56 protein-coding genes (1 of these 56 cut by a window edge) are annotated in these 57421 nt (G+C 52.6%); 13 read left to right on the top strand and 43 right to left on the bottom strand.

Features of this window, described 5'->3' with window-relative positions; all coding sequences use genetic code 11:
- On the bottom strand, window positions 1-1107 hold the 5' portion of the coding sequence (locus TY09_RS08370) for a response regulator (protein WP_042433023.1). It extends 441 nt beyond the left edge of the window; 1107 of the gene's 1548 nt are visible here — the first part of the coding sequence; it begins with the start codon at window positions 1105-1107; its stop codon lies off the left edge, out of view.
- Complete coding sequence (locus TY09_RS08365) at window positions 1100-2890, bottom strand: cache domain-containing sensor histidine kinase (RefSeq protein ID WP_042433020.1); 1791 nt, start codon at window positions 2888-2890, stop codon at window positions 1100-1102. Before TY09_RS08365 ends, TY09_RS08370 begins: the two co-directional genes overlap by 8 nt.
- A 436-nt stretch (window positions 2891-3326) precedes the next feature.
- On the opposite strand from TY09_RS08365, the gene TY09_RS08360 reads away from it, so the two are divergent.
- The 6 genes from TY09_RS08360 (at window position 3327) to TY09_RS08335 (ending at window position 9288) form a co-directional block, all read left to right on the top strand.
- Window positions 3327-4223, top strand: coding sequence for a sugar phosphate isomerase/epimerase family protein (locus TY09_RS08360; protein ID WP_052335574.1), 897 nt, complete (start codon window positions 3327-3329; stop codon window positions 4221-4223).
- A 43-nt stretch (window positions 4224-4266) separates the two neighbouring features.
- On the top strand, window positions 4267-5550 hold the full coding sequence (locus tag TY09_RS08355; protein ID WP_009065362.1) for an ABC transporter substrate-binding protein: 1284 nt from the start codon (window positions 4267-4269) through the stop codon (window positions 5548-5550).
- A 206-nt stretch (window positions 5551-5756) separates the two neighbouring features.
- Window positions 5757-6656, top strand: coding sequence for a carbohydrate ABC transporter permease (locus tag TY09_RS08350; protein WP_035317157.1), 900 nt, complete (start codon window positions 5757-5759; stop codon window positions 6654-6656).
- Window positions 6657-6659: 3 nt separating this feature from the next.
- Window positions 6660-7484 (top strand): carbohydrate ABC transporter permease, encoded by an 825-nt coding sequence (locus TY09_RS08345; RefSeq protein ID WP_042433018.1) that lies wholly within the window; start codon window positions 6660-6662, stop codon window positions 7482-7484.
- 15 nt (window positions 7485-7499) lie between these two features.
- Window positions 7500-8519, top strand: coding sequence for a zinc-dependent alcohol dehydrogenase (locus TY09_RS08340; RefSeq protein WP_042433017.1), 1020 nt, complete (start codon window positions 7500-7502; stop codon window positions 8517-8519).
- Window positions 8520-8538: 19 nt separating this feature from the next.
- The gene (locus TY09_RS08335; protein WP_009065311.1) at window positions 8539-9288 is read left to right on the top strand and encodes an SDR family NAD(P)-dependent oxidoreductase; all 750 of its coding nucleotides are present in this window, start codon (window positions 8539-8541) and stop codon (window positions 9286-9288) included.
- 1102 nt (window positions 9289-10390) lie between these two features.
- Here the strand turns inward: TY09_RS08335 and TY09_RS08325 are convergent.
- From TY09_RS08325 to TY09_RS08310, 4 genes are read right to left on the bottom strand one after another with little or no spacing between them, the layout of a single operon-like run.
- The gene (locus tag TY09_RS08325; RefSeq protein WP_042433015.1) at window positions 10391-11512 is read right to left on the bottom strand and encodes a GerAB/ArcD/ProY family transporter; all 1122 of its coding nucleotides are present in this window, start codon (window positions 11510-11512) and stop codon (window positions 10391-10393) included.
- Window positions 11513-11530: 18 nt separating this feature from the next.
- Window positions 11531-11743 carry a hypothetical protein gene (locus TY09_RS08320; RefSeq protein ID WP_009065314.1) on the bottom strand — a complete coding sequence of 71 codons (213 nt, stop codon included), beginning with the start codon at window positions 11741-11743 and terminating at the stop codon, window positions 11531-11533.
- A 14-nt stretch (window positions 11744-11757) separates the two neighbouring features.
- Window positions 11758-12897 (bottom strand): Ger(x)C family spore germination protein, encoded by a 1140-nt coding sequence (locus tag TY09_RS08315; RefSeq protein ID WP_042433012.1) that lies wholly within the window; start codon window positions 12895-12897, stop codon window positions 11758-11760.
- Entirely contained in the window at window positions 12894-14468 is a 1575-nt protein-coding gene (locus tag TY09_RS08310; protein WP_052335573.1) for a spore germination protein, read from the bottom strand. Before TY09_RS08310 ends, TY09_RS08315 begins: the two co-directional genes overlap by 4 nt.
- Window positions 14469-14712: 244 nt before the next feature.
- Here TY09_RS08310 and lepA point away from each other — a divergent pair, with 244 nt between their 5' ends.
- A complete protein-coding gene (gene lepA, locus TY09_RS08305; protein ID WP_042433009.1) occupies window positions 14713-16521 on the top strand; it encodes a translation elongation factor 4 in 1809 nt (602 codons plus the stop codon).
- Window positions 16522-16545: 24 nt separating this feature from the next.
- Window positions 16546-17655 carry a radical SAM family heme chaperone HemW gene (hemW, locus tag TY09_RS08300; RefSeq protein WP_042433006.1) on the top strand — a complete coding sequence of 370 codons (1110 nt, stop codon included), beginning with the start codon at window positions 16546-16548 and terminating at the stop codon, window positions 17653-17655.
- Between the two features lie 70 nt (window positions 17656-17725).
- Here the strand turns inward: hemW and TY09_RS08295 are convergent, their stop codons facing one another.
- A complete protein-coding gene (locus TY09_RS08295) occupies window positions 17726-17983 on the bottom strand; it encodes a helix-turn-helix domain-containing protein (RefSeq protein ID WP_407650461.1) in 258 nt (85 codons plus the stop codon).
- An 82-nt stretch (window positions 17984-18065) separates the two neighbouring features.
- Here TY09_RS08295 and TY09_RS08290 point away from each other — a divergent pair, with 82 nt between their 5' ends.
- Window positions 18066-18248 (top strand): hypothetical protein, encoded by a 183-nt coding sequence (locus TY09_RS08290; protein ID WP_009065334.1) that lies wholly within the window; start codon window positions 18066-18068, stop codon window positions 18246-18248.
- A gap of 51 nt (window positions 18249-18299) precedes the next feature.
- Here the strand turns inward: TY09_RS08290 and TY09_RS08285 are convergent, their stop codons facing one another.
- The 7 genes from TY09_RS08285 to TY09_RS08255 form a co-directional block, all read right to left on the bottom strand.
- Window positions 18300-18725 carry a flavodoxin gene (locus TY09_RS08285; protein WP_035317159.1) on the bottom strand — a complete coding sequence of 142 codons (426 nt, stop codon included), beginning with the start codon at window positions 18723-18725 and terminating at the stop codon, window positions 18300-18302.
- Window positions 18726-18862: 137 nt separating this feature from the next.
- Entirely contained in the window at window positions 18863-19414 is a 552-nt protein-coding gene (locus tag TY09_RS08280; RefSeq protein WP_009065319.1) for a DUF3793 family protein, read from the bottom strand.
- 50 nt (window positions 19415-19464) lie between these two features.
- The gene (locus tag TY09_RS08275) at window positions 19465-19746 is read right to left on the bottom strand and encodes a DUF2325 domain-containing protein (RefSeq protein ID WP_020074362.1); all 282 of its coding nucleotides are present in this window, start codon (window positions 19744-19746) and stop codon (window positions 19465-19467) included.
- 166 nt (window positions 19747-19912) lie between these two features.
- On the bottom strand, window positions 19913-20068 hold the full coding sequence (locus TY09_RS08270; protein ID WP_009065312.1) for a FeoB-associated Cys-rich membrane protein: 156 nt from the start codon (window positions 20066-20068) through the stop codon (window positions 19913-19915).
- Window positions 20069-20071: 3 nt separating this feature from the next.
- Window positions 20072-22210 carry a ferrous iron transport protein B gene (gene feoB / locus TY09_RS08265; protein ID WP_042432997.1) on the bottom strand — a complete coding sequence of 713 codons (2139 nt, stop codon included), beginning with the start codon at window positions 22208-22210 and terminating at the stop codon, window positions 20072-20074.
- Window positions 22211-22287: 77 nt separating this feature from the next.
- A complete protein-coding gene (locus tag TY09_RS08260) occupies window positions 22288-22509 on the bottom strand; it encodes a FeoA family protein (protein ID WP_020074359.1) in 222 nt (73 codons plus the stop codon).
- A 25-nt stretch (window positions 22510-22534) separates the two neighbouring features.
- Window positions 22535-22744: a FeoA family protein gene (locus TY09_RS08255; protein WP_009065300.1), complete on the bottom strand. Its 210-nt coding sequence runs from the start codon at window positions 22742-22744 to the stop codon at window positions 22535-22537.
- A gap of 236 nt (window positions 22745-22980) precedes the next feature.
- Between TY09_RS08255 and TY09_RS08250 the strand changes: the two genes are divergently transcribed.
- Window positions 22981-23388, top strand: coding sequence for a metal-dependent transcriptional regulator (locus TY09_RS08250; protein ID WP_009065342.1), 408 nt, complete (start codon window positions 22981-22983; stop codon window positions 23386-23388).
- A gap of 222 nt (window positions 23389-23610) precedes the next feature.
- On the opposite strand, the gene TY09_RS08245 is transcribed toward TY09_RS08250, so the two are convergent.
- The 20 genes from TY09_RS08245 to TY09_RS08150 all read right to left on the bottom strand — a co-directional run bounded on the left by TY09_RS08245 (window position 23611) and on the right by TY09_RS08150 (window position 43066).
- Window positions 23611-24216, bottom strand: coding sequence for an HD-GYP domain-containing protein (locus tag TY09_RS08245; protein WP_009065287.1), 606 nt, complete (start codon window positions 24214-24216; stop codon window positions 23611-23613).
- 208 nt (window positions 24217-24424) lie between these two features.
- Complete coding sequence (locus TY09_RS08240) at window positions 24425-25411, bottom strand: TPM domain-containing protein (RefSeq protein WP_042432994.1); 987 nt, start codon at window positions 25409-25411, stop codon at window positions 24425-24427.
- Window positions 25408-25977: a hypothetical protein gene (locus TY09_RS08235; RefSeq protein ID WP_042432991.1), complete on the bottom strand. Its 570-nt coding sequence runs from the start codon at window positions 25975-25977 to the stop codon at window positions 25408-25410. Before TY09_RS08235 ends, TY09_RS08240 begins: the two co-directional genes overlap by 4 nt.
- A gap of 192 nt (window positions 25978-26169) precedes the next feature.
- The gene (locus TY09_RS08230) at window positions 26170-27303 is read right to left on the bottom strand and encodes a toxic anion resistance protein (RefSeq protein ID WP_042432988.1); all 1134 of its coding nucleotides are present in this window, start codon (window positions 27301-27303) and stop codon (window positions 26170-26172) included.
- A gap of 24 nt (window positions 27304-27327) precedes the next feature.
- Complete coding sequence (locus TY09_RS08225) at window positions 27328-27981, bottom strand: 5-bromo-4-chloroindolyl phosphate hydrolysis family protein (protein ID WP_042432985.1); 654 nt, start codon at window positions 27979-27981, stop codon at window positions 27328-27330.
- A gap of 73 nt (window positions 27982-28054) precedes the next feature.
- Window positions 28055-28246: a hypothetical protein gene (locus TY09_RS08220; protein WP_042432982.1), complete on the bottom strand. Its 192-nt coding sequence runs from the start codon at window positions 28244-28246 to the stop codon at window positions 28055-28057.
- Window positions 28247-28386: 140 nt separating this feature from the next.
- On the bottom strand, window positions 28387-29541 hold the full coding sequence (gene hgdB, locus TY09_RS08215; RefSeq protein WP_009065317.1) for a (R)-2-hydroxyglutaryl-CoA dehydratase subunit beta: 1155 nt from the start codon (window positions 29539-29541) through the stop codon (window positions 28387-28389).
- 5 nt (window positions 29542-29546) lie between these two features.
- A complete protein-coding gene (locus TY09_RS08210) occupies window positions 29547-30836 on the bottom strand; it encodes a 2-hydroxyacyl-CoA dehydratase subunit D (RefSeq protein WP_042432979.1) in 1290 nt (429 codons plus the stop codon).
- Window positions 30837-30929: 93 nt separating this feature from the next.
- Window positions 30930-31718 carry a (R)-2-hydroxyglutaryl-CoA dehydratase activase HgdC gene (hgdC, locus tag TY09_RS08205; RefSeq protein WP_020074509.1) on the bottom strand — a complete coding sequence of 263 codons (789 nt, stop codon included), beginning with the start codon at window positions 31716-31718 and terminating at the stop codon, window positions 30930-30932.
- Window positions 31719-31868: 150 nt separating this feature from the next.
- Window positions 31869-32666: a glutaconate CoA-transferase subunit B gene (gene gctB, locus TY09_RS08200; RefSeq protein WP_020074510.1), complete on the bottom strand. Its 798-nt coding sequence runs from the start codon at window positions 32664-32666 to the stop codon at window positions 31869-31871.
- Window positions 32666-33640, bottom strand: coding sequence for a glutaconate CoA-transferase subunit A (gene gctA, locus TY09_RS08195; RefSeq protein ID WP_020074511.1), 975 nt, complete (start codon window positions 33638-33640; stop codon window positions 32666-32668). Before gctA ends, gctB begins: the two co-directional genes overlap by 1 nt.
- Before the next feature lie 193 nt (window positions 33641-33833).
- Window positions 33834-34853, bottom strand: coding sequence for an electron transfer flavoprotein subunit alpha/FixB family protein (locus tag TY09_RS08190; RefSeq protein ID WP_009065316.1), 1020 nt, complete (start codon window positions 34851-34853; stop codon window positions 33834-33836).
- A gap of 20 nt (window positions 34854-34873) precedes the next feature.
- A complete protein-coding gene (locus TY09_RS08185; RefSeq protein ID WP_009065307.1) occupies window positions 34874-35653 on the bottom strand; it encodes an electron transfer flavoprotein subunit beta/FixA family protein in 780 nt (259 codons plus the stop codon).
- A gap of 13 nt (window positions 35654-35666) precedes the next feature.
- Window positions 35667-36806: an acyl-CoA dehydrogenase gene (locus tag TY09_RS08180; protein WP_009065290.1), complete on the bottom strand. Its 1140-nt coding sequence runs from the start codon at window positions 36804-36806 to the stop codon at window positions 35667-35669.
- A 33-nt stretch (window positions 36807-36839) separates the two neighbouring features.
- Window positions 36840-37622, bottom strand: a complete 783-nt coding sequence (locus TY09_RS08175; RefSeq protein WP_042432974.1) for an enoyl-CoA hydratase-related protein — start codon at window positions 37620-37622, stop codon at window positions 36840-36842.
- 56 nt (window positions 37623-37678) lie between these two features.
- Window positions 37679-38977 carry an acetyl-CoA hydrolase/transferase family protein gene (locus tag TY09_RS08170; RefSeq protein ID WP_042432971.1) on the bottom strand — a complete coding sequence of 433 codons (1299 nt, stop codon included), beginning with the start codon at window positions 38975-38977 and terminating at the stop codon, window positions 37679-37681.
- A gap of 270 nt (window positions 38978-39247) precedes the next feature.
- On the bottom strand, window positions 39248-41023 hold the full coding sequence (locus tag TY09_RS08165) for an acyl-CoA carboxylase subunit beta (protein ID WP_042432969.1): 1776 nt from the start codon (window positions 41021-41023) through the stop codon (window positions 39248-39250).
- 370 nt (window positions 41024-41393) lie between these two features.
- Window positions 41394-41852, bottom strand: a complete 459-nt coding sequence (locus TY09_RS08160) for an acyl-CoA carboxylase biotin carboxyl carrier protein subunit (RefSeq protein WP_042432966.1) — start codon at window positions 41850-41852, stop codon at window positions 41394-41396.
- A gap of 56 nt (window positions 41853-41908) precedes the next feature.
- Window positions 41909-42160 (bottom strand): hypothetical protein, encoded by a 252-nt coding sequence (locus TY09_RS08155; RefSeq protein ID WP_009065298.1) that lies wholly within the window; start codon window positions 42158-42160, stop codon window positions 41909-41911.
- 153 nt (window positions 42161-42313) lie between these two features.
- Window positions 42314-43066: an IclR family transcriptional regulator gene (locus TY09_RS08150; protein ID WP_009065352.1), complete on the bottom strand. Its 753-nt coding sequence runs from the start codon at window positions 43064-43066 to the stop codon at window positions 42314-42316.
- 393 nt (window positions 43067-43459) lie between these two features.
- Between TY09_RS08150 and TY09_RS08145 the strand changes: the two genes are divergently transcribed.
- Both TY09_RS08145 and TY09_RS08140 read left to right on the top strand, forming a co-directional pair.
- Window positions 43460-44644: an acetyl-CoA C-acetyltransferase gene (locus tag TY09_RS08145; RefSeq protein WP_042432963.1), complete on the top strand. Its 1185-nt coding sequence runs from the start codon at window positions 43460-43462 to the stop codon at window positions 44642-44644.
- 316 nt (window positions 44645-44960) lie between these two features.
- Window positions 44961-45794 (top strand): 3-hydroxyacyl-CoA dehydrogenase NAD-binding domain-containing protein, encoded by an 834-nt coding sequence (locus tag TY09_RS08140; protein ID WP_042432960.1) that lies wholly within the window; start codon window positions 44961-44963, stop codon window positions 45792-45794.
- Between the two features lie 971 nt (window positions 45795-46765).
- Here TY09_RS08140 and TY09_RS08135 read toward each other — a convergent pair.
- The 8 genes from TY09_RS08135 to TY09_RS08100 all read right to left on the bottom strand — a co-directional run bounded on the left by TY09_RS08135 (window position 46766) and on the right by TY09_RS08100 (window position 56305).
- Entirely contained in the window at window positions 46766-47611 is an 846-nt protein-coding gene (locus TY09_RS08135) for a response regulator (protein ID WP_009065281.1), read from the bottom strand.
- Complete coding sequence (locus TY09_RS08130; protein ID WP_042432956.1) at window positions 47608-48897, bottom strand: sensor histidine kinase; 1290 nt, start codon at window positions 48895-48897, stop codon at window positions 47608-47610. Before TY09_RS08130 ends, TY09_RS08135 begins: the two co-directional genes overlap by 4 nt.
- A gap of 480 nt (window positions 48898-49377) precedes the next feature.
- Complete coding sequence (locus TY09_RS08125) at window positions 49378-50343, bottom strand: hydroxyacid dehydrogenase (RefSeq protein WP_042432953.1); 966 nt, start codon at window positions 50341-50343, stop codon at window positions 49378-49380.
- A gap of 104 nt (window positions 50344-50447) precedes the next feature.
- Entirely contained in the window at window positions 50448-51797 is a 1350-nt protein-coding gene (gene gdhA / locus TY09_RS08120) for an NADP-specific glutamate dehydrogenase (protein WP_009065277.1), read from the bottom strand.
- Between the two features lie 321 nt (window positions 51798-52118).
- Window positions 52119-53375, bottom strand: coding sequence for a sodium/glutamate symporter (locus tag TY09_RS08115; protein WP_009065370.1), 1257 nt, complete (start codon window positions 53373-53375; stop codon window positions 52119-52121).
- A gap of 413 nt (window positions 53376-53788) precedes the next feature.
- Window positions 53789-54586 carry a glutamate racemase gene (murI, locus tag TY09_RS08110; RefSeq protein ID WP_009065264.1) on the bottom strand — a complete coding sequence of 266 codons (798 nt, stop codon included), beginning with the start codon at window positions 54584-54586 and terminating at the stop codon, window positions 53789-53791.
- 801 nt (window positions 54587-55387) lie between these two features.
- Window positions 55388-55777, bottom strand: coding sequence for a PH domain-containing protein (locus tag TY09_RS08105; RefSeq protein ID WP_009065308.1), 390 nt, complete (start codon window positions 55775-55777; stop codon window positions 55388-55390).
- 15 nt (window positions 55778-55792) lie between these two features.
- Complete coding sequence (locus tag TY09_RS08100; RefSeq protein WP_042432950.1) at window positions 55793-56305, bottom strand: pyridoxamine 5'-phosphate oxidase family protein; 513 nt, start codon at window positions 56303-56305, stop codon at window positions 55793-55795.
- 218 nt (window positions 56306-56523) lie between these two features.
- Between TY09_RS08100 and dcd the strand changes: the two genes are divergently transcribed.
- Window positions 56524-57054, top strand: coding sequence for a dCTP deaminase (dcd, locus tag TY09_RS08095; RefSeq protein ID WP_042432947.1), 531 nt, complete (start codon window positions 56524-56526; stop codon window positions 57052-57054).
- A gap of 108 nt (window positions 57055-57162) precedes the next feature.
- On the opposite strand, the gene TY09_RS18745 is transcribed toward dcd, so the two are convergent.
- Window positions 57163-57421 (bottom strand): hypothetical protein (locus TY09_RS18745; RefSeq protein ID WP_042432944.1); only part of this gene is annotated, 259 nt, incomplete at its 5' end.

Raw genomic sequence — 57421 nt, 5'->3', positions numbered from 1 at the left:
CTCTTCGGAAAGGTCCGGGAGCATCAGGTCAAATGTGCGCAGATACTTTGCGAAAAGCCCCGTGATCTCGATCATATTCCCCAGTAGAACACTGGGGTGCAGCGTCTTTTTTTCCAGGTTCTCATCGATGATCTCCAGCACCATCCTTTTTACCTCATCGAAATTCCCAAGCTCTATCTGCTGATAAATACTTTTTTCCAGCGAGCTGCTGATCAGGGAATTCATGACGTATCGAGGTTCCTTCGTAAAAAAGAAAACGCTCTGGTTCGGGGTGTAAAAGCCGTGGCGCAGAGCGGTATCCGCCTGCCGCACCGCTTCATATATTTTCGAAATTCCTGTAAAGGGCGCGCTGACGCCGATATGAAACTGGCTGCTGAGATAGGCGTGCAGCATATCAAAAATACGGTGGATCAACAATTCGATCTGGGCTTCGGGTTGCCCGGGAATGATGAACAGCACCTTGCAGGCGTCCAGTATGCAGTAATACCACGGCTGTTCCGGCCCAAGCGTCTGCAAAGCGACCTCACGCAGAATATTGGAGTAGGTCTCTGACCGTTCACATGGCCGCCGCATCTCGATCATCAAAAGATCATTTTCGTTTTGCTCCGTCTGCGCGAGGACTTCCTGCACCTCCGCAGGAAGAGGAGAGGCTTCCGGAAGATAGTTCAGGAACCGATAAAGATAATCGTTGATCACTTTTTTATCCTGGCGGAAGGTATCTGCGGAATGTTCTCCCAGATTCTCTTTGATCTGTTTTAATTGACGGGTCAGCTCGTCAACGTCCAGAGAAAGCTTGAGGATATAATCAAAAGCGCCCAGCTTCAAGGCCTGTTTGACATATTCAAACTCATTGTGGCAGCTCAGCACAAGCGTTTGAACGGCATACTTGCGCTCCTTAAGGATTTCCAGCAGGCGGATTCCATCCATGACGGGCATTCCGATGTCCAGCAGCAAAATGTCCGGCTCATAGGCTTCGATCAGCGCGAGCGCCTCTTTTCCGTTGGAGGCCTCCCCTACAAGCGCCAGATCCAGCTCCTTCCAGGGAATTGAGGAAGCCAGCCCGATCCGCACCAACGGTTCGTCATCAGCGATCAATACCTTATACATCTGAATTCGCCTCCTCTTTTTGGATATGGAATGGCAGAGTAACGGTCACAAGAGTTCCTCCGTCCGTGTTTGGGGTGATCTGGATGCCGAACTGCTCGCCGTAATACAGGCGGATGCGCTGGTTGGTGTTGTTGACGCCAAGCTTGTTCATCGGCAGCTTCCGGCTTAAAATACCGTCCAGCTCCATTTCCTGCACGCCTACCCCGTTGTCGGATACCTCAATGACAAGGTTACCGTCGCGCCGCGCCGCGGTGATGATGATTTCCCCGTTCTCCGCCTTGTTTTGGAACCCGTGTATGATGCTGTTTTCCACCAGCGGCTGCAGCAGAAGCTTTAAGATTCTGCACTCCATCACCTCCGGTGCGACGTCGAAATGCAGCTTGAATTTGCCCGGCTGGCTCAGTAGCATGATGTGCGCATAGCTCTCCAGATAAGACAGCTCTTCCCGCAGCGTGATTTCGTCTTGGGTGTTCCGAATGCTGGCCTCCAGCAAATGCCCCAGCTTCGAAATGCTGTCCGCCACGACGCGGTCGTGGTTGATCAGGGCCATCCACTTGATGTTGTTCAGGGTGTTGAACAAAAAGTGCGGGTTGATCTGGGAATACAGAACCAGATACCGCATTGCCTCTTTTTCTTTCTCCTGCTCCGCCAGACGAAGCTGCTTTTGCTGATTTTCCTCGATCAGGCGGCCGACGTTATCCAGCATGGTATTGAAGTGTTCGGTCAAAACGCCAAGCTCATCCTTCGATGTGACGGGGGCCCGCCGGGAGAGGTCTCCCTTTTGCACCCGATGGATCAATGTCATGAGCGCGGAAAGCGGACGCAGAAAGCGATAGAACAGGGCGATCACGATAACCGAGAAGGGAACCAGGAAAAGGATGTGCAGCGAAATGGTCTTGGTGCGTAGCTGATCGATTTCGGAAAACACATACCGATGCGGGGAGAACACGGCGATTCTCCAGTTGAGGGGATCGATGCTCATAAAATTCACGAGATATTGATCGGAGCTGTCGTAATAAGAGAAAGAACCGCTGCGCCTGTCCAAAATCTGCTGAAAATAAGGCGCGAAGGCTTCGGAAACGAAAAATCGCCGGGAAGAAAGCACAATGCTGCCATCCGCTTCGGTAATGATGTAGCTTTCCTGACGGTCTGAAGCGAGGTTGGAAAAGATTTCGGAAAAGACCCTCTTATCGATCGCGATGGCCAGAACGCCGCAGACTTTCCCGGAGGAATCTCTGACGGCGCGTGACATGACGATCACCTCTGCATTTTCTCCTCCCATCAGCCCCAAATCCCTGTTATGTAACTGATGCCAGTTATAAAAATAGCTGCGTTCCAGGGTCTGGCCGTACCAGACGGAGGAGAGAGCCGCGTCGGCGCGATCAGGATCCCGCAGCGCTGTGGAATAAATCTCTCCGCCGACGGACACCATCAAAATTTCGCTCTCCACCGGCAGAATGTTGCTCTGCACGCTTTGAAACAAGGTGTTGATTTCAATTTGCAGGCGGGTTCTGCCCAAAGCGTCGGCGGGGGGGCTGACTAAACCCTGTGCGACCCAGTCTGTCCGCGCGATCACATTCGAGCCTGTCACAATGGAAGAAACGACTCCCTCAATGTTCAAGCAGGTCTGCTTGAGCGCCTTGGTTGTGGAGTTGATGATTTTTTCATGGATGATCGATTCCGCCGCGGCGTAAAAGACAGCGTTCAGCGCTAAATACGGGAGCACAAGAAAGACGAACAGGCAGAAAAAAAGTTTGCTTTTCAGGCTTCTGTTTGCGAACATATGCACCAATCCTTACGGTAAATCCGGCGGTGAAGCACCCCACCCTGAGCGTTTCTGCGTTTTGTATTGATTATACCACAGGCACAGAGCGGCCGTTGTGGTATATTTTATCAATTGGCGGTACAAAGGCCGCCTGCAGCTACGGTACCATACCCTCCTTTGCAGAAGAAACGGTTGCTTTTTCTGTTCCGTTTCCAATCGCTTCGTGATTTCTTTCTACCGATCATTATATGATTTCGGTGAAAAAAAGCAAGGTGAATAGAAAAAACGGAAAATAGTCACGCAAATTCGTAAAAATGTTCCTGTTTTCCCGCCGCCGAATTTTGATTCGTGTAAATAGTTGTCAATGATGCTGTAAAATTTCATTGTGTAAGTCCGCAAAAATAGATAAAATGTGGAACAAGAGAGGAAAACACACACGGGGGAGGGAATCGGAATGCGGTATGGCGTACATCTTGGATGCTGGGGGCCGGAGTACGACGCAGAGCAGCTGGCGATGCATATGGCACAGGCGGCGGAGCTCGGCGCACAAACCTTTGAAACTCGGATCCCCGACAGCATACTGGCGAGTGACGAGCGGTTTTGCGAACAGATCCGGCAGGCGCAGAAAGAAACGGGCGTGCAGGCAATTTATACTTTCCGTTTTCCAGAGGGCTATGAAATGAGCGCGCCGGAAGAGGAACCGCGCCAGCTCGCACAGGATTATCTTCGCCTCGCCATCCGCAGGATTGCCAAAGCGGGCGGAACCATGCTGGGGGGAATCGTTTACTCCCGGTGGCCGGCCGACTACCAGAGCCTTCGCATTGATCCCACAGTAAAGCGGGAACGCCTCCTTCGCAGCATCGAGAGCATCCGAAGCGTCATGCCCGCAGCGGAAAGCGAAGGAGTGACCATCAATTTAGAGGTCGTAAACCGCTTTGAGCATTATCTCATCAACACGCTGGCGGAGGGCATGGATTTCTGCCGGTGTGTGGAAAGCCCCAACTGTAAGCTTTTGGCCGACGTGTTCCACATGAACATAGAGGAGGACGACATCCCGGCGGCGATCCGCGCCGCAAAAGGAAAGATCGGGCATTTTCATGTGAGCGAGCCAAACCGGAAAATCCCGTATCATACAGCCCGCATCTGCTGGCCCGAAATCGGGAAGGCCCTGCGGGAAACCAGCTACGACGGCTCCGTCACGATCGAAAGCTTTCTGATGTTTCTGGGCGAAGCCTCTCAGAACATGAGAATCTGGAGGAACCTGGAACAGGACGTTTCCTTTTTGGGCCGTATGCAGCTGCTTCGGCAGGGACTCCATTACATCAAGGACTGTTTCGAGAATGACCTATAAAACAGGAAGCTGTTTTTATAAATAATGATCAGGAGGTATAGAAATGAAGAGAAAATGGTTGGCATTGTCCCTTTCCGCCGTGATGGCCTTATCGGCCCTGGGCGGCTGCGCACCCAATTCCTCATCGTCCGGCACACCTGCGGCTTCAGGAACATCTGGAGAGCCGGTAAATCTCACATTCTGGTACTGGGAAGATCTGGAAGGCATGCATAAAGACATATTGGAGAGCAAGTGGAAGGAATATGCTCCGGATATCAATGTCAAATTTGAATCCATTCCGCAGAGCAGCTACCACGACAAGCTGATCACTGCGATGAGCTCCAACACGGGCCCCGATGTTTTCAAGATGTATCCTTCCTGGCTGACAGAGCTGAAGGGAATGAACGCACTCGAGGACCTCACGGACGAGGTGAGCAAATGGGAAGTGCTCCCTGAGATTCCGAAAGCGGAAATGGATACCGCCTATGCAAGACAGGATCGGCTGTACAGCCTGCCGTTCTGCAACGTGGTACTCTATCTCTACTGCCGCGCCGACCACTTCAAAGAGGTCGGGCTCAATTATCCCACCAATATGCAGGAATTCTATGAGGCCTGCGAAAAGCTGACCCGCGACACCAATGGCGATGGAAAAATCGACACCTACGGCTTCAGCATGCGGGGCGCGAAAGGCGGACAGGACATGTGGGCCTCTCTGGTGCTCAACAGCCTGAAGGGCGCCGACTATGTCGATGAAAACGACGTACCGATGCTCACGAATCCCACGTTGGTAAAGGCGAACGAAATGTACCTGAACATCTTCAAAAACGGCTGGGCTCCGCCCTCCGCTCCCACGGACGGCTTTGAGCAGACCGTTCAGAACTTCAAATCCGGCGTTGCCTCGATGCTGATCCACCACGTCGGCTCCTCCACCGGTATGCTGGAAGCAGTCGGCAAGGAAAATCTGGCGGTAGTGCCCGTGCCCACCGGCGACGGCGGAAAATATGTACCGAGCATCCCGTCCAGCATCGGCGTCTACTCGAGCTCGAAGCAGAAAGAGGCTACTCTCAAGTTCGCGAAATGGCTGACCAGCCCTGAAATCCATGACATCATCTCCGATAATGTCGACATGGTTCCGTGGATGGAATCGGTTCAGAAGCTCGACAAATATCAGAGCGATCCGTTCATGAAGATTTCGATCGACAGCCTGCCGGATTCCAAAATGCTGCCGCCCGTGCCGAACATGGGGCAGTTTACCGAAAAAATCTGGCCGCAGACCATGCAGCGTGCGCTTCTGGGCGAAATCAGCAGCGAACAGATGATGCAGATCCTCAGCGACTCACTGAAATAATCCGGGCAGCGGTTGCTTGTAAGAGATGAAACCGTGTCTTTGCCCCTCCTTTGGCGAGGCAAAGACACAAACCTTATGCTTTCCGCAGCACTTTTGTGGTTTGCCCCTTTGCAAATCTGATGTTATGTGCCATGATGCGCACGGCAAGAGTGAAAGGGAAAAAGCGGAAAGCATGCGCTTTCCGCTTTTTCAGAAAAGGTGATTCTATGACAAATAGTGTACAAAACGTTCGAAAGAAACGGGATTATACGCCGTATATCATGCTGGCGCCGGCGCTTCTGCTGATCTGCTGCATCATTATTTATCCGATTTTTTATGCGGTGTTCACCAGCTTTCAGTATTACGCGATGTTCGACCTTGCAAACCGGCGGTTTGTCGGGCTGCAAAACTATATCCAGGTCTGGCACGACGATGCGTTCCTCGCGTCCCTGTCCAATACGGCGCGCTGGGTGATCGTCACCGTATCCCTGCAGTTTTTGCTCGGCCTCATCCTCGCCTTGATCCTGAACCAAAATTTCAGATTTCGGGGCTTTCTCCGCTCCATCTCTCTGATCCCGTGGGTCACCCCGGGCGTGGTAATTGCGCTGATGTGGATGTGGATGTATAACGGCAATTTCGGGGTCCTCAACGATCTGCTGATGCGCGCGGGAATCCTTGGGGATAAGGTCGCGTGGCTTTCCAACGCGCACACGGCGCTGAACGCCCAGATTCTGACGATGGTCTGGCAAGGCACGCCCTTCTTCGCGATCATGATTTTGGCTTCCCTGCAGTCCATCCCGATCGATCTGTATGAGGCCGCCGACGTCAGCGGCGCGAATATCTGGCAAAAGTTTTACTATATCACATGGCCGCACATCTTCCCGACGATTGTGATTACCAGTCTGCTTCGCATTATCTGGGTATTCAACAACGTCGAGGTGCTTTATCTGATGACACAGGGTGGACCGGGGTACAGCTCGCTGACGCTTTCCCTGAATGCTTACATAGAAGCGCAGAAATCCCTGAATTTTGGCTATGGTTCCACCATCGCGGTGTATGGAACCCTCATTATGATCCTGTTTATGACCTTCTATTTGAAATTCACCAGAAAAAATAGGGAGAGATGAGCGATGAAAAAGAGAAAAAATTTCTTCCTGTTTTACCTGCCTTTTGCGCTGCTGCTGGTGTTCATCATCTTCCCCTATGCGTGGACCTTTCTCACCTCCCTGAAAAACACCAGCGAGCTGTATACCAAAACCGTACACTACCTTCCGGAGATGCCCACTCTCAATAATTATCGCTTTTTGTTTACCAATACGGATTTTATCCCCAGCATGCTCCGCAGCACCCTGATCGCCACCGTCACCAGCTGCATCGCGATCATCGTATCGTCTATGGCGGGGTACGCCTTCTCACGGTATCGCTTTCCGGGCCGGGATATTGCGCTCAGCGGAATCCTGCTGCTGTATATGTTCCCGCAGGTGCTGTTCCTGACTCCTCTGTTCATCACCTTCCGGAACCTGCATCTGCTGGGCAGCTGGGTCAGCCTTGTGATCGCATACTGCACCTTTACGATCCCCTTCGCGATCTGGCTGATGACCGGCTTTATGGATGAAATTCCGCAGGAGATCGAGGAAGCGGCGAAAATCGACGGAGCCTCCATGCCACAGCTGTTTCTGCGGGTCATCATCCCGCTGCTCAAGCCGGGCATGGTCGCTACCGGAAGCTATATCTTTATCAATTCCTGGAACGAATATCTTTACGCGGTGATGTTTACCTCCTCCGAAACCAGAACCCTGCCGGTTTCGCTGTTCTCCTTCATTGGCGAATACGACGTGCGGTGGGACATGATCTCCGCGGGAGGAATTACGGCGGTGATCCCGGTCGTTCTGCTGTTTATGCTGGTGCAGAAGCATCTGGTGACAGGCATGACGGCGGGCTCCGTCAAGGGTTAAAGGAAAGGGGAACACATGAAAGCTTTGATGTATACGGAACCGGGACGCGTAGAGCTGCGCGAGCTGCCGGAACCGCAGGTAAAACCGGGAACGATCAAAATCCGGGTGGATTACGTCGCATTCTGTGGGTCGGACCTGCATGTGGTCGACCACGGAATGGACAATGTGCCAACGCCGCATCTGCTGGGGCATGAGTCCTGCGGCACCATCGTCGCACTGGGCAAGGGAATGGCGGAGCTGGGCTGGAAGCTTGGCGACCGTGTCGCCTGCGCGGGGGCGTCCCCCTGCGGCGAGTGCGACGACTGCAAGCGCGGGGACGATATGTTCTGCAAACACCGGTGGCGCGTGCGTACCTTTACGGAATACGCGCTGGTACGCCCCAATATGATCTTCCGGATTCCCGACGGGGACGACATGCTGCCGTACTGCCTTGCAGAGCCATGTGCCTGCGCCCTGCGCGGGGTTGACCTGATGGAGATACCGGCGGGCGCGACCGTAGCGCTTTCCGGCGCAGGAGGGATCGGCAGCATTCTGCTGAATCTGCTTCTGCTGCATGGCGGCACGAAGGTCACGGTGTTCGAACCGGTCGCCTCCAAGCGTGAGCTGGCGCTCTCACTGGGGGCGGAGTACGTGGTTGACCCCCTTACGGAGGATACGGTTGCCAGAGGCAAGGAGATCACGCAGGGGCGGGGCTACGATATGGTTTTCGAGGCCTCCGGGTCGCCGTCCGCCGCACCCGCGATGCTGGACCTGGTCGCAAACAAGGGCAAAGTGATGTATTTCGCGGTGTACCCCATGCAGTACGAGCTGCCGGTAAACCTCTACCGGCTTTATCAGAAGGAAGCGAGCATCCATACGGCATTCACCACGACCTTCCATTATCATCGTGTCATGAACCTCATCCCCAAGCTGCAGACCGAAAAAATCATCGGCAAGGTTCTGCCGCTGTCACAGGGGGTGGAGGCGTTCGACCTGCTGCGTTCCTCGCAGTATCCCAAAATCGTGCTGGAATGCAGTAACCACAAACCCGTTTGATACAAAGGAGCGTTTCAATATGTTTTCTAATAAAACAGTATGTGTCACCGGCGGTGCGAATGGAATCGGGCTGGCATTCACCAGGCGGTTCCTCGCCGACCACGCGGCGGTCTATGTCTGCGACGTGAATCAGGCCAATCTCGACAAACTGCCGGAGCTGGTGGAGAATCCGCAGAATCTGCACTGCGTGCGCGCGGACGTGTCTGAGGTCGAGGATATGCGGCGGTTTTTCGACCGGATGGAGCAGGAAAGCGGCGGCGTGGACATCCTGATCAATAACGCCGGCATTAACCTGAACGCCCTGATCGAGGATATGGAGCCGGAGACCTTCGACAAGGTGATAAAGGTGAACGTGCGGGGCGCGTTCCTCTGCTCGAAGTATGCGATCGAGCAGATGCGCAAAAAGGGCTGGGGACGCATCATCAACCTGACCTCTCCATCGGGCAACACAGGCGGTGCTTATAGCAACGGTCAGATCGCTTATGGGGCCTCCAAGGCAGCCCTGATCTGCATGACCAAATCCCTTGCGCGTGAAACGGCTCGTCAGAGCATCACCGTAAACGGCGTGTCCCCCGGCGTGGTGCCCAGCAACATCACCAACAGCTGGGAGCCGGAGCTGCGGGAGAGCCTGCTCTCTAAAATTCCGATGCACCGCTTTGGCGACCCGACAGACATCGCCAATATGGCGGCATACCTCTGCTCCGATGAAGGGTGGTACATCACCGGCCAGGTATATCATGTGGACGGCGGTATGTGGATGCTGGAGTAAGCAAAGAAAGCGTTTTTTCACAGCCGCCAAAAGAAATCTGGTTTTTCCCGAACAGGCGGCTCGCCTGTTTCATAAAAAAAGCGCCCGCCGAATGATCGGCAGGGCGCTTTTCTGTTCCTGAAAGTTGTCATTTGATACACGGAGCGGTGGGTCCGGTGGGGCCTACGGGGCCTGTGGCACCGGTTGCACCTGTGGCTCCAGTGGGGCCTACGGGGCCGGTTGCGCCTGTGGCACCTGTAGCACCTGTGGGACCGGTCGGGCCTGTGGCGCCTGTTGCGCCTGTGGCTCCAGTAGGACCTACCGGGCCTGTGGCGCCTGTAGCACCCGTCGCGCCTGTGGGGCCGGTCGGGCCGGTTGCGCCTGTGGCACCCGTGGCACCTGTGGCACCTGTTGCGCCCGTTGCGCCCGTGGGGCCGGTCGGGCCGGCAGGACCTTGTGCACCCGTGGCGCCTGTGGCACCGGTTGCGCCTGTAGCACCTGTGGCACCCGTTGCGCCCGTGGGACCGGTGGGACCTTGTACTCCCTGAGGACCTGCGGGACCTACTGCTCCCTGAGGACCTACGGGGCCTACGGGCCCTTGTACTCCCTGCGGGCCGGCGGGGCCAGCGGGGCCGGGAGCGCCGGCAGGGCCGGCAGGACCTGTTGCACCGGTCGGGCCTGTGGGACCCGTGGGACCCGGAATCGGGAACGGAGGCGGGCACGGCGGGCACGGCGGGCAGGGCGGATACGGCGGTGGGCACGGCGATGGGCACGGCGGCGGACAAGGTGGGCAGCCACTGTTGCCGCTGCTACTGGTGTAAATCTTCATGCCGGGGGAAAACGAATCCCCGACACCAAATGAGGATCTTCTGTCTGATGACATATGCAAATCTCCTATCTATATAATAGGTCTCTCGTAAAAGGATGGCACCCTTTAGTATAGTATGAAGATTTGAGAAAGTTGTTGCAAACACAAACCGCTAATTTCGGGCGCTAAATCGCCGTTAACAGCATAAAACATTCTCTTTGCTATGCGTTTCAGCATTCTCTGCGCACACAAAAAACCAACGGGTGTTTTGCCTGTTGAAGATTCGCAGCAATTATCTGGAGAGACAGATATTATTCAGGAAGTTTGCGATGCCGTCTGTACCGAAGAGGTCTTTTTGCTGCGGGTTCTCCATTCGCCTACCAGCCAGATAATAAGAGGGACAATGACCTGGAATGGCAGGGCATACAGCGGGTAAAGGTCGAGAAAATCGAACATCTGCACCGCATCAGTGTAAGAGAGGACGCAGAGCATCAAAACGAACATGAAGATCGGCATCATGATCAGGTCGAGCTTATTGGGAGTATTCAGCAGCTTTGCCAGCCCCAAAGCCCCGGAGTACAGGCACAAGCTGGTTTTTGTCAGTCCTGCTACGATAAAGTTGACGGAAATCGTCCCCTCAATCCGCGACAGAAAGCTGCCGATCTCCATGATCCTTGCGCAGGTATAAGACGGAAAATACTCCTCTTCCATCAACTGTGGGCCAAGCGTAAGGACATTGCGGAGGATGATAACCAGAAGCACCAAAGTCGAGTAAAAAAGCCCCTTGAGAAAGATTTTATAGGGACTTCCATGCTTTACCGCATTGATCAGGGGAAGAAACACCACACATTCCGCATAAGGGAATACGAAAATTTGATAGGAGCTTCTCATTATTTCCGGCGGGGAGTGCTCCAGAACCGGCAGCAGGTTCTGTGGCCGCATGCTCGCAATCGTAGACAGAACGGTGATAATCATGATGCCGATGGTAAGATACAGGCCAACGATGGACCATTGGCTCATCACCTGAATCCTGCTTTTGCAAAGATAAGCGCCGACCAGCAAAAAGGAAATCATCATCGGAATCTGCGGGGTTTCCGGCATGGCCACGATCTCCATAAATTCAGAAAAATTTCGAGAGACGATCGCCGCCAGATACAGATAATACCACACAAGCAAGGCAATCACGATTCGGCCGGGGATTTCTCCGAACCAGTCCAGAATAGTTGTAAAAAAATCTTTTCCGTCCATCAGCCGTATGATTCTGGCGTACATCACAAAAACCGGTATGCTGATAACGGTAGCGATCAGCAAACAGATCCAGGCATCCTGCCCCGTATGGGAGTTCACACCCATTACCACACTGCTGCCAAAAGCAAATAAAATAATCATCAGAACCATTTCCCGTGAGGAAACAGGATTGTCATGAATTGTTTTCATGTTGAATTCCTTCCCTTTTCAAACGCCGCATATTTTTTGAATCATCCATGTTAAAACAGTCGCAATTCTGGGAACGGGAACGCCTATTTGATCCAGAATCAATACCACAAAGCAGAACAAACACACGCCCAGGTACCAGAAACGCAGCGGCCGGGCCATCATCTGACGCCTTGGAATATAATCTATACAGATGATACCCGTAATCAAAAAGACCAGTATGATATAGATCAAAGGAACTCCTCCTACTACTCACGCACCATGGCGGTATTTGCCAGGTAAATTTTCACCGTAACATCCACGGGAAGGGTCTGGTATATTTCGTTCCACTGACCAGAGATCTGCCTCCAAAGCGGCAGATTTGTGCGGTATATCAGGCTGCCCATCCCCAGAGCATCCGACTGATACTGTGTCTGCAGCTTTTTGATGACATTTCGAAGATTTTCCTGAACCAATTTTTCCGCTGATTTTTCTACCCGGTCAAGTACGGGATTATCGCCTTCGCTTTTATCGTGCGGAAATTCCGCAAAATAGGCATTGATTTTAATGTCCAGCTTCATAGCAATTTTTCCATTATTGTTATCATAAGACATAAAGGATTCGACTTTTTTGATTTCCAGCGAAATGTTATTCTGGGTAATCTCCGGTTCGTAAAGCGTCAGAACGCCGCCGGTGAGGGGTCCGTTGACCATCAGCATATATTTTGTCTCTTCCGAAGAAAGAATGCCTGCGAGTAAACTACTCCGAAAAACAGCGCATCCATAGGCTTCCACGTGTTTTTTTTCCGAATCCGGCTCTGACGCCAGATAAAACACCGGCAGAACCACGTTCATCCCCGGCAGCTTAAAATCATTATAAATATGATAAAACTGCGCACTGTAGAGGGAACCCGTCACTCTGGCGTCCTCCCGGATGATTCGGCTGATGTCGTAGGAAACGGCTCCGCTGATTTTTTGGTCGCTGTTCAGTATAGCCCGTGCGGTTTCCTCCCCCGAGACGACCAGTTCCATTGTTTCGCGCATTTCCGAGTCGCGCAGAGCAAAATCCAGAATGGCATCCAGGCCCTCCCTTTCGGCGATCTGTTGACTGATCACCATGATCTGCATATTGCCGAAATACAGCTTGCTGGCAAGCTGGCGTTTGGCATTGCGGATCGCTTCGAGCATAGAGCCGCCCTCCGCAAACACCAGATTTGAGTTTGGCCCCGCTGTTTTGGTGGGCTGCGTCAAATCCATCACCTCAAACGTCATCAGGTACTGCCCATCGTCAGCTTCATCGACCGCCATACCGGCCACGATCGTCATTTCATTCAGGCCCCGGTAGTTCCAGCATCCTGCCAGAGGGAGCATCAGGCAGACGGCAAGCAGGGCACACAAACACCTCTTCATTCTTTCGTCCTCGGGGATACCTTCTGACGTACCGTACCCCATGCTGTTTTTCTTGGGCGCTGAATCATCGTCCACCAGGGCGCGCGGATTACTATGTCTTTTATCTCCTGAAACTGCAGACGCCCGCTGGGGGTCAGCTGAGAAACCCCAAAGGAATCCAGATTCAGCATGTGGATAAACAGCGCGCAGAGCGTCAGCATCATCCCGAACAGCCCGAAGATCGAAGAGCCGATGAGAATGAAGATCCGCACAAAAATGATTGGTGCGTTCATTCTGGGCACCAACAGTGCGGTGATGCCGGTGATACCGACAATGATGATCATCGGGGCAGCCACCAACCGGGCCTCCACCGCCGCCTGACCGATGACCAGAGCGCCCACGATGCTCAGCGCCTGACCAATGTTGGACGGCATGCGCACGCCGGTTTCGCGGAGAATATCAAAAACGATCAGCATAATAAACGCCTCGGCGGCAGCCGGCAGGGGCACGCCCGTGCGCTCGCTGGCAATATTGATCAGCAGCGGGGTGGGCAGCATCTCATGGTGAAACGCCACAATCGCGATATAAAACCCGGGTACGGTAATGGTCATGAAAAATCCGAGAATGCGAAGCATACGCGAAAAAGAGGTGTAGAAAAAGTTCATGTAATAATCTTCACTGCTCTGAAAATTTTCGATGAACAAATAGGGCACTGTCAAAACAACTGGGGTACCGTCAAGGAAAATAGCGATCCGTCCCTCCAGAAGCTTTGCTGCCACCACGTCGGGCCGTTCGGTATAGCCGGTACTGCGAAACGGCGAAAGGGCAGAATCACGCATCAATTCGGAAAGGTAGTTCGTGTCCAGCACGCCGTCAATGTCGATATTGTTCAGCCTGTCTTCCAGCAGCTTCAATATATTCTTGTTGACGAGGCCGTCCAGATAGCAGATGCAGGCCTTTGTTTGGGTACGGCGGCCAAAGGTGCGGAACTTGAGCTTTAAATCGTGCGTGCGCAGCCGGCGCCGGATCAGGGTCAGATTATTGAGCAGACTTTCGTTAAAGCCCTCGCGCGGGCCTGAAAGAATTCTTTCGTTTTCCGGCTCATCCACTCCGCGCAGCTGAAAATTTTTGGCGGACAGAATCAGCGCCCGGGAAGAGTGCGGCAAAAACAGAACTGCGTCGCCGTAGGTAACACTGTCGCACACATCCTTCCATTTTTCGCTGATCTCAATATCGCTGGCGGTAAGAATCTGCTTCGACAGGCTTTCGGCCAGATCGCGCCCCGGCTTTTCACGCGACTCGATCAACGGGCGCAGCACGCCGTCGTGCAGAAGGGATGAGCTGACCATCCCGTCGCTGTAATACAACCGGTATTCCAGCCACGGATAAAAGGCATTTTGTATTTTACGACATATGATGGTATCGTTGTCTTTGAACAGCTCTTCAAAGCGCCGGCCGTTTTCTTCCATAGAAGAGAAGAGGACTTCCTCCTGGCTCTGGTTGGCCGCTTCAGACTGCTCGGAACTCTGGTTCAGCACCTTATCGATCCGTTTCTGCTTTTCCTCCTGTTTGGGACGGAATGGGTTCCACAAATCAAATCATCTCCGATCTTTTCCTGCGTAACACGAATTCGGTGTTTATTATGAGCAAACACCGGAAATCTATACCTCTTTTCCCAGTTTTCCGACCGTTTTTTCCCAGCCGCCAGCCGCGGCAGAACTACATTTTTCTTTCCAATCCACGGGATTTGTGGTATAATATTATATTACATCATTCCAATTTATTTGAAGATTCAGCACGCACAATTTTGAGCAGTTGGGAGAATCAGGTGACAGCATGTCGATTCCAAGAAACAGAATCAGAAATTTCAGTATTATCGCCCATATTGACCATGGAAAAAGCACATTGGCCGACCGTATTTTAGAGCAGACAAAAGCGGTTGCACTGCGGGACATGGAAAATCAGCTTCTGGATAACATGGATCTGGAGCGGGAACGCGGCATTACGATCAAGGCGCACGCGGTCACGCTGGTATACCATGCCCAGGATGAGCAGGACTATATTTTCAATCTGATCGACACCCCCGGCCACGTGGACTTCAACTATGAGGTATCGCGGTCTTTGGCGGCCTGCGAGGGCGCGCTGCTGGTGGTGGACGCCTCGCAGGGAATTGAGGCGCAGACGCTGGCCAACACGTACCTGGCGCTCGACGCCGGGCTGGAGATCGTGCCGGTGATCAACAAGATCGATCTGCCCAGTGCGGACCCGGACCGGGTGAAGGCGGAAATCGAGGATGTGATCGGCCTGCCGGCAGAGGACGCGCCCTGCGTTTCAGCCAAAGCCGGCCTGAACATCGACCAGGTGATGGAACGCGTCGTGAAGGACATCCCTCCGCCGGAGGGCGACGAAACAGCGCCGCTTCAGGCACTGATTTTCGATTCTTACTACGATTCCTATCGCGGGGTCATCGTATATGTCCGCGTAAAGCATGGTACGGTGCGTGCCGGCGACCAAATCCGCATGATGGCCTCCGGCAGTGAGTTCACCGTAGTGGAGGTGGGCTACCTGCGCGCGACAGGCATGGAGCCGACCGAAAGCCTGTACGCGGGCGAGGTGGGGTATATCTCCGCTTCGATCAAGGCGGTCAAGGAGGCGCGCGTGGGCGACACCGTCACGCTGGCCAGCCGCCCGGCCAAGGAGCCGCTCCCCGGCTACCGCGCGGCGCAGCCAATGGTGTTCTGCGGCGTATACCCGGCAGACGGCGCGCATTATTCCGACCTGCGCGAGGCGCTCGAGCGCCTGCAGCTCAATGATGCGGCGCTTTCCTTTGAGCCGGAAACCTCTATCGCACTGGGCTTCGGCTTCCGCTGCGGCTTTTTGGGTCTGCTGCATATGGAGATCATTCAGGAGCGCCTGGAGCGCGAATACGATCTTGATCTTGTCACGACCGCACCCAGCGTTGTGTACCGCATCACCAAAACGGACGGCGAGGTGGTCTATGTGGACAACCCCACCAACTACCCCGACCCGACGCTGATCTCGATGGCGGAGGAGCCGATGACGAATGCGCACATCTATTCGCCGTCGGAATATGTGGGAAACATCATGGAGCTTTGCCAGGAACGGCGCGGCGTGTTCCAGGACATGAAATATCTGGATACCGACCGCGTGGACATTCACTACACCCTGCCGCTCAATGAGATTATCTATGACTTTTTTGACGCGCTGAAAAGCCGCACCCGCGGCTATGCGTCGTTTGACTACGAGCTGATCGGCTACGAGAAATCGAACCTCGTCAAGCTCGATATTCTGCTGAACGGCGAAATGGTAGACGCGCTGTCGTTTATCATCCACGCGGATAAGGCGTACCCCCGCGCACGCAAAATGACGGAAAAGCTGGCGGAGAAAATTCCGCGCCAGCTCTTTGAGGTGCCAATTCAGGCATGCATCGGCGGACGCATTATCGCGCGCGAAACCGTACGGGCCATGCGCAAGGACGTTCTGGCCAAGTGCTATGGCGGCGACATCACACGAAAGAAAAAACTGCTGGAAAAACAGAAAGAAGGAAAAAAGCGCATGCGCCAGCTCGGCACCGTAGAGGTACCGCAGGACGCATTCATGAGCGTTTTGAAACTGGACGAATAGACGAACATTTCGAACGGAGGGATTATGAGCCGCACACCTATAGGCCTGTATCTGCATGTACCATTCTGCAAAGCGAAATGCCCCTACTGCGATTTTTACTCGATCCGGGGCAAAGAAGAAGAGAAAGACGCTTACACCGAGCAGATGAAGCGTTTGCTGTACGCCGCTGCCACACGGCTGAACCGCGAGGCGGACACCGTGTATTTCGGCGGCGGGACCCCCTCTGTGCTGGGCGCAAACCGGATTGCCGGGCTGCTTGACGCCGTGCGGCAGAACTGGGGCCTCAGCGGGGCAGAGATCACGGTGGAGGTCAATCCCGGGGAATATGAACCGGGATTTTTCGAAACCCTGCGGAAAGCCGGAGTCAACCGTCTTTCGATGGGCCTGCAGTCCGCCGATGAGGAGGAACTGCGCCTTCTGGGGCGCCGCCACTCGATCGGCCAGGTACGGCAGGCGGTTCGGGAAGCACAGCAGGCCGGGTTCGACAACATTTCTCTTGATTTGATGCTGGCGGTACAACAGCAGAACAGTGAAAGCCTTCAGCGGTCGATCGCTTTTTGCGCCGATTGCGGTGTGCAGCATGTTTCTTCCTACCTGCTCAAAATTGAGCAGGGCACGGTATATTACGACCGCCGGGACGACATGGTCCTGCCGGATGAAGATGAATCCGCGGAGCTGTATCTGCTGGCCTGCCGCGAGCTGGAGCAGGCCGGGTTCCATCAGTATGAGGTATCGAATTTCGCTGTTCCCGGCTATGAGAGCCGCCATAATCTGAAATACTGGAATGCAGAGGAATATTACGGAGCCGGGCCGTCCGCCCACTCGTTCATCGATGGCCGGCGCTATTATTACCCCGGTGATCTGGAAGCCTTTCTGCAGGAGCCACGCAACATCTGCGAGGGCGACGGCGGTTCGCCGGAGGAATACGCCATGCTGCAGCTGCGCCTGTGCGGCGGCTTGCAGCAAAAGGAATATCAGAGCCGCTTTGGCAGCCCCTTCCCGGAAGAGTATTTGAAAAGAGCTCGTCGTTATGTGGAACAAGGGCTGGTCGTGTGCGATGAGGAAAACATCCGCTTTACACCAAAGGGTTTTCTGGTTTCGAACATTTTGATTGCAGATATTCTGTTGGGATAATAGAAATCATATGGAAAGAAGGAACAGCCTCCAATGGCAATGCCATTGGAGGCTGTTCCTTCTTCTTTTATCAGGGGGAAGCGTTCTTCTCATGCTTTCTTTTGGGCGCAGGGTAAGGGGGCTTTTCATCTGTCTGCCCTAAAAGATAATCAATGCTTGTTTTATAAAATTTTGCCAAAGCAATCAGCGCCGAGCTGGGAATATCCAGCGTTCCGCTTTCATATCGGGAATAGGTCGCCTGACTGATATTCAACACCTCCGCCAGCTGCTGTTGGGTGAAGTCACAGTCTTCCCGTAAATTTTTGATTCTCGGATACAAGCTTATCACCTCATAAGCATTGTACTTTATGCGGTTTTCGCATATTGACTTTTATGCGATAATTGCATAAAATAAAACTGAGGTGAAACGTATGCCTGATTACAAAGCCATGTATTACTCTTTAGCCGCTCAGGTCGCAGACGCAATTGAACTGTTAATCCGGGCGCAGCAAAACGGGGAAGAATCGGTATTGGAAGAGGCCAGCCCTGTAGTAACACTTTATCCAGCGGAAAATTCCAAAGATACTGATCAAAAAGAAAAGACCGAGTCCTGAAACCCGGTCTTTCCCATTCTATTAAGAGGAAACTGTCTTTATGTTGGGGAGTTATGCGTTCGCGAGAGCCTTGCCCAGATCCTTGCAGTTTTCGGCTGCTTCATCGTCGGGGGCTTCGTTCGCGATCACAGTGCCGATCACCGGTACGCCAGCGCCCTGCAGGTCGCTGTCCCAGGTTCTCATCCACTCGCCGTCGCCCCAGCCGTAAGAGCCGAACAGAGCCACTTTCTTGGAAGAAAGCTTCTCTTTCACGGAATCAAGCATGGGCTCGAACTCGCTTTCTTCCAGCTGCTCCGCTCCCATAGAGGGGCACCCGAACGCGATGTGCTCAAACTCATCGGCCAGCTCGGGAGTGAATTCTGCGGAAGTATAAACCGAAACATCCGCTCCGGCTTCCCGGGCGCCATCTGCCACCAGGTTTGCCATCGCTTCTGTATTTCCTGTGCCGCTCCAATAGACTACTGCCAATTTTGCCATAATCTTTCACTGCCTTTCCAGTTTCTTCAAATTATACTGATCTTCAATCAAAAACAGTGCATCGTGATGGTTGTCTCCCCCGCCGGAAACGGGAGAGACAACCGAGCACCCTTTTTCATCTCAGATCCGTATTATCATTAAGCAGCGACGGTCAGCTGAAGCACCGACCTTCCGCCGCAAAACAGCTTGGTATAAATTGCCCTGCATTTATCAATTTTAGCAAAGAGACGTTTTGCTTCGATTTCGTTGTGGTATACTTTCCAGATGCCGCAGTATTTGCAGTTGCGGCCCTGATTTTTAATAAATTCCGCCACATCCTCAATCGGGTACCCTAAAAACAGCCCGATTTCATGGGGGAAGGATTGAGTCAGCGCAATCCGCTGCCTTAGATAATTCAGGCAGTCCGATAAGCTGCCCATGGGATAACCGTATTCGTTCAAAAAATGGATCGCCTCCGGGCGGTTCAAATCCGCCGTCAAAGCAGAGGCACGATAAACATAAATCAGTTCGCGGGCTGAATTGCTGTGCAGCAATTCCAGATAAACGCCGCGTGGGTTCAAAATTTGGTTCCAATACGAGAGATAGTCCAGTACCAACTCTTTTTCTTCGCCGGTATAACTGAAAAGGCTCGCCGTTTTCAGCCCGGCCAATGTGGATGCACAATATTCTACTAAATAACGTTCCAGCATGATCCGATCATACCCTTCGTGTACAGGATTCGGCGCTCGGGAACTTTCGGTTAGCAACAATGCTCGGCCAGAATGTTTTTCAGTGCGCAGGAACTGCTGCTGTGAGAACGCACGACCGCCGTTCCGGTATTTTTCGTCATCTGGAGCGCGCTATACACCATTTGGTGCGATACCGTGCTGGTAAAAAGGACCAGAAGATCGGGGCAGCCAATTTGTGTTTTCAAATTTGCCGGCTGCTGCGTAAATACCTTGGCTTTGCAGTTGAACTGCTTACATATGTCCTTGTAGGTACAGACCATTCGGTCATGGCCCCCAATAATGACAACACTCATACTTTTCTTACCATCCTTTCTTTTTTGAAAACTCGATGAATAGGCTTATGTATCCCTCAAGTTAGACATAACTAACTTGAGGTTCAAACAATAGAGTTAGCAAAGCTAACTCTATTGTCGAATCGAAATGTGACAGAGGAAACCTCATCTTCAGAAACACTGCGGCTCACTTGTGATGATGCGCTTGCTCCTCTTCCGGGCTGCAGCATCCGCAGTTGCCGCTGCACCCGCTGCATCCACCGGATTTGTGGGTGCGATAGGTCTGATACGCAGCAAAAGCGATTCCTCCAAAAACAATGACGGAAATAATAATTGTAGCCATAGTTTACGCAGACACCTTTCTGTTTAAACGTTTGCCCGCGGAATTTATGTCGGCCGGTTTGCGTACCAAGAGATAAATCAGTGCGGCAATCAGCACAAATGCTACCGCGGTCCAGAATCCAAAGCCGCCGCCGTTAATCAGGCTGCCGGTCTGGTAGATGATCAAAGCGATAATATAGGCGAACACAGTCTGGTAGCCAACAGAGAACCAAGTCCATTTTGCGGAACCAAGCTCGGTGCGGGCCGCACCGATTGCAGCGAAGCAAGGGGCGCAGAGCAGGTTGAATGTGAGGAAAGCATAAGCGGCCAGAGGGCTAACGGCAGCCTGCAGACTGCTCCATACTTCCGCGCCATCCTCGGCAACCTCGGCAAAGCCGAACAGGATACCGAAGGTGCCAACTACATTTTCTTTCGCGATCAAACCGGTAATGGTTGCAACAGCAAACTTCCAGTTGTCAAAACCAAGCGGGGCAAACAGCGGTGCAATGAAATTGCCGAGGGTCGCCAGCATAGAATCTTCAACGTCAACCATCTGCATATTCCAGCCGAAGGAGCTGAGGAACCAGACCAATACGGTTGCGAGCAGGATGATCGTACCGGCCTTTTTGATGAAGGCTTTTCCACGGTCCCACATGTGAATCAGAACGCCTTTGGCGCCCGGCACGTGGTAAGCGGGAAGCTCCATAACAAACGGAGCGGGATCACCGGCAAACACTCTGGTCTTTTTCAGGATGATACCCGAAACGATGATTGCGCCAATCCCCAGGAAGTAAGCGGAAGGCCCAACCCAGGTGGAATCGGGGAACATAGCGCCCGCAATCAGGGCGATAATCGGCAGCTTTGCGCTGCACGGAATAAACGTTGTGGTGATAACGGTCAGCTTGCGGTCATGGTCGTTCTCAATCGTACGAGAAGCCATGATGCCGGGAACGCCGCAGCCGGTACCGATCAGAATCGGGATAAAGGATTTACCCGACAGGCCGAAGCGGCGGAAAATACGGTCCATAATAAACGCGATACGCGCCATGTAACCACAATCCTCCAAAATGGCCAGGAACAGGAACATGGTCAACATCTGGGGCAGGAAGCCGAGAACAGCGCCCACACCGGCGATGATGCCGTCCATAATCAGAGAAATCAGCCAGTCGGCAGTACCGACGGAAACAAGGAAGCCCTCAATAGCAGGCGGAATGATTTCACCGAACAAAGCATCGTTAACCCAGTCGGTCATTGCGGTGCCAACTGTGGAAATGGAAACATAGTACACAAACCACATGATCAATGCAAAAATCGGCAAAGCCAAAATGCGGTTCGTCACAACTCGGTCAATTTTATCCGAGGTGGTAAGGCCGGCTACCTTCTTCTTGTAGCTCTTATGGATCACCTTGGAAATATATTCATACCGTTCATTGGTAATGATCGATTCGGTATCGTCGTCGAGCTCGGTCTCACACTTGGTGATGATCGCCTCAAGATTTGCGCGGTCGGCGTTGGAAAGACCGGCCTCGGCCAGCATCTTTTCATCGCGCTCAAACAGCTTGATGGACATCCAGCGCTGATGGCGGTTCTTCAGTGCGCCGGGCAGCTGCTGTGCGATCTGCCCAAGGGCTGCTTCCACCTTATCGCTGAAGGTGGCGGCGATTGCGTGGGGCTTCTGCTGCGCCGCGCTGAGAGCTGCAGAGATCAGCTCCTGAGTACCTTCGGCTTTCAGAGCGGAAATTTCCACCACCGGACAGCCAAATGCTTCACCGATCTTTTTGGAATCGATGGTATCGCCGTTCTTACGGACAATATCCATCATGTTCAAAGCCAGAACCACCGGCAAGCCCATTTCCACCAGCTGGGTGGTCAGGTACAGGTTGCGTTCCAGGTTGGAAGCGTCCACCAGGTTGACAATGACGTCCGGGTTCTCATGGATTAAGTAATTCCGGGTGACCACTTCCTCTAAAGTGTAGGGAGAAAGGGAATAAATACCCGGCAGGTCAGTGACGATAACGTCCTTATGTCCTCTGAGCTTTCCTTCCTTTTTCTCAACTGTAACTCCGGGCCAGTTACCCACATACTGTGATGATCCGGTCAACTCGTTGAACAGAGTGGTTTTACCACAGTTCGGGTTGCCCGCAAGCGCTAATTTTATAGACATGTTTCGTTCCTCCTCGTTTTCCTGCGGAAGTCTTGACTAACACCGCACTGCCTGAAAGCCCTGAATCGGGCATCCGGTCAGTCTACTTCAATCAATTCCGCGTCCGCTTTGCGCAGGCTCAGTTCGTAGTCCCGAACCTTCACTTCAATCGGATCCCCCAGCGGGGCAACTTTACGCACGAACACCTGGGCTCCTTTGGTAATGCCCATGTCCATAATCCTGCGTTTTACGGCTCCGGTTCCGTGGAGTTTTACCACGGTAACGGTATCCCCGATCTGTACCTCCTTCAACGTCTTCATCAAGCCTCAACCTCTTTCCTTATATTCATATCATGATCCGATTCGCCATGGATTTATCCAGAGCGACTCGGGTATCCTTGATATTCAGGATCATATTGCCGGCGATCTCACTGACCACCGTAACGCTTTCGCCCTCCACAAACCCTAAGGATGCAAGAAAGCGGCGAACCTCATCTTTGCCGGTAACTCTTTTAATTAAATTTCTTTCTCCGGCTTTGGCCATTGTCAGTGGCATATAGATACCTCCTAGGCAAATTGTATTTTGCCGTCTTCGGTTTTATGATGAATCGAACAAAGTTAGCGCATGCTAACCTTTTGCGTCTTTAGTTTATCATAGCTAACGAAACGTGTCAACTGCCTGCCATTGTTTTTTTAAGAAAAAAGTCAACAAATTCCGGCTTTTTGGAGCGTTGTAAAAAGTGCAGGTTTATGGTATGATATAGAATAACAATTTCGAAAGGGGGAGTTTGCGTGAAAATACAGGAATCCGCGGAAAATTACCTGGAGACGATTCTGGTTCTGAAAAACCGCAGAGGAGAAGTTCGCTCTATTGATATTGCCAACGAGATGAATTTTTCCCGGCCCAGCGTGAGCCATGCCATGAAGCAGTTTCGGGAAAACGGCCTGATCACGATGGATGATAACGGATACATTGAGCTGACAGAAAGCGGCCGGGAGATTGCGGAGCGAATCTACGAAAGGCATACCCTGTTATCGGAGTTGTTGATGAAACTCGGTGTACAGGAAACCGTGGCCAAAGAGGACGCCTGCCGCCTTGAGCATGCGATCAGTGCCGAGAGCTTTCAAAAGCTGCGCGAATATTGGAATCGCCATCAGGGTGTATGCGCCGATGCAGAGCAGTGTCCCGACGGGAAATAAATTGCTGCCCCGGTTTATAATATGAAATAAAAAGAGAAAACTCTCCGCTTTGTCCTGCGGAGAGTTTTTTGCGTCCTGAACCGTTCCGGCTCTCTGCCCTTCCCGGGGTGTGAGCGGCTGACAATTAATTAACCAAAAGTATATAATATTTATGATTATACCATTCGTTTCAGAAAAACGGCAGGCACCCAAACTCCGGTGCCTGCCGTTTTTGATTTTTTATTACTTTGCACTTTGCAGCTTCTGCATGGTCTGCCAATTTCTCAGAACCAATTCTGCGATCGCCGGATCGTACATGGTTCCGATGTTTTTCTCAATTTCATTCCGGCACGTCTGATCGGGCAGAGAATCCCGGTAAGCGCGCTTGCTCTTCATCGCGTCAAACGAATCGCACACCGCAATAATCCGCGCTTCCAGCGGAATCTGATCGCCGCAGAGCGCATTGGGGTAGCCTGTCCCATCATAGCGCTCATGGTGGCACCACACGATGTAGGCAATTTCCTCCGTAGAGGCAGACTGCATCAGCATGCCCGCGCCCAGCGCGGGATGCTGCTTCATGATAGCCCATTCCCTCGTCGTCAGGCTCCCGTTCTTTTGAAGAATCGCATCAGGAACACCGATTTTACCGATGTCGTGTGCATTGGCGGCCAAATACACGCGCCTGCACTGATCGGAGGAAAGCCCCAAATGATGCGCAACAAAATAACTGGTACGAGCCACCCGAAGAGAATGGCAGACGGTGTATAGATCGTGATCCCCAAGCAATTGTGTCTGACGTTTTACAATCTCGTAGTAATCCTGAGCAGGTGTTGAGAAATTCGCTTCCATGCTGAATACCTCATGATTTAAGAGTATTTCATAATCTGTCGGATCGTAAAAACATTCTTTATCAACGGTACAGAAAAGCCCCGGAAGGGGCGTTTTCTACTCGTAATTCCCGATTTTATTGTAAATACCCGCACACTGCGGCAACTGTATTTTAAATATAGATCACTTCGTGCGAAAAAAAGGTCTCTTTTTGGGGAAAAGAGGATTCCTAGAAACGGCCCGCCCCGCCGCCGCTGCTTCCGCCGCCACCGCCGCTGAAACCGCCGCCTCCGCCAAAGCCTCCGCCTCCTCCGAAGCCACCGAATCCGCCACCGCCGCCGAACCATCCGCCGTGGTTATCGTGATCATCATGATCATCATGGTGGTGATGGTCGCGGTTATCATCCCAGGGCGGGGGAGGGCGCCGGCTGGAACCCCACAGGTTGCCTAAAAAGAACGGCCAGAACCATGAACCGCCGCCGTAATATCCTCTTCCGCCGTATCCGCCGCCATACGGGGGATACCCGCGATACCGGCGCCTGCGGGAAAAGATGGAGCTGAAAACAACAAACAGAATGATCAGCATAATGATGGAACTGAACATCCTCGAAATGCCGCCGGAGCGCTGGCCTTCGTACTCATTGACTCCGCCGCCGCCCTGATATTCTGCTTTTGGATCCGGCAGCGCTCCAGCGGTGCTGGAGATGGAAACGCCGTAATTGCTTTCATACCAGTTTACCAGCGCGGTAAACATTTTCTGCACACCCGCGTCGTAATCCTTGGCGGCAAAATCCGGCTCCAGGTATTCGTTAAGCATCTGCTTGAGCTCACCTGCAGAGAGTTCATCCTCGATCCCATAGCCGGGGATCACGCGGTAATTGTCGTCGCCAATGGCCAGCAACAGCAAAATGCCGTTGTTTTTCTCTTTCGAGCCGATCTTCCACTGATTGAACATAGCATAGCCGTAATCGGAGATATCCGCGTTGTCCAGAAAATCCACCGTCGTCACAACAATCTGCCCACCGGTTTTTTCGTACAGATTGATATTGGCGGACATGATGCCGTTCTTGGTTTCATCGCTGAGCACACCGGCAAAATCATTGACATAAAACTGATCGGTCGGCTCCGGTATGTTCACTTCTGCCGAAGCAGGCAGAGCGAACAGAACAGACAGAAGCACGGTTAAAACCAAAAGCACACTGACGCGCTTTTTCATTTGTCTCCCCCTGTCATGGTATACAGCTCGAGAGGTTTCACCCCAACAGCGGACGCCATCGCGCCGCCGGGGGTCGACCTCAGTACCTTATCATTAAAATTCTGCGCCAGACCATTATAGCCGTTATAGCTGATGGACGCATTGCGTGATTTAAAATCCGCTAACAGGCGGGTGCGGTACTCCGTATCCTTCTGCGACAGATACTGTCCCTCCATCGCGTCATATACAGACTGGAACGCAGAATCCAGACTCAGATTGGCCTGGTATTTGGCTGACGGCGTCTGGGCTCCCGCCAACGCATCCGCTGCCTGCCGCAGCGCCGTAATCCGCACGTCATTGGCGTCCAGATACCGCCCGGCTACCGTAATCAGGTTTCCCGAAAGAGAGACTCTTGATTCCAGGTAATGTGAAATTCCCAGTCCGTCGCCGCGCGTTCCCTGCGTAAAGGTCTGCTCCGCCTGCTGACGCAGTCCCGACACCGACCTAACCGAGCCAAACAGAACCGACAGCACAACAACAGCAATCAAAACAACCCATGCGGTTCGCCGGTTTTTAAGCCACTCCATGGTTTCCTCCTGTTCAGAGTTTGTTTATCCATACCATACATGCCGGATATTTTGAAGAAAAGCAGACCGAGGCAAGGCAGATTGCAGAAATATCCAAAGAGCGCACACACTGGATGTATTCCAAGGATTTTAACGCAGCCACAGCCTGTTTTTATCAAAACAGAAAGTTGCGTTGCGTTTACAAACCGCCTATCAGTCTCTCAGTTCCAGCAGCTTCTGCTTGAGCTCTCCCTCAATGCGTCCCAGCTCGACCTCGGCAGCACGGCGCTTCTGCGCGCCCTCCGACTGAATGCGGCGCACTTCCTCCAGTGTAGAGATCAGCGCCTGGTTCGTCTGCTGCAGCGTTTCGATATCTACAATGCCGCGCTCAGATTCCTTCGCGGTCTCAATCGTGCCCATTTTCAGCATCTCGGCGTTTTTCCGGAGCATCTGGTTCGTCATGTCGGTCACACTGCGCTGTGCTTCCAGCGCCTGCTGGGAGTGCGCAAGGCCGAGCGCCAGCACCATCTGGCTCTTCCACAGCGGAATCGTGTTCACGAGCGACGACTGGATTTTTTCGGCCATCAGGCTGTCATTGTTTTGGATCAGGCGCACCTGCGGGCCCATCTGAATCGAGATCATGCGGGTCAGCTCCAGATCGTGCAGCTTCTTTTCAAAGCGGTTACACTGATTCGCCAGATCGTTCGCGGCCTGGGCGTCCTCGGGCAGCCCGGTAAGCTGTGCTTTTTCACGTGCCAGACGCAGCTCGTTCTGCTTCGCGCTTTCGAGGCGCTCCTTACCGGCCAGAATATACATCGAAACCTCTTTAAAATAATTGAGGTTCTGCTCATACATTTTATCCAGCATCGCAATATCCTTCATGAGCTGGATCTGGTGGTTTTCCAGCGTGGTAGTGATCTTATCCACGTTGACCTCCACCTTGTCGTACTTCGTTTTCAGCGCGGAAATCTGATTGTTCGTCTTTTTCAAAAAGCCAAACAGGCCCTTCTTCTCCTCGGGCTTGATTTCCAGACCCTTCAGCTCCGTGACCAGATCGGTGAGCATACCGCCAACCTCGCCCATGTCTTTGGTACGGACATTGGCAAGAGCGGAACCCGAAAAATCGGCGATTTTCTTTTGTGCGCCGGCGCCGAACTGAAGAACCTGATTGGTATCTGTCAGATCGATCTTCTGCGCGAAAGCGCTTACCAGCTTCTGCTCCTCGGGCGTCAGCTGGCTTTTATCCAGCGTTGTGGAGGCAGCCGTCTGTTCCTCCTGCTGATCCTCCTGTACGGTAACTTCGGCCGGCTCCAGTGTCAAATCGGGGACAAACTCCTGATGCTCCATGTTTCAAACACCCTTTCCTTCGATTCATTTGCTGTCCTTGTCAAATTGGTCCTTCGTCAATCCCTCACGGGCCATCATATTCTCCAAAACGGTAATATCTGTGGAAATATCGAGCGCCTCATCGGCAAACAGGTGGTCGAGCTGCTTTTCAAACGCCTCTTCGATGCTTGAGAGGATCCCTTCCACACCGCGCATGGCGGATTCAATATTTTCCCCGGAAATGTCCTGCGACGCCATCCGCTCATAGCTTTCGAGCAGCTTAACGGTGGTGGGCAGATAATAGTTGAAAAACAGGCGAAGCTTTGTCGCTTTGCTTGTATTCTTCTCCAGATACGCAAAAATCTTTCCGCAGATGCCGCAGATACGCACAATGTGCGCACTGACAGCGGGGTCGGCAATTTCTTCATCGAGCGCCCGCAGGCGTTTGAGCTGCTCGCGTCCATCGTTGATCAAAGCATCCGCGCCGGCATCGCCCGTATTTGCGGGGCGTTCTTCCTCCGGCACCAGAATCGTTTTTGCCGGAAAGACGCGGCTCATCACAACATAAGCCGCTGCGGAAATGACCGCGGCCAGCACAAAATGCCACGCCTGATAAAAAGGAAGAACCAGCGCCCCCAAAAGCCACGGCACTGCCGCCGCATATACCGGAATTGCTGATTTTCGAGTCACTTCACGCATAAATTCCTCCCTTTCTCCCAATCAGGTCAATGTGTTTTCATTGTAATGCTTTTGCATTTCCCTGTCAAGAAAATCAAAGGTTGGGGCTTGATTCACCCCTTAGGGCACCCGGCGAAGGAAACGCCTTTTTCGCCCACAGGAATCCTTCTATATCTATTATTTTGATAAAAAGTGAATTTTGCTTTGTGACTATACCGCAGAGATTCTGCTGGCGCAGGGCCCGCCCCAGCACGAGGGGCAAGCCCTGCGCCAGCAGAAATTCCATGTGAAGCAACTCACAAAAAAACTAGTTCTTTCATAACAAGATGAAGAGGGAAAAGTCTGCCGCAGCTTACGTACAGGCCCAGCCTGCAAAAAAGCCCCTTCCGGGATTTCTCTCGGAAGGGGCTTTTTTAGAAATGTAAATTAAAGAGACTTCAACACGTCGGCAAACGCCTGAATCGCAGTAGCAGCCTGACCGAAGTCGCGCATCTGCTGGTCGATGCCCAGCTTGATGTGCATCACGCCGGCCTCGTCCAGAGCCTTCTTCAGAGAGGGATACTCCATCTCCTCCGGATCACAGAACTGCTGCATGAACAGGATCAGACCCTGTGCGCCGTTCTCTTTTACCATGTTGGCAACGAACTCGCCACGGCGGTTCTCAGAGGAATGTTCATCATAGAGCAGAACGTCGTAGTCAAGGCTCGCAAACTGCAGGGCCAAAGCCATCATCGGATCTGCCTGATCCTCCGGAGCATCGGCACGGAAGGAACGGCTCTCCTGAGCAACATCATCCGCAGCGATCGCAACGTTGTTGTCCTCAAAAATCTTGAGGAGGGTCGGATTATCACAGATGATACCGCTGGTGACAACCTTCACGCCCTTCCAGTCACAGGCAGGCAGTTTCCCCAGCTCTTCGTTGAGCGCTTCGAGCTTCTCGGTGTACTCATCCTTGAGCATGAACCAGGAAGCCTTCAGCACCGCGCTGCGCTTTGTGGGGGTGATCACGTCGCAGTGCTCGCTTGCAAGCTTTACAAACTCGCGGCGGGCAGCACGGCTCTTGTTGTATACCTTAATCGCGTTCTGAATCGCTTCGTCCGTAATCGGAGCGCCGCTGATTTCTTCCAGCGCTTTTCTGATGTTGGTGTACTGATCCACACAGAATTTCAGGCCGTAAGCGGGCTTACGGTTCTGGGGATGTGCCAGGAAGATGGTGGGCATCTTCTCGTACTTGGCCATCGCCACGCGGATGTTCTGGCTCATCGGGCGCAGGGTATCGCAAATGGTGGGGGTGATCACGCCGTCAAGCTGATCGAGCGTGCCATCCAGCAGCATTTCAAGGCCCAGCTGCGCGATGGTGCAGTAGAACGTTGCGCAGTATTCCTTCGCCATGGAAATGGTCTTATCGTTGCTGCCCCAGATGCCCATGGGAACCATGCCTGCGGCATAAACGAGCTCTTCGGGCGCATAGTAGGGCAGAATGCCGATCACTTTTTTGCCCTGTGCTTTAAAATCTGCCAGCTGCTTTCCGGGATGTGCAGCAACACTGGCCAGCTCACTGATAATCGATTCGATACTCATGTTCGTTAGCCCTCCTTCGCAGCTTTGGTTGCTTCCATCGCTTCAACAAGGCCCTGTACGCGTGTTTCGTACTGAGCGGCATTGAAGTTACGGGGATCCGCCTGGTCGCCGTCGAACGCGGCGCAGGGAATGCCCAAGTCGGCGGTGAAGCGGCGCTGCATTTCGGGCATATAGCCGGACCACGGCTTGCAGCTGCGGTTGTAATGAACCAAAACACCGTCTACCTTATTATCGCGGCAGAGGCCCTCACGCCATTCAACACCCTGTTCCAGGCAAACGCTGTTCGGGGCTTTGCAGTATGCACGACACAGATCATCCAGTCCGTCGTATACGAAACCAAACGCAGGTGCGTACACAACAGCGGTTACGTTCAGACCGCTGCCCTTCAGGGGCTTAAACAGCGCCTTCAGATCAGGCCAGCAGGGAATACCCTCGAACATAATGCGGTATTTCTCTTCAAACGGCAGGGTGGAGGTACCATTCTTCACGTGCTCCTCCAGCTCGGTTGCCAGCAGCTCAAACGCTTCGGCGGTGGATTCCTTGCCGCGGGCGGTAACAACGTCCGCCATGTGGTTGAACAGATCGAAACCAGACATCGGAGAGGGCTCGTACTGGCAATAGTCACAGACCTTCAGCCATGCCTTCGCGGTGCGGTTTGCGTTTGCGCATACCTGCTCAAACTTCTTCTCATCAAACTTATTGCCGGAGATCTTTTCCAGCTGCTTGATTGCGTCCTCGAACTGGGCGCGAATGTATGCCACCTGGCTCTCGTCTACGTGAGTGGTGTTGTTGTAGGGAACGTCGATCATAATGAGCGGAATGTTGTGCATACGAGCAATGTTCTCGTACCATTTCGTCATGCAGTTGCAGATGTTGTTGCAGCACAGAACAAAGTCAGGCTGCGGCATCTGACGGGACACGTTGGTTGTTTCTACGCCGGAAGCGTAGGCCAGGCTGATACGGGCATAACCACAGATATCAGCATCGAAGCCCAGGTTCTCGGCAGCCTCACACAAACGCTCGCCGTCATGCTGCGCGGCGATACCGGCGGCCTGGTTCTCGGGATATACAACGGCCAGGTCAAGGGCTTCTGCGATTTCGCAGGGGAATTTGGAAGAAGACCAGCCCACCGGGCGGCCCGCTTTCTTTGCTTCCCAAGCGGCAGCGTAAACGTCGGAAACGACTTTACGCAGAGCAGTTACACCGGGGCTGGCGGGTTTTGCAGGTTTCTTGGCAGGCGCCGCAGCTGCGGGAGCAGTCTGCTCGGCGGGTGCTGTCTTTTCGATTTCTGCCATAGTTCACTCGCTCCTTTTAAAATAATAGTAACAAAGGGTTTCTAACGTGTGGGGAGCTCCCACACCAACGAAAAATCATTCTATTGCCTGGCGCTATTTCTTGCGGGTCGCCTTTTGGTACGCAAACAGCGCCGCGCCAAGCGCACCGGCATACTGAGCCAGGGGAGAGGTGTAGACCTTATGGCCGAGCTCCTCCTCCAGCGCTGCGACAACACCGACATTCTGCGCCACACCGCCGGTCATAACAACCTGGTCGCGCACACCGACACGGCGTGCCAGACCGCTCATACGGGCGGCGATAGAGTGGTGGATACCGTTGATGATGTCGTGCATATCGCTGCCTTGCGCCAGCTGGCTGATCACTTCGCTTTCGGCGAAAACCGTACAGGTAGAACTGATCGCTACCCGTTTGGTGGACTTTGCCCCCAAATCGCCCAGTTCGGCGACTTTCACCTCCAGCACGCGGGCCATTACATCGAGAAAGCGCCCCGTGCCGGCGGCACACTTGTCGTTCATCTGGAAATTGACCATAACGCCATTGTCAATCTGAAGCACCTTCATGTCCTGTCCGCCGATGTCAATGACCGTGTGAACCTCCGGAAACAGGTAGTATGCGCCTCTTGCATGACAGCTCAGCTCACTCATCTGGTCATCCACGATATCAAGCGAATTACGCCCGTAGCCGGTGCCAAGAATAAAGCTCATGTCTTCTTTTTTCATTCCGCAGTTATCCAGCACCTCTTTGATCGCGCGCTCGGGGCCGCTGGTACCGGCTCCCACTGAAACCAGAGATTTGCTGACGATCTCCTGCCCGTCCTTCACAATCACACATTTAGACGTGGTGGAACCAACGTCGATGCCTAACGTATACTTTGCTTCCATAGTAACCTTCCTACCAATTGGCTTTTTGAACTCGGTATCGGCATTTCAAGCCGAATCGGCCTGAAACCGCCAAACAGTCGAACCCCCTGCGCCGCCGGCGGAGCCTCAAACAAAGCTCCGCCGCGTGCAAGGAATGAATATCAACGATAATTACTCTTTGGGAACTTTGATGAAGACCTGGCCGGGATCGATCTCTTCGCGGATCGCCTTGATGACTTCCGGAGAGGGCGGAGCCAGCAGCTCTGCTCTGGAGGTGTCAATCTCAAAGCCGGTATTCTCTACGATCTCCTCAATGGAGGAGGACTCGTAGTAACCCGCCAGATACATTCTCTTGGTCTTCTCGTCAAACTTCATAACGCCCTTGTCGGTAACAACCATCAGCGGGCCGCGGTTCTGGGGCAGACCTGCCTTCTTGCGTCCGTCGGGGCCGCCGGTCATCCAGCCGGGGCTGGTAATGTAATCGATCTTCTCAGTGAAGCGGCGCTTTTCGTGCTGCATCATGAGAACGGTATTGACATACGTTGCAATACCGTTCGCTCCGCCGGAGCCGGAGAAACGGGTCTTCGGATGATGGTAATCGCCCATGGAGGTGGAGTTGACATTGCCGTAAGGGTCAATTTCAGCGCCGCCGATGAAGGCGATCATTCTGTCTCTGTTCTTGAGCCACTCGTTGGCCTGGAAGCCAATGTAGCGAACCGGAGGCCACTGCACCGCGCAGTGCGCCATAAAGCGGCAGTCACCGACAGAGGTGGGAACCTGAACGGGATCGCAGTCGATCAGGCCGCTCTCAACAATGAGTGTGCAGCCGGGGGAAAATATCTTCTTGGCAACAGTTGCGCCGATGAGAGGAAGACCTGTTCCAACAATCGCGATATGATCGTTGGTGATCGCGCGGGCAATCGTAATTGCCTGCATTTCTTTGTTGGTGTAATTCGTGTAGTTAGCCATTACTTCTTCTCCTCCTTCGCCTGTGCCGTCATATCAACATGGTAGCCGAGACCCGGAACAACCTTGAGGTTGGCCAGCCTGGCGCCGCCTACCTTGTTGAGGTAGTCCTCGTGTGTCGGGGTGGAGAATACCCACTCCTGGCAGAAAGCGTCGAACGCTTCCTGTGTTTTGGAGGCAACATCGTATTCTTTATAATATTTGGAATCGTAGTCATAGTAGTCGTAGCACTGGGACGGATGCGCACCGTGCGGGGCATGAACAACGGCATCCACGCAGAAGCCGGGGATGGTGTTCGCGTTGGGATCGCGGCGGATATACTCATCGGAAACCAGCTCTTCGCAGGTAACAATGACCTTCTTCGCAGCGCCCGCAATATCGGTATCCTGGAACTCGTCGCCCAGAATGCGGCAGGTTCCGTCGGGGGAAGCCATCTGCACATGAATGACGGCAACGTCAATCTCCGGCACAGGCAGGAGCAGCAGCTTCTCTTCGGGGTTCATGGGATTCTGCTCAATGACGAACTTTTCATCGGGCAGCTTGTCAATGGTCTTTCTGATCTCTTTGGAAATGCCCCACTTATCGGCAAGGCCGGTACCCATCATCAGGCGGCTGGGAACATAGGGGAATCCCAGAGCAGCGGCATGGAACATCAGCATAACAGCATCCTGTGAGTAGTCCTCAAAAAGAATGTCGCCGTTTTCAATCGCCGCGCGGAACCGTCTGGATACGTTGGTATAGCCGGAGTTTGCGGTGTAGCAGTTGATGTACGCCTTGACGCGTCCACAGCCGATGAGCAGATCCGCGTCACCGCCGTTGGCACCCGCATTCAAAATAAAGTCCTTTTTCCCTTGTCTGAGGATTTCATGGACGGCGGCAAAGGGTTTTCTGTTAGTGGTGAAGCCACCGATTGCGATACTGTCACCGTCGTTTACGAATTTGGCTACTGCTTCAGATAGCGTATACACTTTTCCCACGGTAAAACCTCCAATATAAGTATGATGGATGGAATCGGCTGGCAGAACCGGTCGGCTCCATCTGAAAAAAAGCAATTTTCAGCGCAGCAGCGCGCGCAGATTCGCATCGGGCCGGGGAAAGCCCGCGCGGCGGCGCGGAAGCCTCGAGATGCAAAAATCCTTGCGCGCTGCCGTACTGAGAGCCTAAAATAAATCAGGCGTTGCTTTTTTCTTCCTTAGCTTTTCTTACCTGCTCTGTGAACAGCGGCAGGATTTTCATCACGTCACCCACAACGCCGTAGTCCGCCACCTCAAAGATGGGAGCGCTGGGATCTTTGTTGATCGCGATGATCACATCGGACTCTTCCATGCCAGCCAAGTGCTGAATGGCGCCGGAAATGCCGCAGGCAATATACAGGTTCGGGCGAACCGTTTTACCGGTCTGGCCAACCTGGCGGTCTTTCTCAACCCAGCCTGCGTCAACCGCAGTACGGGAGGAGGAAACTGTGCCGCCCAGAACTTCTGCCAGATCCTCGAGGAGCTTGAAATTCTCGGGGCCGCCCATGCCGCGTCCGCCGGAAACCAAAACGTTGGCTTCCTGAATGTCCATCTTCTCGCTGACCTTCTTGATCACTTCAACCACTTCCACGTTGACATGCTCGGCCAGATCCGGAACAGAGAAAGTATCTACCACCGGGTGAGCGTTGTCTACGGGAGTCAGGCGCTGCATAACGCCGGGGCGAACGGTCGCCATCTGGGGACGGAAGTCCGCGCAGGCGATGGTCGCCATGATGTTGCCGCCGAATGCGGGGCGGGTCATCAGCAGGTTGCCGGTACCCTCTTCGATTTCCAGCGAGGTGCAGTCGGCGGTCAGGCCGGTGTGTACTCTGGCGGAAATACGGGGAGCCAGGTCACGGCCGATGGCGGTTGCGCCATACAGAACGATCTCAGGCTGATATTTTTTCACGATTTCGGTAATAACATGCGCATAAGGCTCGGTGGTATAAGTTTCCAGAATCGGATCCTCCGCGATGACAACGCGGTCCGCGCCATAACGGCCCAGCTGCTCCGGCAGATGGCCGATTTTGTTACCCAGAACAACGGCGGTAACTTCTGTGTTCAGATCTTTGGCCAAAGCTTTGCTTTTGCCGATCAGCTCCAGCGCAACGTTGGACAGTTTTCCGTCCACCTGCTGGGCAAATACGAATATTCCCTTATATGCTTCGTTACTCATAATTCCTCACCACTTTCCTACTACAGAATGAATTTTTCACGCAGACGGTCGGTCAGCCAGTTCGCTGACTCTTCGGGCTCCATCGTTACAACGGTGCCCTGTCCTTTAACAGCCTTGGTAAAGGACTTCTTCACGCGGGTGGGAGAACCCTTCAGGCCGATGTTGCTGTCGTCAACATCGAGGTCGGCTCTGTGCCACTCGGTGATTTCTTTCTGGAAGGCGTCGAAAATGCCGCCGGGAGTCATATAGCGGGGTTCATTCATTTCGGCCAAAGCGGTAATCAGGCAGGGAGTTTTGACGCGAATGATGTGATAGCGGTCTTCATACTGGCGCTTTACCTTGAGGGTATCGCCTTCCACCCACAGCTCTTCCGCATAGCTGACGTTGGGCAGGCCGAGGTGCTCGGCGATCTGCGGGCCAACCTGTGCGGTATCGCCGTCGATGGCCTGACGGCCGGTGATGATGAGATCATAATCCAGCTTTGCAATCGCAGAAGCCAGAGTGGAAGAAGTAGCCCAGGTGTCAGCGCCGCCGAATGCGCGGTCGGTCACGAGGATCGCTTCATCAGCGCCCATTGCCAGAGCCTCGCGCAGAGCGATGGCCGCCTGGGGCGGGCCCATGGTCAGAACGGTAACATGCGCGCCGACCTGGTCTTTCAAACGGAGGGCAGCCTCAAGGCCAGCCTTGTCGTCCGGATTGATAATGCTGGGAACGCCTTCACGAATCAGGGTTCCTGTCGCCTGGTCCAGCTTTACCTCATTGGTATCCGGAACCTGCTTGATGCTTACAACGATATTCACTGCGTGCCCCCCCTTATTTCAAAAGCGCGTTGGAAATAACCATGCGCTGCACTTCACTGGTGCCTTCATAAATTTCGGTGATCTTCGCGTCGCGCATCATGCGCTCCACGGGATACTCTCTGGTGTAGCCGTAGCCGCCGAACAGCTGTACGCACTCGGTGGTAACCGCCATAGCGGTTTCTGCCGCAAACAACTTCGCCATAGCAGCCTCAGTAGAGAACTTCGCGCCAGCCTGCTTGAGCATCGCCGCACGGTAAACGAGCAGCTGCGCAGCGTCAATCTTCGTCTTCATGTCTGCAATACGGAACTGAGTGTTCTGGAACGCAGCGATGGAACGGCCAAACTGCTTTCTCTCTTTGACATACTTGATCGTCTCGTCCAAAGCGCCCTCGGCGATGCCCAGTGCCTGTGCGGCGATGCCGATACGGCCGCCGTCCAGCGTAGTCATGGCAACGGAAAAGCCCTTGCCCTCCTGGCCCAGCAGGTTCTCTTTGGGAACGATGCAGTTCTCAAATACCAGCTCAGTGGTAGCGGAGCCGCGGATACCCATCTTCTTCTCCTTTTTGCCGATGGAGAAGCCCGGGAATTCCTTCTCTACGATAAACGCGGAAATGCCCTTCACGCCCTTGGACTTATCGGTCATGGCGAACACGACATAAATGTCGGCTACGCCGCCGTTGGTGATGAAAATCTTGCTGCCGTTGAGGACATAGTGGTCACCGTCCAGCACAGCCTTGGTCTGCTGGCCGGAAGCATCGGTGCCCGCGCCGGGCTCGGTCAGACCGAACGCGCCGATCTTTTTGCCGGAAGCAAGCGGTACCAGATATTTTTCCTTCTGCTCTTTGGTGCCGTACTTGTAGATCGGGTCAGCACAAAGAGAGGTGTGTGCGGAAACGATAACGCCCGTTGTGCCGCAAACCTTGGAAAGCTCTTCTACGCACATGATGTAGGTCAGAACATCGCAGCCCTGGCCGCCGAGCTCTTTCGGATACGGAATGCCGAAAAAGCCGTACTTCTTCATTTTTTCAACAGTCTCTGCCGGAAAGCGCTCTTCCTCATCAATGTCGTGAGCTAAGGGCTTTACTTCCTTTTCTGCAAAGGCCGCGAACATTTCCCGAGCCATCGACTGCTCGTTGTTCAGCTCAAAATTCATATCGATCCCCCTGATTTTTAATTGTTGAAAGATTTATTTGCCAACGAACGGCGCGGGCTTACGTTTCTCCACAAACGCGCCCATCGCTTCCCGCTGATCCTGGGTTTCAAAACAATCGCCAAAGTATTTTGCCTCCAGCTCGGCAGCCTCCCACAAACCAAGGCCAACGCTCTCGTTCATGGCGCGCTTTGCATTCTGCACAGCCACCGGAGCGTTTGCGGCGATCTTCAGCGCCAGCTCTTCCGCTTTTGCAAGCAGCTCTTCGGGCGCGTACACCGCATTGACCAGGCCGATTGCGAGAGCCTCTTCAGCCTTCACTCTGCCGGCGGTAAATACCAGTTCCTTCGCTTTGCCGGGGCCGATTGCCCTGGCAAGCTTCTGCATGCCGCCCCAACCGGGAGTGATGCCAAGGCCCACCTCGGGAAGCGCGAACACCGCTTTTTCAGACGCAAGGCGGATATCGCACGCGAGAGAAAGCTCGCAGCCGCCGCCCAGAGCAAAGCCGTTGACCGCCGCGATCACAGGGGCGGGGAACTGCTCTACCAGATGATAAATCCTGTCGCCGAGCAGGCCGAATTCTTCACCCTGCGGCTTTGTCAGATTGCGCATTTCGCCAATGTCTGCACCGGCTACGAAAGCCTTCTCACCGGCTCCGGTGATGATCAGGCAGCGGATACCGCTTTGCTTCGCCTGCTCCAGTGCTTGTTCCAGATCCTTCATAACCTCCAGGTTTACCGCGTTGAGCGCCTGGGGCCGGTTCATGGTCAGAATCCCGATGAGATTGTCATGCTTTGTTTCAAATGTAACCAGACTCATCTGTGTCCCTCCTGACTGTTCCCTGCGGCATTCGGCAGGGCCTCTTGTTTTTCTTCTTAATATTTTGTATGGAAACGCTTTTCGAATTCCTCTTTCAAGGAATCACGGAAATCCGGGTGGGCAATCTCAATCAGGCTGCGCGCTCTGTCACGCATCGTGTGTCCGCGCAGCTCCGCGATTCCGTACTCCGTCACAACATACTGAACGTCGTTGCGGGAGGTGGTTACCGCCGACCACAGATCGATAAACGGCACGATTTTGGAAACCTTGCCGCCCGCCGCCGTGGAATTCATCGCCAGAATCGAACGCCCGCCGCGGCTCATGGAAGCGCCGCGGATGAAGTCGATCTGCCCGCCCACGCCGCTGATCTGCACCGGCCCGATACTTTCGGATACCACCTGGCCCAGCAGGTCGATCTGTACGCAGGAGTTGATCGACACCAGATTGTCGTTCTTCGCGATGACAACAGGGTCATTGACATAATTGACGGGGTACATTTCCACCGCCGGATTGTTATGAACATAATCGTACAGACGCCGTGTGCCCATCAGGAAGGTTGCAACGCTCTTCCCTTTGTGCAGCGTCTTTTTGGAATTGTTGATCACGCCGGCTTCCACCAGCTCGACCACGCCGTCCGAGAACATTTCCGTATGGATACCGAGATCCTTTTTCTCTTTGAGGAACAGGAGCACTGCGTCCGGAATCGCACCGATTCCCAGCTGCAGGGTATCTCCATCCTTGATCAGCTCGGCGCAGTGGCCGCCGATCTTCTTTTCAATCTCGGTAATTTTGGGGGCGCCAAGTTCGAGAATCGGATCGTTGCACTCCACAATGCAGTCTATCTCGCTCACATGAATGAAGCAGTCGCCCAGCGTGCGGGGCATATTCTCATTCACCTGCGCGATGACCAGCTTTGCCACTTCCGCGGCATGCTTTTCGTAGTCCACCGTTACACCGTAGCTGCAATAGCCGTGCTCGTCGGGGGCGGAAACGTGGATCAAAGCCACATCCACCGGCAGAGTGGTATCGAACAGCTCAGGCACCTTGTGGAAAAAGCAGGGCGTATAGTCGCCGATGCCCGCCTCAATAGTGGCCCGGGTCGAGCCTCCTACAAAAATGGAGTTGTGGATAAAGTGCCCTTCCATCTCCGGCGCAGCGTATGGTGCTTTTGCCAAAGGTACCATGTGGGCAATTTCTACGTTCTTCAGATCGTCTTTTCGCGCAACCAGTGCATTGATCAAATGAACCGGCGCGCCCGCCGCGTTGGGTGTTACGACTCTGTCGCCGGAACGAACGCGGGCCACCGCTTCCTCTGCGGTCATTTTTCGCTGCGCGTACAGATCTTTCCAATCCATATTTTAGCTCCTCATCCAAAAGATAATGCTGTGCCCGGATAACCGGCCGCCTGATGCGGCCCGCCCCGAGCTCCCGGTGCTCCGGAAATATTCTCCGACGGCGTGAAGCGTCGCTTCCTCGCCGGGGCCCGGCCTGTTCAGCCGGGAATCAAGGAAAATCCCGGCGCACTCCCTTCATCAACTTGTAAGGGTGGATACCACACTGTTTGATTGACTGGGCGATGCGCCGGAATCCCGATTCACGATTTCCTGCCTCAGGCGGAAACCGAATTATTTTTCAACTGCCTGTGCAAATACGTTGTTGTAATCGCGGATCGCTCTGGGCAGAAGCATCTGATGGAACGCGCAGAACGAACGCGGATTCTGGTAAGCCGATTCAGCAAACGCAATCACGTACTCTCTGATCTTGGTCAGCTCGATGATCTCATCCAGGAAGCCGTGCTGAGCGCAGAACAGCGGGCCGGACTTCACGCGGTATTCCTCGATCATCTCGTTCATCTTGTCGATGGTGGGCTTCAGATCCTTGCCGGCCTTGGCATCTTTCACCAGGCGGCGGGAATACATAGCGGCAGCGGCGGTTTCGCCGTGCATAACGTTCACTTCGCTGGCAGCGGTGCCCAGAGTAAAGGCGTTGGTATCGTTGCCCTGCGGGCCGCCCATGACATAGTGGGCAGCAGCGGTGCTCTTTCTCAGAGTGATTTCAATCTGCGGCACCTTAGAAGACTGGATGGAATAAATCAGAGACTGGCCAAGGCCGAGCAACTCTGCCTTTTCCGCGTCGTTGCCGACGTCGATACCGGTGGTATCCTGGAACCAGACGATGGGCAGGCGGTCTCTGCCACACAGGGTAACGAACTCGTTCATCTTGATCAGACCCTGGCGATACAGCTTTCCGCCGACGCCGACGCTGTTCTCTTTATACTCGGGGTAGTTCATCAGGATGCCCTGATAGTTCGCGATGACACCAACCAGCAGGCCGTTTACCTTGGCGATACCGGTGATGATCTCGGGGCCGTAGCCCTTCTTGTACTCGTCGAACTGGCTGCCGTCGAAGATGCGGCCAAGAATGTTCTCTACATTGTAGGGGCGCTTGGTGTTCATCGTCAGGATGCTGTACAGCTCGCTGGGCTCAAAGTTGGGCTCCTGCGGGTAATCCACACGGAAGAACTCCGGATTGTACGCCGGGATATCATCCATATACTTCTGAATCGCTTCGAGAACGCCCATTTCCTCGGTGTAAGCCTCACGGAAGAAGCCTGTCTCACCGTAGTGAATTGCAACGTTTCCGGGCGGGTCGTTCACCTGCTTCTTGGTTGCCTCGATCAGCGCCTGAGCCGCCTCTTCATCCACATAGCCCTTCGGGTTCATGCCGCCCACGATGCCGGCGCCGCCGACTGCCATGTTGGCTTTCTCATGAGCGATCAGAATGGTGGGGCTGATGCTGTGGTATCCGCCGCCGGCCGGATTGGTGCCGTAGATGCCTACGATGACCGGAATGCCGTTCTGCTGCAGATCCGCGTTGCGGAAGAAGGGAGTGCCGCCGCCGCGGCGGTTTGCGTATACCTTCTCCTGCTCGTCGAGCTTAACGCCGGAGCAGTTCAGGATGTAGACGAGCGGGACATTCAGGCATTTCGCGGTATCGGAACCACGGAGCAGATTGTCCGCCTGGCCTGCGACCCAAGCGCCGGCCAGCTTTTTGTTATCGGAAGCGATGATCATCGCCCATTTGCCGCGGATTTTGCCCAGGCCCTTGATGATGCCGGTACTGCCGGTAGAGTTGCTCTCCGGATCATACAGGCTGTTCAGGGGCAGGAACGAACCGGGATCTACCAGAGCCTCAATACGGTCGGTAGCGGTCATCTGGCCGGACTGATGCAGGGATTCGTCGGAACGGCCGCTTTCGCGCATTTCGGCAATCTTATCTGCGATTTCCTTTTCTACTTTGCGGAATTCTTCTTCGTTTTCCGCGTTCACCTGGGGGTTTGCCGAACCAATAATCGGCATATTTTTAAAGTACGAGGGCATTGAGTAACCGTGCTCAGCCATTGACAGGTGCCTCCTTTTTCAAATAAGAATAATTTGGACTGTAAAAGGCAGAATTTATTTGCAGTTACCGAAAAAAACAGAAAAAATCGAAAAAATACAGCGAAATAGCTGATTTGTTAATTTTTGGACAAGCCACCTACGCTTACTGTATATTCTAACACAGAAACTCCGGTTTGCCAAGCTGTATTTTCAGGAAACGCACAAATCCGCCTCTGTTTGCAACCTCATAAAACCCGCTGAAAAGCCCGCACTGGATTCTTCCGTGAATCATCCACATCTTAGAATGCATTCCACGATAAGAACCTGCGAGCCGTTACTTCAGCGCAAGCCGGATCACTCCGGCAGCAAATATAAAACTGAGGGGGGAGAATCAGCCAACAATAGCCAGCTGATCGTTGGACTGTACCGCATCGCCCTTGTTGACGGAAATGCTCTTCACAGTACCGTCGCAGGGAGCAACGATCTCGTTTTCCATCTTCATCGCCTCGAGGACGAACAGGGTATCGCCAGCTTTGACTGCCTGACCTTCGGAAACCTTTACCTGCAGGATGGTTCCGGGCATGGGGCAGTTAACGGAGGTGTCCCCAGCCGCCGCTGCTGCGGGAGCCTTCTTGGGAGCGGGAGCTGCTGCAGGGGCAGGAGCTGCTGCGGGAGCGGGAGCCGGAGCCGCCGCTACGGGGGCCGGAGCTGCTACGGGAGCCGCTACCGGGGCCGGAGCCGCCTGAAGCTCACCAGTGTAGATTCCTCTGGGAATCGGTTTGTAAGCGGAGGGAGCGCGCTCCACATCCACCTCATATGCTTTGCCATTGACTCTTGCCAAGTATTTCATAATCGGTCTCTCCTATCACAACATAATTCTTTTGAAACAACGGATGCTCTCTTGTGTTAACACTCTCTGATGCTGTTAAACTGCAGCTGATCCAGCGGAATCTGCAAATCCTCGCTGATTGTGGCCATAATAACCGCATAAATCTCATCTGTTCCATCGTCCACAGGCTGCGGTGCCGGTGCCACAACAGGCCTTGCTGCCAACTCTTCCACCGCAGCCTTGATCTTGGTCAGCGTTGAAAGAATAGCAATCGTCAGTATCACGGTCAGTCCTGAGAACAACAGCGGCAATAATTGCTCAACTGGCATGCTCTAAATCCCCCCTCTTGGTTTCCCGTATTATGAAATTCATTTCATTTTTTGGAATTTTCTCAATAAATGATAGCATCAATTGAATTGTGTGTCAATAAAAAAACAAGACATTGATTTTTTATTTTAAATAAAAATGGCAGTGGATTATTGTCATTTTTGGACAAACCCTAATAAAGTAGATAACTGGGCTGCATGCTGCTTTACGAGTACTTTGAACTCCTCTTCCTGCGCTCTGGAGGTGCGGGATTGCGGGGCGATCAGACCGATGGAAGCGACCGCTTTGCCGTTCATATCGAACACCGGCGCACCGATCCCCACTGCATCTGGAATATATTCCCCACGGGAAATTGCAACCCCTTCCTCGCGTATGCGCAGCAGACTGCTCAAAAGCTTCTTTTCTTCTTCCGGAGTAAATCCCGGCTCATCGCGCAGATGCTCCTGAATATAGCCGCGAATGAAGCTATCCGACTGAAAGGCCAGCAGAGCACGCCGGCTGCCGCCGTAGTGCAGGTCCACCTCGTTGCCGAAGCGCTCGATCACCTTCAGGGGATTCGGGCCCTCTACTTTTTCGAGTACCATGCCCCTATAGCCGGATATAATAATCAGGAAAACATCTTCCTTAGTGATTTTCATCAGGTCCTTCAGCACAGGCTTCGCGGAATCACTCAGCCGCAGCCGTCTTGTCGCCGCCATTCCCAGCGGAATCAGGGCAGTACCCAGCCGATAAAGATGTGTTTTGGGGTCGCGAGACACATAGTTCGCGCTGCAAAAGGTCTGCAAAATCCGGTGGACCGTGCTAGACGGCAGGCCGGACATCTGCGACAGCTCTGCAAGCGAACAGGATTTATCTGCTTTTCGCAGGTGCTCGAGAACCTCCATTGCACGTATCAAGCTTTGTACCATTTCAATACCTCCTCTTTTATGATAATGAATCGTTTCTGGTTGGTTTTTCACGATTTCCAAATCATTTTGCTCAAAATACGGTTATCATCATACAAGATAATTTCACAATATGCAATTGTTCTTTTACCAAGCTCAAGCAAAATATTCCCCCTGCGTCTAGAAAACGACAAAAATACTAAAAAAGCAAAATTCATTTTGTTAAAAAAACCAGTCAGACGGCCCTTGTGTTTTGGTCTGGATAGTGAGATAATAGGTATGAATTGATTCCATGATTCAGAATGAATTCCTTATTGTGAAATGTTTGGCAGGTGTCTTTGATTTCAAAATCCGCAGTGCATTCTTGGTTTTGCGGCGGAGTGACCCCACCAAAAAATTTAGGAGGTTAGCACCATTATGGCAACAGAAATCGTATTGGCAGGTGCCGTTAGAACGGCAGTTGGTAAATTCGGAGGAAGCCTTGTCGGCGTACCGGCGCCTCGCCTTGGCGCATTTGTAATTGAGCAGGCTTTGAAAAGAGCCGGCATTAAAGGTTCTGACGTAGATGAAGTCCTCATGGGCTGCGTTATCCAGGCTGGCCTGGGCCAGAACGTGGTTCGCCAGGCTGCTATTTTTGCAGGTCTGCCGCAGGAGGTTCCCGCGCTGACCCTGAACCAGGTTTGCGGCTCTGGTCTGCAGAGCGTGAACGTTGCTGCTTCCCGCATCCGTGCCGGTGAAGCGGACGTCGTCATCGCCGGTGGTATGGAAAACATGTCCGCTGCTCCCTATGCGCTGCAGCAGGCTCGCTTCGGCTACCGCATGAACAACAACAAGATCGTTGATACCATGGTAAACGATGCCCTGTGGGATGCGTTCAACGACTACCACATGGGTGTAACCGCGGAAAACGTGGCAAGGAAATATGGCATTACCCGCGAAATGCAGGATGAATTTGCTGCATGGAGCCAGAATAAATGTGAAGCCGCACAGAAGGCCGGCAAGTTCGACGCCGAAATCGCTCCGCTGGAGATTCCCGGCAAAAAGGGCGCTGTAACGGTATTCTCTACCGACGAGCAGGCTCGCGCAGGTGTAACGGTTGAGGGCATCAGCGGCCTGAAGCCCGCATTCCTGAAGGACGGCACTGTTACCGCCGCGAATGCTTCCGGCATTAATGACGGCGCTGCCGCTGTGATCGTTATGAGCGCCGAAAAGGCGAAAGAACTGGGCGTAAAACCCATCGCCAGATGGGTTGGCGGCTCCTGGGCCGGTGTAGACCCGGCAATCATGGGCATTGGACCTGCCTTCTCCACCCAGAAGCTGCTCACAAAGCTCAACATGGGCATCGACGAGATGGAAGTCATCGAAGCCAACGAAGCATTTGCCGCACAGGCTCTGGCCGTAGGCATGGAGCTGAAGTGGAACAAAGAGAAGGTCAACCCGAACGGCGGCGCGATCGCGATCGGCCATCCCGTTGGCGCTTCCGGCTGCCGTATCCTCTGCACCCTGCTGTATGAGCTGCAGCGCCGCGGCGGCGGTAAGGGCCTTGCCACTCTGTGCGTAGGCGGCGGCATGGGCGTTTCCACCATCGTGGAAGCCTTATAATTTAAGAATCTGTAAGGAACCAAACATTTCATTCTCAAGCGGCAAGCATATCTCCGCTTCCAGTTTGAAGGTTCTTTCAGCCGTCGGCAGCTTGCTGCCGTTCACGGCGTGAGGTTCTTAATAAATCACTGTTCGGTCAAGCGTCCCGCGCGGAGCAATCCGCCCGGGCGCTCCCGTTTCATTTGGTTCGAATGGTTCTCCGCCGCCCGGGCGGGTTTCGCCCGGCTCCGAAGCACCTGTTATCTGCCCGAGGGAGACACGCCAGTACAACGGCTGCCCGCGGGAGGAGAAATGATAGAAACAGGAGGTCATTCACATGAAAGTTGGCGTAATCGGCGCCGGAACCATGGGCTCCGGTATTGCTCAGGCTTTCGCCGTCACAGAGGGCTACGAGGTCGTTCTGTGCGACATTCAGGAAAGCTTTGCTGAAAATGGCAAAAAGAAAATTCAGGCGAATTTGGAAAAGCTTGTTTCCAAAGGAAAGATGGAAGAAGCGAAGAAGGATGCAATCCTCTCGAAAATCACCACCGGCCTGAAAGAAAAGGTTGCAGACTGCGACCTGGTTGTGGAAGCTGCGATTGAAAATATGCAGGCCAAACGCGAGCTGTTCCTGGCCCTGCAGAGCATCTGCAAAAAGGAGACCATCTTCTCCACCAATACATCCTCTCTGTCCGTAACAGAGCTGTCCTCCAAGCTGGACCGCCCCGTGATCGGCATGCACTTCTTCAACCCGGCCCCTGTCATGAAGCTGATTGAAATCGTAGTCGGCCTGAACACTCCGCAGGATCTGGTTGACCGCATTTCTGAAATTGCCAAGGAAATTGGCAAGACCCCGGTTATCGCGAAGGATGCCGCAGGCTTTATTGTAAACCGCATCCTGGTTCCGATGATCAACGAAGCAATTGGTATTTACGCAGACGGCACCGCCTCTGCCGAAGATATTGACACCGCAATGCAGCTGGGCGCAAACCACCCCATGGGCCCGCTGGCTCTGGGCGATTTGATCGGCCTGGACATTTGCCTTGCGATCATGGAGGTTCTCCAGTCCGAGACTGGCGACACCAAATACCGCCCGCATCCCTTGCTGCGTAAAATGGTTCGCGGCGGCGTGCTGGGAAGAAAAACCGGCAAAGGTTTCTATACCTATTAATTTGATTTCACCATGCTAACTGAAGAAAACCCAGGCATTTCCATTCTCCGTTGGAAGTGCCTGGGTTTTCTAATTGTGTGGCGAACTCCCTCTGATATTCTATATTATAATGAAAAGGGAAAAGCCGGCAGGCTGAGCCCGCACACTGGTCGCGAGGCAGCGCGACAGGCTGAGCCTGCCTATAGGTCGCGAGGCAGCGCGGAGAAAAGCTTCCGCTTCGCGCTCCATTCGTCGCGTGTGCGCTGACTGTTTTCACGCGAAAACAGCCTTCTATCATAAAATCATTGTATTTGTCTTTATGGACTCTCCGTGTGACTTCCGCTGGCGCAGCCTTTCTCCTAAGGTCAAGGTGGGCCTCTTTCTTGCAAAAAGAAGCAACGATTCGTCAAGACACCGCCTTTGGTCGTTTGAAGTGGAGGCCAAGGAGGGAAAGGCCCGAAATTCCCCTTAGAGGGTCTTTGCCTGATGCCGCCTTTCCGCGAAATCAAGTGTCTGCTCTGATACGAAGGGCAAGCTAGCGCCAGCGAAAAAACACGGCGGAGCCGTACAAAAAACTGCGAGCCAACGAGAGCGCTCTGAAAATGCCCGCCGACAGACGAGACTGCTAAGCTTATTTCTTGATAGATCCTGGAGAGTGGGTATTTTCATTGGAGCGACGCCTTACGGCCAACTTTTGTTTGCACCGTCGGGAATCGTTCCCCAAGCGGATTCCAAAGGGGTCCTTTGGCGAGCCTTTGCTTAACGCCGCCTCGTAGCGAAAGGAAAGTGTCCGCCCCGGCATGAGAGCAGAACCCCTGCGGCGGAACACCCGCAGGCAAACTGCGCCGGCACGCGCGTCGCGGGAAATCCCGCAGAAAGAATCTCTTCGCGCGCGAACGAAAGGCTTCCGCTTCAATAAAAACACTTCTCACAGAAGCAAAGACAAATAATATAGCAGAAGCGCCGCCCGATCAGGACAGCGCTTTTCTTCGTTATTGATCCATAAATACCAGCAGACCGTTAATAAACTTTTTAATGTTGATCTTTCCGCCGGAGGAACGCTTGCCGCGGATAAAATCCATCTCTGTCTTGATGCCCTCAAACGAGAACAGGGTGCTGGAATACCGTGTAAAGGTATCGTTCATAAAATCCTCAATGCCCAGATTGGCCAGATTCGACATACCCTTTGCAATCGCACGGCGAATTCGCTGCTCCATGCTTTTCGGATTATCGCTCAGTATCTCGCACAGCTTGCCGATGTTCTCTTCGGCCATACTGGTTTTTTCATGATCATACAGATACTGGCAAACGGTGATGATGTCTTTAGAGCCCTTTTCACCGGACATGCCAAGCTGATTGAGAATATACTGCAGCCTGCGCACTGGGGTGTCCTTGTCATCCTTTTCTGCAGCTGGGGCGGCGCCCATATCCACCTGAAACATCTTGCGGATATTTGACAGCGTCTGTTCCATCTGAATCTGCCGGGTAATGTTCTCAATCACCCGCTTGATCTCAATCACATTGATCGGCTTGCTGATAAAAAAGTCTACCCCTGCGTTGTAGGCCTTCATGATCAATTCTTTGTTCGAAACCTGCGAGATCATGATGCACTTGGCAGTGCTGCCCATTTCGCGCAGAGCCGATACCACCTGGATCCCATCCACATTGGGCATCAGGAAATCCACCAGCACCACATCGGGATTCAGCGCCATAATCTCTGCCGGGTTGGGGGCCTTGCCCTCCGAATCGCCGCACACGCTGCCCAGATTATGGCTTTCAATAATATCTTCCAGATTATTGATCACCGACAAATCGTCTTCTACAATATAAAAATTCATACAATTTCTTCCTCCAGCATTTCCGCGGGGATCATTACACGGAATTCCGTTCCAACCCCAAGCTCTGATTTCACTTCTATGGAACCGTGGAATTTTTCCTCTACCGTCATCTGTACCCCGGACAGACCTACCCCTCGATAGATATTCCCCGTTTCTTCATCAAACTTTGTGGAAAATCCCATTTGAAAGATGCGGTCCATATCTTTCTTCGGAATTCCGGGCCCATTATCGGTTACTGTAAACCAAAACTGATCGCCCTGCTTCTCTACAGAAACAAGAATCCAGCCTTTTTGTCCTTTTTTCTCAATCGCTTCGATGCCGTTATTCACCAGGTTCATCAAGACCAGCATCAGCGCGTAGTGATCGCAGGTGACAAACTCATCCTTCACCTGAAAATCCAGCTGAATATCGAGTCTGCGGGCCTCCAGCAGGCGGTAGGTGGATTCCTTTAGTATTTGCAGCAGATCGCGAATCCCCATCTCTTCTTCGCTGTACTGCTCGTCAATCTCTTTTTGTATTCCCTGCATGATGCGGATATAATCCTTTTTGATTTCGTGGACATCGCGGGCGATCGAAAGCGCCGTTTTCTTCAGCTCCGACTGTAAATCCATTCCCGACAGCTTCTCATACAGGCGATAGGCATTGCTCATCGCCGACTCGATTTCATCGGTATTCTTCTCCATGAAGTACACTTCATTTTTCAGCCGCGTCGTCATCAGGTACAAGCGCTGATAGCGGTTTTCGTGTTCCATTTTCTTCATAAGAGCACGATAATTCTGCTCACCAAGCAGAATAGAACCCGCGATAATCGTACGAACTACCGCGATTCCAAATAGATAAAAGTACACCTGTGTATCAAGGCTGTTGTACCGCATGCTTGTACGCAGCCCGACTTCAAAAATATTGGCGCAGAAATCGCTGAGCACCATCCCAACGATCATCCGCTGAAACGGAATCGTGTGCTTGTTTTTAATGAAAACCGAAAACAGCAATCCATAGGCCACATAAAACAGACCGCCGATCAGTGCAACCGTCACATTGTCCTGCAGCTGCGCAATCCCCGAGCTGATCAGGAACAGACGCACCACAAACACCATCGCGCCGGTCACACAGCCAATCGCCGCGGAATTCTGATCCTTGGCAATCGTCATGAGTAAAACAGGAAACAAGATGACAGCCGCTGAAATACGAAAGTTATCCGTAAAGAAATTAAAATACAACTGAGAGGAAAAAGTCACGATAACCGCAATCAGCAATGCGTGCTTCCAGTGTTTTAAATCATTCATTTCCTCTCCCCTTACCGCAATAATATGTCTCCCTCTCTTTGCCTATATTCCGCCCAGCCCAGCCGGTACCGCACACCTGTGCAGATCCGTTTTGAGCACAGGGGAAAGCGTTTCTCCAAAAAAGATAATATCCCTCAAAAAGCCTTTCTCATTCTTTATTTCAATTATACCATAGCTTTTTGTAAAATCAACTATGTTGAAAGAGATGCTGAAAAAGCGTGACTTTTTATGTATTTTTCCGTATTTCATAAAGTGATTTTTAACAAAAAACGGGATTTCATTTATGATATCTTCCAAATTACCACTTGCATTTTTATGTATTTTTTTGCGGGATTTTATTCAAAAGAATATTAAAATCCCGCCCTGTTTCATCGTGGGAAAATTTCATCCGACAGACAGGCGAAATGGGCTTTCAGGATGCCTAAAAGGGTCTTGGAAAGACATCTCCCGTATTCAAAGCGAATACGGGAGGGAGTAAAGTCAGTCAATTTTGTTGCCCGGGAAAGTGATGGGTTTTCCGTTCATAACCTCCATAATGCCGCGTGCAGCGGTGGTACAGCAGCGCACAACCGCCTGACGGGTGGTTGCGGCAGTGTGCGGAGTCATGATCACGTTGTCCATCTCAAGCATCGGATTGGTGTATTCGATCGGTTCTTTATCGAACACGTCCAGACCGGCGCCTAGGATTAAGCCTTCCTGCAGAGCCTTAATCAGATCGGCTTCCACGACAACGTCGCCGCGGCTGCAGTTAATGAAGAAAGCCTTCGGCTTCATTTTCTGGAAAGCGGCATAATTGATGCTGCCACGGGTAGAGGGGAGAGAGGGCAGATTCAGGCTGATAAAGTCAGCCCTGGCCAGCACGTCGTCTCTGTTCTCCAGCAGCTTGACGGGCGCCTTCATGCTCTCCTGCCTGGCATAGGGGTCGTAGCCGATGACGTTCATGCCAAAGCCCAGAGCAGCCTTGTTGGCGATGATCTGACCAATGCGGCCGCAGCCCAGAATGCCGAGTGTCAGGCCTTCCAGCTCAAAGGTATCCTGCAGGGTATAGCGAACATCAAAGTTGCCGCTGCGGAATTCACGGTCAACGTGTTTGTAGCGGCGGGCAGCCATCAGCATCAGCATTATCACATGCTCTGCGACAGAGTTGTAATTCCCCAGAGGCGCATAAACCACCTGAATGCCCTTCTTTGTGGCATATTCCACATTAATATTGTCCAGACCCACGCCATGCTTCGCAATGACCTTTAAGTTCGGGGAAGCGTCCATCATCGCGGGGGTAACAATTTCGGTACGGCACATAATCGCATCTACCTGATGCTCCCGGATCTCTTTGATGAAAACATCCTCAGAGTGTCCGCCGGCTACGATGATCTCCGCGCCGTCATCCCACAAAATTTGCTTGCCGGAAACATCCAGTTCCTTTAGAAACAGTACCTTATACTTCATGGCCTATGCTCTCCTTGTATCCTTATCATTGCAAACAGAAGAAATAGGCGGGCGTATACAACGCCCGCCTATCTAAAAACAACTTGGAAAAACCTTGATTTTGTTTAGAAAATGCCCTGAGCCAGCATAGCGTCGGCAACCTTTTTGAAGCCAGCGATGTTCGCGCCAGCTACCAGGTTGTAGCCAAGGCCAAACTCTTCTGCAGCAGCAACAGACGCATCATGAATGTTCTTCATGATCTGATGCAGCTTCTGGTCAACCTCTTCCTCAGTCCAAGACAGTCTCTCGCTGTTCTGGGACATCTCCAGACCGGAAACCGCAACGCCGCCGGCGTTAACAGCCTTGGAAGGAGCAACGATCATGTTCTTCTGGCCCATCAGATATACCAGAGCATCGTTGGTGGTGGGCATGTTGGCAACTTCGATATAGTATTTGATGCCATTGGCAACGATCTTCTTTGCTTCGTCCATGTTGATGTCATTCTGCGTAGCGCAGGGAAGAACGATATCAACCTTACGGCCCCACGGCTTCTCGCCCGGGAAGAATTCTACGCCAAACTTGTCGGCATAATCCTGAACCTTGTCACGGCCGCTGGAACGCATATCGAGCATGAAGTTGATCTTCTCGTCGGTTACAATGCCATCGGGATCGTATACATAGCCGTCAGGACCGGAAATAGTAACAGCCTTGCCGCCCAATTCCGCAATCTTCTTCACAGCGCCCCAAGCCACGTTGCCGAAACCGGAAACTGCGAAGGTCTTGTCTTTAATGGAATCATTTTCATGCTTCAGAACTTCGTTTACATAGTAGATAGCGCCATAGCCGGTAGCCTCAGGGCGAATCAAGCTGCCGCCGAAGGAACGGCCCTTACCGGTGATAACACCGTTCTCGAAAGCGCCACGGATACGGCGATACTGGCCATACATGTAGGCAACTTCTCTTCCGCCTACGCCCAAGTCGCCGGCGGGAACGTCGATGTCGGGACCAATGTGGCGATACAGCTCAGTCATAAAGGACTGGCAGAAGCGCATGATCTCAGCGTCGCTCTTACCGCGGGGATCGAAGTCGGAACCGCCCTTAGCGCCGCCCATGGGCAGAGTGGTCAGGCTGTTCTTAAAGGTCTGCTCAAAGCCCAAGAACTTGATGACAGACAGGGTTACGGAAGGAGCAAAACGCAGGCCGCCCTTGTAGGGTCCGATTGCTCCGTTGTACTGTACACGGTAGCCGCGGTTTACGTTTACCTTACCGGCATCGTCAACCCATGCTACACGGAACTCAATGGTGCGCTCGGGCTCAACCATTCTCTCCAGCAGGCCGGCCTTCTCATACTCGGGGTGGGCATCCACCACGGGAGCCAGGGAAGAGAGAACCTCTTCAACAGTCTGAAGGAATTCAGGTTCATTGGCGTTCTTTTTCTTGGTTTCTTCCAACACTCTTTCAACATACGCGTTCATAACAAAGACCTCCATAAAAAAATTTTTCTCTAAAAATAGGGAAAATTTACGTAAATATACAAAAAGGATTCGCAAGCTCTGGGTTCAGCGCACGCACTTCTCCCGCAAAAGCTTTTTGCCAATACCTATTTTGTCCAAAAAACGTCGCTATTTTCAGAAAACGCGAAACGGCGTTCTTCCTGAAACCACACACATCATTCAGAACGGCCGATCATCGTTTTTTCCACGCTCTGCCGCCCGGCGATTTCATCCGGGCGGCAGAACCACACACACTTTTTAGAAATTCAGATTGATCAAGCCCTTAAAGTTTAAGGAATCAGATCACGGAGTCCACCAGTTGAGGAATCCGGTGATAACCGCCGCGTTGACGAAGTCGATGAACAGACCGCCAACCATGGGGATTACGAAATAAGCTTCTCTTGCGGGACCATACTGCTTGGTGATCGCCTGCATGTTCGCCATCGCGTTGGAAGTAGCGCCCATCGCGAAGCCGATGAAGCCGGCGGTCTGTACCGCAGCATTGTAGTTCTTGCCCATTACGTTGAACACTACATAGTAGGAGAACAGATACATCAGGACGATCTGAGCCAGCAGAGCAACGATCAGAGGCAGTGCCAGGTCGACCAGCTGCCACAGCTTGAGGCTCATCATAGCCATTGCGAGGAACAGGTTCAGGGAAAGTCCGCCGACCGTGTCGATCTCTTCGCCCGGGAACTTCTTGCCTCTTGCGTCGTTAATGTTGCGCATGCAAGCTGCAACCAACATCGCGCCGATATATCCGGGGAGTGTAATGCCAGTAGCCGCCTTCAAGCCGACAGAAACGAGCTGGCCGATACCGATCGCAACTGCGAGGAGCATTGCTGCATGAGTAAAGGCACCGCCGGTGGTGGTAAAGGTCTCGCCGTCTTCGCCGCCCTCAAGAGCCGCTTCAGTGGATTTCAGGTTGAACTGCTTGATTCTTCTGTAAGCAGTGGGGCCGCCCATGATGGAGCCCATTACCAGGCCGAAAACAGCCGCGGTAACGCCTACGATGGTACCTGTGCCGCCCATGTTGTAGCCGCCCTGATCAAAGGGAGCATCCATGGTTGCACCGAACGCAGCCGCCGTGCCGGGGCCGCCGATCAGCGCGGTGGAACCTGCCGCAACGCCGAGTCTGGGATCCTGACCAAACGCAGCCATCAGTCCGCCGCCCAGGAAGTTCTGCAGGAATGTCATCACGGTTGCCAGCAACAGCATGATAATGATGTTTTTACCGCCGCTCTTCAGAATCGGAATGCTGACCGTGAAACCGACGGTGCAGAAGAATACCAACATAAAGAAGGACTGCAGCGTGTCGTTAAACGAAATGGTCAACACACCGCTTGCGGTGAGAGCCGTATTCACGATGGCGAAATACAAACCGCCTACCAGAGGCGCGGGGATACATTTTTCTCTCAGGAAACGAACCTTGTCAACTGTCCAGTTACCAAGCCAAAACAAGAGTGCCGCAAGACCTGCCGCCAGGTACATGTTTAGGCCAATTGTAGTCATACCGGCATCGTTCGTGCCGATATCAATGACTCCTTTTAAAACGCCCATAAACTATCTCCTCCTACAACAATAGAAATTTGGTTGTCTGTAAGTATGACATCGCGATGTCAAAATGCTACAGAAAAATACAATAACGTCAAAAATTTAATAAAAAATATTTGGCGCCGGAGCAAATACCATCCAACATGAACAAATCACGGGCTTGTTTCCCGTTATTCTGCCAAAAAAGTCTTGTTGGAGCCACTCCATTCGTTGTCAATCCGGTGGTTTTTTACGAGCACCACCCGCTCTGTACCGACCCTATTCCCGCTGTCGCTGTAAAGATACGGCAGTGCCGTTTCAGCGATGGAATACGGAATGAAGGCCGCGCACATTCTTACCTGCCGCGAAAGCTCATCTTATGTACAAAAAGCTTTCTGATTCTGCTCTCTCTATAAAACAGAACGGAATACAAATTCTTTTTACAGAGCGATATGAGCTGTGGAAGTAGGCTCTTTCATCCCAATCCGCTTCGCAACCTGGACGTAAACCTCCGGGTCACCCGAAGTGCAAATCGTAAAGCTGCCTTCTCCCTCCTGGGCCAGGGAATCCTTTTCCGTCAAGTAGTCGCGAACGACATTGGCCTGTTCAAGGGCCGGATTAATGAAGGAAAGCTCAGGGTAGCACTCTTCGAAGTTCTTTCCTATAATAGGATAATGCGTACACCCCAAAATGACGTGCTGAATCTGAGGATCTCTGGACAGGATGTTGTCGATCTGGGTACGGATCTCGGTGTTGATGTCGTCCTGGTTGAAGTCACCTCTGTCAACCAGCCCCGCCAGCAGCGGACTGCCCTTGCCGGTCACCTGAACCTCCGGATCAAGCTGATGGATCAGCTTATCGTAGTTGCCGGTCGAAACGGTGAATTCCGTAGCGATCAGACCCACCCTTTTGATTCCTGAACGCACAACATATGCAGCAGAAGGAGCCACAATGCCAATGATCTTAAAATCAAAGTCCGGTGTAAGTATGTCGACAAGAGTTGAAATGGTGTTGCAGGCAATCGCGACGACCTTTACCCCACGGTCGCCCAAAAAACGGAGCATTTTGCGGCTCAGCTCTGCGATCTCCTGCGCCGATCTGTTCCCGTAAGGGCAATTGGCACTATCGCCAAAATACAGGATGTCCTCATGCGGCAGGATACGCTGAATTTCTTTCGCAACCGTAAGCCCGCCAATGCCGGAATCCATTACCCCAATGGAACCCTCTAAGATTGACATAACAGCCTCCTTTTTCCCGCCGGGCAGTTGCCTGTCCGGGCTGTCAAATAAATTCACGACCCTATTATAGTGCATTTGTTCTGCAAAGGCAATAGGCTGAAAACGGCGACCAGCGGTGGATTTCCGCCCTATTTGTCCTCCTGTAGAGGACATGTGTAAAGTTCTTTTTTAAAATAAAAACCTTTCTTATTTTTCACCCCTTTGAAGCTCTTTTTTCTTTCTTTCCACTATCCCTTGTACCCTTTAGGGAGGGATTATCCTTTCTGGAGCCATGCCGCCCTCCTCACGGCATGAGCCAAGCTCCCTGACGCCGATCCTTTTGTCGGTCAAACTGAGAGGAGAAAAAATGCCGAAAATGCAAGAAAACTGTCCTTATCTCTTTTTATCCGTCCCAGACGCCGCACAGATGGCCGACTTATTCTAATAAAGATTAATTCCTTCCCAAATTCTGTTCATGTGTATGTAAGCCCCTATATATTGATTCCTGTCGTTTTGTAGTATTTTGAGTTAATCTGAAGTATCGAAAAATCTTGCACGTTTCTATCTACAGTGCACTGAAAAACTTCTATACAAAGGTACCAAATTGACAGCCTTCAAATTCCTCCTTCTGTCCTTGGAATAAGTACAAATAATTCCTAAAAGAAATTAAAAAAATATGAATTTTTTTTGAACTAAAAACAAACACGGACATAAATTTCAAAAAAACAAAGTATTTTTATTAGAAAATTAGGACTCTGCTTTCCGAAAAAGAAAGGCAGAATCCCAAGGCTCAGGCAGCAGTGCTGCATATTTATCAAATGTTTATTGCAAAACGTATTGTGTGATCAGATCGTACACCTGAAACAGAAGCTCCTCCATCTGGTTCTCTTTGTCCTTGAAAAAGTTCAATTCCAGAACAATCCCGCCGGAAAGCACCAGTTTGATTTCCGCATCCAGATCTAGTGTGCCGGCCGTTTCGATCGCATATGTCACGATACTGCGGTACGGCACGGAAAAATACTCGACCTTTTTACCGGTGATTCCCTGACGGTCAACGATCAAAATCCGTTTATCGGTAAACGCCGCCACATCCCGAAAGGTTTTGACGCAGAACTGGAGCTGCTCCGACGGGTGCAGAAAGCGCAGTATCTCTGGGGTAATCGGTACCTTACCGTAAAATAGAAAGGATTTATTGACAACCGCATCTGCCATTTCGTCCCTCCTTTCCTAATGTATTGCAGGCCATTCAGGCCTTTCCGGCATCGGGGGTTTCGGCTTTCTCCAACGGGCCTTGCCGCTGATCGCCTCTACCGGAATCTTCATGATTTCCATGCGGTCCACACCGCCCTCAATCTTCTTTTCTAAAAACATTCCGCCGTCCGGCAGACCGTATTTCTCACACAGCATCCGCAGTGCTTCGATCTTTTCTTCGCGGTCGGTGACAAACTCCGCCCGGCCGGTCACGATCGCGCTTTCAAAATCAGTGCTGTACTGCTCGGGATACAGCAGAGTCTGGCCGACGCACGTCACGCACACGCGGGAATCCTTTTTCAGGTTATCCAGCTTCTGGCCTTCCTTTGCCATGTGAATATAAAGCACGCGGTTTTTCACCACGTAAGAAATCGGCACTCCGTATGGCGCTCCGTCGTCTGCATTGATGGTGCAGAGCGTCGCATATTCGGCGTTCTCCAGAATCTGATACGCCTCGTCTTCCGTAATCTGTCTCTCTTTTTTTCTCATAGGACGCATACTGTGTTCTGTCCTTTCTATCTCTAAAGTCCATTTTTCAATGATGTTCTTCTGCGTGTATGATACCTTATTTTTTGGAAAAACGCAAGCTGCACCCTGCCGGGACACGCCTTGCGGCCTAGAAAACACCCGAGCTTTTCTTTACACAAAATCCGTGATGTGGTACAATAACAGCAAATACCGACCGCACAAAGGAGAGCGCTTTCGCCATGATATTATCGGGAAAAGAGATTCTAAAGCATCTGGACAAAGAAATCGTGATCGATCCGTTCGATGAAGCGAAGATGAACCCGAACAGCTATAATCTGTCCCTGCACAACGAGCTTTTGGTTTACGACACTCCGGTGCTGGACATGAAAACCCCCAATGCCGCAACGCTGATCCAGATTCCGCCGGAGGGCCTGACGCTGGCGCCGGGCCGTTTGTATCTGGGCCGCACGAAGGAATTTACAAAGACCGAAGGATTTGTCCCCATGCTGGAGGGGCGCTCTTCCATTGGGCGGCTGGGAATGTGCATTCATGCCACGGCAGGATTCGGCGACGTGGGCTTTGCGGGCTTCTGGACGCTGGAGATTTTCGTCGTACAACCTTTGGTCATCTACCCGGACGTAGAGGTCTGCCAGATTTACTATCACACGATCACCGGGGAATACGACCCATACTGCAGCGGAAAATACCAGAACAACAAAGGGATTCAGCCCAGTCTGCTGTATAAAGATTTTGAGAAGGACCAGAAATAATCGTCCGTTTACAATTTACTTAAAAAAGAAGGCCCCGAAACGGGGCCTTCTTTTTGATTGTGCGCTTTTTCATAGAACGCTTTTTATTTTTCATTATATAATAGTGCTTTACCGTGCCTGACTTATTCTTTCAGCCTTCTCTTGATCTTCCTCTTGAGAAAAGGTCCTCTTGTTTTCCACAAGGGAGAGGGAAAATGGGGAAAACTGGTCTGCATTTGTTTTTACTATGCGATCGCTCCTCTTCATCAGCAAGAATTTGTGAGAGAAAGGGGGCTTTTCTGCAAAGGGATTCCCCGCGATGTGCGTGTGTGCGCAGCTTACCTGCTGGTGTAGGGCTTGGCTCCTCAGTCTAGGAGTTTCTTCTATT

Origin of the sequence: Faecalispora jeddahensis (assembly GCF_000577335.1) — a bacterium.
Classification (GTDB): domain Bacteria; phylum Bacillota; class Clostridia; order Oscillospirales; family Acutalibacteraceae; genus Faecalispora; species Faecalispora jeddahensis.
Note: the sequence above shows the minus strand (reverse complement) of the source record. Positions and strands in the feature narration are given on the sequence as shown.

What these genes read in the sequence shown, in the direction of transcription:
- TY09_RS08365 (WP_042433020.1), bottom strand. Translation starts at nt 2,890, where the DNA reads ATGTTCGCAAACAGAAGCCTGAAAAGCAAACTTTTTTTCTGCCTGTTC.
- TY09_RS08360 (WP_052335574.1), top strand. Translation starts at nt 3,327, where the DNA reads ATGCGGTATGGCGTACATCTTGGATGCTGGGGGCCGGAGTACGACGCA.
- TY09_RS08355 (WP_009065362.1), top strand. Translation starts at nt 4,267, where the DNA reads ATGAAGAGAAAATGGTTGGCATTGTCCCTTTCCGCCGTGATGGCCTTA.
- TY09_RS08350 (WP_035317157.1), top strand. Translation starts at nt 5,757, where the DNA reads ATGACAAATAGTGTACAAAACGTTCGAAAGAAACGGGATTATACGCCG.
- TY09_RS08345 (WP_042433018.1), top strand. Translation starts at nt 6,660, where the DNA reads ATGAAAAAGAGAAAAAATTTCTTCCTGTTTTACCTGCCTTTTGCGCTG.
- TY09_RS08340 (WP_042433017.1), top strand. Translation starts at nt 7,500, where the DNA reads ATGAAAGCTTTGATGTATACGGAACCGGGACGCGTAGAGCTGCGCGAG.
- TY09_RS08335 (WP_009065311.1), top strand. Translation starts at nt 8,539, where the DNA reads ATGTTTTCTAATAAAACAGTATGTGTCACCGGCGGTGCGAATGGAATC.
- TY09_RS08325 (WP_042433015.1), bottom strand. Translation starts at nt 11,512, where the DNA reads ATGAAAACAATTCATGACAATCCTGTTTCCTCACGGGAAATGGTTCTG.
- TY09_RS08315 (WP_042433012.1), bottom strand. Translation starts at nt 12,897, where the DNA reads ATGAAGAGGTGTTTGTGTGCCCTGCTTGCCGTCTGCCTGATGCTCCCT.
- lepA (WP_042433009.1), top strand. Translation starts at nt 14,713, where the DNA reads ATGTCGATTCCAAGAAACAGAATCAGAAATTTCAGTATTATCGCCCAT.
- hemW (WP_042433006.1), top strand. Translation starts at nt 16,546, where the DNA reads ATGAGCCGCACACCTATAGGCCTGTATCTGCATGTACCATTCTGCAAA.
- TY09_RS08290 (WP_009065334.1), top strand. Translation starts at nt 18,066, where the DNA reads ATGCCTGATTACAAAGCCATGTATTACTCTTTAGCCGCTCAGGTCGCA.
- TY09_RS08285 (WP_035317159.1), bottom strand. Translation starts at nt 18,725, where the DNA reads ATGGCAAAATTGGCAGTAGTCTATTGGAGCGGCACAGGAAATACAGAA.
- TY09_RS08280 (WP_009065319.1), bottom strand. Translation starts at nt 19,414, where the DNA reads ATGCTGGAACGTTATTTAGTAGAATATTGTGCATCCACATTGGCCGGG.
- TY09_RS08275 (WP_020074362.1), bottom strand. Translation starts at nt 19,746, where the DNA reads ATGAGTGTTGTCATTATTGGGGGCCATGACCGAATGGTCTGTACCTAC.
- TY09_RS08270 (WP_009065312.1), bottom strand. Translation starts at nt 20,068, where the DNA reads ATGGCTACAATTATTATTTCCGTCATTGTTTTTGGAGGAATCGCTTTT.
- feoB (WP_042432997.1), bottom strand. Translation starts at nt 22,210, where the DNA reads ATGTCTATAAAATTAGCGCTTGCGGGCAACCCGAACTGTGGTAAAACC.
- TY09_RS08260 (WP_020074359.1), bottom strand. Translation starts at nt 22,509, where the DNA reads ATGAAGACGTTGAAGGAGGTACAGATCGGGGATACCGTTACCGTGGTA.
- TY09_RS08255 (WP_009065300.1), bottom strand. Translation starts at nt 22,744, where the DNA reads ATGCCACTGACAATGGCCAAAGCCGGAGAAAGAAATTTAATTAAAAGA.
- TY09_RS08245 (WP_009065287.1), bottom strand. Translation starts at nt 24,216, where the DNA reads ATGGAAGCGAATTTCTCAACACCTGCTCAGGATTACTACGAGATTGTA.
- TY09_RS08240 (WP_042432994.1), bottom strand. Translation starts at nt 25,411, where the DNA reads ATGAAAAAGCGCGTCAGTGTGCTTTTGGTTTTAACCGTGCTTCTGTCT.
- TY09_RS08235 (WP_042432991.1), bottom strand. Translation starts at nt 25,977, where the DNA reads ATGGAGTGGCTTAAAAACCGGCGAACCGCATGGGTTGTTTTGATTGCT.
- TY09_RS08230 (WP_042432988.1), bottom strand. Translation starts at nt 27,303, where the DNA reads ATGGAGCATCAGGAGTTTGTCCCCGATTTGACACTGGAGCCGGCCGAA.
- TY09_RS08225 (WP_042432985.1), bottom strand. Translation starts at nt 27,981, where the DNA reads ATGCGTGAAGTGACTCGAAAATCAGCAATTCCGGTATATGCGGCGGCA.
- TY09_RS08220 (WP_042432982.1), bottom strand. Translation starts at nt 28,246, where the DNA reads ATGGAATTTCTGCTGGCGCAGGGCTTGCCCCTCGTGCTGGGGCGGGCC.
- hgdB (WP_009065317.1), bottom strand. Translation starts at nt 29,541, where the DNA reads ATGAGTATCGAATCGATTATCAGTGAGCTGGCCAGTGTTGCTGCACAT.
- TY09_RS08210 (WP_042432979.1), bottom strand. Translation starts at nt 30,836, where the DNA reads ATGGCAGAAATCGAAAAGACAGCACCCGCCGAGCAGACTGCTCCCGCA.
- hgdC (WP_020074509.1), bottom strand. Translation starts at nt 31,718, where the DNA reads ATGGAAGCAAAGTATACGTTAGGCATCGACGTTGGTTCCACCACGTCT.
- gctB (WP_020074510.1), bottom strand. Translation starts at nt 32,666, where the DNA reads ATGGCTAACTACACGAATTACACCAACAAAGAAATGCAGGCAATTACG.
- TY09_RS08190 (WP_009065316.1), bottom strand. Translation starts at nt 34,853, where the DNA reads ATGAGTAACGAAGCATATAAGGGAATATTCGTATTTGCCCAGCAGGTG.
- TY09_RS08180 (WP_009065290.1), bottom strand. Translation starts at nt 36,806, where the DNA reads ATGAATTTTGAGCTGAACAACGAGCAGTCGATGGCTCGGGAAATGTTC.
- TY09_RS08175 (WP_042432974.1), bottom strand. Translation starts at nt 37,622, where the DNA reads ATGAGTCTGGTTACATTTGAAACAAAGCATGACAATCTCATCGGGATT.
- TY09_RS08170 (WP_042432971.1), bottom strand. Translation starts at nt 38,977, where the DNA reads ATGGATTGGAAAGATCTGTACGCGCAGCGAAAAATGACCGCAGAGGAA.
- TY09_RS08165 (WP_042432969.1), bottom strand. Translation starts at nt 41,023, where the DNA reads ATGGCTGAGCACGGTTACTCAATGCCCTCGTACTTTAAAAATATGCCG.
- TY09_RS08160 (WP_042432966.1), bottom strand. Translation starts at nt 41,852, where the DNA reads ATGAAATACTTGGCAAGAGTCAATGGCAAAGCATATGAGGTGGATGTG.
- TY09_RS08155 (WP_009065298.1), bottom strand. Translation starts at nt 42,160, where the DNA reads ATGCCAGTTGAGCAATTATTGCCGCTGTTGTTCTCAGGACTGACCGTG.
- TY09_RS08150 (WP_009065352.1), bottom strand. Translation starts at nt 43,066, where the DNA reads ATGGTACAAAGCTTGATACGTGCAATGGAGGTTCTCGAGCACCTGCGA.
- TY09_RS08145 (WP_042432963.1), top strand. Translation starts at nt 43,460, where the DNA reads ATGGCAACAGAAATCGTATTGGCAGGTGCCGTTAGAACGGCAGTTGGT.
- TY09_RS08140 (WP_042432960.1), top strand. Translation starts at nt 44,961, where the DNA reads ATGAAAGTTGGCGTAATCGGCGCCGGAACCATGGGCTCCGGTATTGCT.
- TY09_RS08135 (WP_009065281.1), bottom strand. Translation starts at nt 47,611, where the DNA reads ATGAATTTTTATATTGTAGAAGACGATTTGTCGGTGATCAATAATCTG.
- TY09_RS08130 (WP_042432956.1), bottom strand. Translation starts at nt 48,897, where the DNA reads ATGAATGATTTAAAACACTGGAAGCACGCATTGCTGATTGCGGTTATC.
- TY09_RS08125 (WP_042432953.1), bottom strand. Translation starts at nt 50,343, where the DNA reads ATGAAGTATAAGGTACTGTTTCTAAAGGAACTGGATGTTTCCGGCAAG.
- gdhA (WP_009065277.1), bottom strand. Translation starts at nt 51,797, where the DNA reads ATGAACGCGTATGTTGAAAGAGTGTTGGAAGAAACCAAGAAAAAGAAC.
- TY09_RS08115 (WP_009065370.1), bottom strand. Translation starts at nt 53,375, where the DNA reads ATGGGCGTTTTAAAAGGAGTCATTGATATCGGCACGAACGATGCCGGT.
- murI (WP_009065264.1), bottom strand. Translation starts at nt 54,586, where the DNA reads ATGTCAATCTTAGAGGGTTCCATTGGGGTAATGGATTCCGGCATTGGC.
- TY09_RS08105 (WP_009065308.1), bottom strand. Translation starts at nt 55,777, where the DNA reads ATGGCAGATGCGGTTGTCAATAAATCCTTTCTATTTTACGGTAAGGTA.
- TY09_RS08100 (WP_042432950.1), bottom strand. Translation starts at nt 56,305, where the DNA reads ATGAGAAAAAAAGAGAGACAGATTACGGAAGACGAGGCGTATCAGATT.
- dcd (WP_042432947.1), top strand. Translation starts at nt 56,524, where the DNA reads ATGATATTATCGGGAAAAGAGATTCTAAAGCATCTGGACAAAGAAATC.